The sequence below is a fragment of the Amycolatopsis sp. NPDC104775 genome (assembly GCF_055583325.1).
Genome location: NZ_JBVJOE010000014.1, coordinates 115,344 through 158,110, shown reverse-complemented (window position 1 = coordinate 158,110; position 42,767 = coordinate 115,344). Strand labels below are relative to the sequence as shown.

Annotated in this window: 47 protein-coding genes (1 of these 47 only partly in view); 29 read left to right on the top strand and 18 right to left on the bottom strand. The window is 69.0% G+C overall.

Annotation, left to right across the window (positions count from 1 at the left end; all coding sequences use genetic code 11):
* The first annotated feature begins 515 nt into the window (after window positions 1-515).
* The 3 genes from ACZ63D_RS39830 (at window position 516) to ACZ63D_RS39820 (ending at window position 3,280) form a co-directional block, all read left to right on the top strand.
* A complete protein-coding gene (locus ACZ63D_RS39830) occupies window positions 516-2,045 on the top strand; it encodes a S1C family serine protease (RefSeq protein WP_465359497.1) in 1,530 nt (509 codons plus the stop codon).
* Between the two features lie 202 nt (window positions 2,046-2,247).
* Window positions 2,248-2,667 carry a Sec-independent protein translocase protein TatB gene (gene tatB, locus ACZ63D_RS39825; RefSeq protein WP_465359496.1) on the top strand — a complete coding sequence of 140 codons (420 nt, stop codon included), beginning with the start codon at window positions 2,248-2,250 and terminating at the stop codon, window positions 2,665-2,667.
* A gap of 103 nt (window positions 2,668-2,770) precedes the next feature.
* Window positions 2,771-3,280: a hypothetical protein gene (locus ACZ63D_RS39820; RefSeq protein WP_465359495.1), complete on the top strand. Its 510-nt coding sequence runs from the start codon at window positions 2,771-2,773 to the stop codon at window positions 3,278-3,280.
* A gap of 58 nt (window positions 3,281-3,338) precedes the next feature.
* Here the strand turns inward: ACZ63D_RS39820 and ACZ63D_RS39815 are convergent, their stop codons facing one another.
* From ACZ63D_RS39815 to ACZ63D_RS39800, 4 genes are read right to left on the bottom strand one after another with little or no spacing between them, the layout of a single operon-like run.
* On the bottom strand, window positions 3,339-4,484 hold the full coding sequence (locus ACZ63D_RS39815; protein ID WP_465359494.1) for an Mrp/NBP35 family ATP-binding protein: 1,146 nt from the start codon (window positions 4,482-4,484) through the stop codon (window positions 3,339-3,341).
* 25 nt (window positions 4,485-4,509) lie between these two features.
* On the bottom strand, window positions 4,510-5,007 hold the full coding sequence (locus tag ACZ63D_RS39810) for a DUF1003 domain-containing protein (RefSeq protein ID WP_465359493.1): 498 nt from the start codon (window positions 5,005-5,007) through the stop codon (window positions 4,510-4,512).
* The gene (locus ACZ63D_RS39805; RefSeq protein WP_465359492.1) at window positions 5,000-6,310 is read right to left on the bottom strand and encodes a magnesium transporter MgtE N-terminal domain-containing protein; all 1,311 of its coding nucleotides are present in this window, start codon (window positions 6,308-6,310) and stop codon (window positions 5,000-5,002) included. The genes ACZ63D_RS39810 and ACZ63D_RS39805 overlap by 8 nt, the downstream gene beginning before the upstream one ends.
* A 57-nt stretch (window positions 6,311-6,367) precedes the next feature.
* Entirely contained in the window at window positions 6,368-7,273 is a 906-nt protein-coding gene (locus ACZ63D_RS39800; RefSeq protein ID WP_465359491.1) for an aminoglycoside phosphotransferase family protein, read from the bottom strand.
* A gap of 95 nt (window positions 7,274-7,368) precedes the next feature.
* Between ACZ63D_RS39800 and ACZ63D_RS39795 the strand changes: the two genes are divergently transcribed.
* Complete coding sequence (locus ACZ63D_RS39795; RefSeq protein ID WP_465359490.1) at window positions 7,369-8,253, top strand: slipin family protein; 885 nt, start codon at window positions 7,369-7,371, stop codon at window positions 8,251-8,253.
* Here ACZ63D_RS39795 and ACZ63D_RS39790 read toward each other — a convergent pair.
* Complete coding sequence (locus ACZ63D_RS39790; protein ID WP_465359489.1) at window positions 8,238-8,819, bottom strand: DUF4190 domain-containing protein; 582 nt, start codon at window positions 8,817-8,819, stop codon at window positions 8,238-8,240. The genes ACZ63D_RS39795 and ACZ63D_RS39790 overlap by 16 nt on opposite strands.
* A gap of 58 nt (window positions 8,820-8,877) precedes the next feature.
* Window positions 8,878-9,222: a DUF4190 domain-containing protein gene (locus ACZ63D_RS39785; RefSeq protein WP_465359488.1), complete on the bottom strand. Its 345-nt coding sequence runs from the start codon at window positions 9,220-9,222 to the stop codon at window positions 8,878-8,880.
* A gap of 157 nt (window positions 9,223-9,379) precedes the next feature.
* Between ACZ63D_RS39785 and ACZ63D_RS39780 the strand changes: the two genes are divergently transcribed.
* From ACZ63D_RS39780 to ACZ63D_RS39755, 6 genes are all read left to right on the top strand, one after another.
* The gene (locus ACZ63D_RS39780; protein WP_465359487.1) at window positions 9,380-10,570 is read left to right on the top strand and encodes an acyl-CoA dehydrogenase family protein; all 1,191 of its coding nucleotides are present in this window, start codon (window positions 9,380-9,382) and stop codon (window positions 10,568-10,570) included.
* Between the two features lie 77 nt (window positions 10,571-10,647).
* The gene (locus ACZ63D_RS39775; protein WP_167442160.1) at window positions 10,648-11,175 is read left to right on the top strand and encodes a YflT domain-containing protein; all 528 of its coding nucleotides are present in this window, start codon (window positions 10,648-10,650) and stop codon (window positions 11,173-11,175) included.
* Window positions 11,176-11,423: 248 nt separating this feature from the next.
* Window positions 11,424-12,743 carry an ABC transporter substrate-binding protein gene (locus tag ACZ63D_RS39770; RefSeq protein ID WP_465359486.1) on the top strand — a complete coding sequence of 440 codons (1,320 nt, stop codon included), beginning with the start codon at window positions 11,424-11,426 and terminating at the stop codon, window positions 12,741-12,743.
* Window positions 12,740-13,687: a carbohydrate ABC transporter permease gene (locus ACZ63D_RS39765; protein ID WP_465359485.1), complete on the top strand. Its 948-nt coding sequence runs from the start codon at window positions 12,740-12,742 to the stop codon at window positions 13,685-13,687. The genes ACZ63D_RS39770 and ACZ63D_RS39765 overlap by 4 nt, the downstream gene beginning before the upstream one ends.
* Window positions 13,687-14,529 (top strand): carbohydrate ABC transporter permease, encoded by an 843-nt coding sequence (locus ACZ63D_RS39760; RefSeq protein WP_465359484.1) that lies wholly within the window; start codon window positions 13,687-13,689, stop codon window positions 14,527-14,529. The genes ACZ63D_RS39765 and ACZ63D_RS39760 overlap by 1 nt, the downstream gene beginning before the upstream one ends.
* Before the next feature lie 3 nt (window positions 14,530-14,532).
* Entirely contained in the window at window positions 14,533-15,708 is a 1,176-nt protein-coding gene (locus tag ACZ63D_RS39755) for an ABC transporter ATP-binding protein (RefSeq protein WP_465359483.1), read from the top strand.
* 64 nt (window positions 15,709-15,772) lie between these two features.
* Here the strand turns inward: ACZ63D_RS39755 and ACZ63D_RS39750 are convergent, their stop codons facing one another.
* Window positions 15,773-16,681: a hypothetical protein gene (locus ACZ63D_RS39750; protein ID WP_465359482.1), complete on the bottom strand. Its 909-nt coding sequence runs from the start codon at window positions 16,679-16,681 to the stop codon at window positions 15,773-15,775.
* A 202-nt stretch (window positions 16,682-16,883) separates the two neighbouring features.
* On the opposite strand from ACZ63D_RS39750, the gene ACZ63D_RS39745 reads away from it, so the two are divergent.
* On the top strand, window positions 16,884-17,390 hold the full coding sequence (locus ACZ63D_RS39745; RefSeq protein ID WP_465359481.1) for a DUF4265 domain-containing protein: 507 nt from the start codon (window positions 16,884-16,886) through the stop codon (window positions 17,388-17,390).
* 143 nt (window positions 17,391-17,533) lie between these two features.
* Complete coding sequence (locus ACZ63D_RS39740; RefSeq protein ID WP_465359480.1) at window positions 17,534-17,728, top strand: PspC domain-containing protein; 195 nt, start codon at window positions 17,534-17,536, stop codon at window positions 17,726-17,728.
* 76 nt (window positions 17,729-17,804) lie between these two features.
* Here ACZ63D_RS39740 and ACZ63D_RS39735 read toward each other — a convergent pair whose 3' ends face one another.
* The 4 genes from ACZ63D_RS39735 to corA all read right to left on the bottom strand — a co-directional run bounded on the left by ACZ63D_RS39735 (window position 17,805) and on the right by corA (window position 20,980).
* Window positions 17,805-18,152: a ClpX C4-type zinc finger protein gene (locus ACZ63D_RS39735; protein ID WP_465359479.1), complete on the bottom strand. Its 348-nt coding sequence runs from the start codon at window positions 18,150-18,152 to the stop codon at window positions 17,805-17,807.
* Between the two features lie 54 nt (window positions 18,153-18,206).
* The gene (locus ACZ63D_RS39730; protein ID WP_465359478.1) at window positions 18,207-19,046 is read right to left on the bottom strand and encodes a chromosome partitioning protein ParB; all 840 of its coding nucleotides are present in this window, start codon (window positions 19,044-19,046) and stop codon (window positions 18,207-18,209) included.
* Window positions 19,043-19,696, bottom strand: coding sequence for a metallophosphoesterase family protein (locus ACZ63D_RS39725; RefSeq protein WP_465359477.1), 654 nt, complete (start codon window positions 19,694-19,696; stop codon window positions 19,043-19,045). The genes ACZ63D_RS39730 and ACZ63D_RS39725 overlap by 4 nt, the downstream gene beginning before the upstream one ends.
* A 195-nt stretch (window positions 19,697-19,891) precedes the next feature.
* Window positions 19,892-20,980 carry a magnesium/cobalt transporter CorA gene (corA, locus tag ACZ63D_RS39720; protein ID WP_465359476.1) on the bottom strand — a complete coding sequence of 363 codons (1,089 nt, stop codon included), beginning with the start codon at window positions 20,978-20,980 and terminating at the stop codon, window positions 19,892-19,894.
* Window positions 20,981-21,309: 329 nt separating this feature from the next.
* On the opposite strand from corA, the gene ACZ63D_RS39715 reads away from it, so the two are divergent.
* Complete coding sequence (locus ACZ63D_RS39715) at window positions 21,310-21,813, top strand: MaoC family dehydratase (RefSeq protein WP_465359475.1); 504 nt, start codon at window positions 21,310-21,312, stop codon at window positions 21,811-21,813.
* Between the two features lie 30 nt (window positions 21,814-21,843).
* Window positions 21,844-22,947 carry a DUF2332 domain-containing protein gene (locus ACZ63D_RS39710; protein ID WP_465359507.1) on the top strand — a complete coding sequence of 368 codons (1,104 nt, stop codon included), beginning with the start codon at window positions 21,844-21,846 and terminating at the stop codon, window positions 22,945-22,947.
* Window positions 22,948-23,227: 280 nt separating this feature from the next.
* On the opposite strand, the gene ACZ63D_RS39705 is transcribed toward ACZ63D_RS39710, so the two are convergent.
* Window positions 23,228-23,629 carry an NUDIX hydrolase gene (locus tag ACZ63D_RS39705; RefSeq protein WP_465359474.1) on the bottom strand — a complete coding sequence of 134 codons (402 nt, stop codon included), beginning with the start codon at window positions 23,627-23,629 and terminating at the stop codon, window positions 23,228-23,230.
* A 167-nt stretch (window positions 23,630-23,796) separates the two neighbouring features.
* Between ACZ63D_RS39705 and ACZ63D_RS39700 the strand changes: the two genes are divergently transcribed.
* The 7 genes from ACZ63D_RS39700 to ACZ63D_RS39670 all read left to right on the top strand — a co-directional run bounded on the left by ACZ63D_RS39700 (window position 23,797) and on the right by ACZ63D_RS39670 (window position 28,063).
* On the top strand, window positions 23,797-23,982 hold the full coding sequence (locus ACZ63D_RS39700) for a hypothetical protein (protein ID WP_009072958.1): 186 nt from the start codon (window positions 23,797-23,799) through the stop codon (window positions 23,980-23,982).
* Between the two features lie 22 nt (window positions 23,983-24,004).
* On the top strand, window positions 24,005-24,565 hold the full coding sequence (locus ACZ63D_RS39695) for a PH domain-containing protein (protein WP_037353298.1): 561 nt from the start codon (window positions 24,005-24,007) through the stop codon (window positions 24,563-24,565).
* A 66-nt stretch (window positions 24,566-24,631) separates the two neighbouring features.
* Window positions 24,632-25,495, top strand: a complete 864-nt coding sequence (locus ACZ63D_RS39690) for a PHP domain-containing protein (RefSeq protein ID WP_465359473.1) — start codon at window positions 24,632-24,634, stop codon at window positions 25,493-25,495.
* Window position 25,496: 1 nt separating this feature from the next.
* Window positions 25,497-26,129 (top strand): MarC family protein, encoded by a 633-nt coding sequence (locus tag ACZ63D_RS39685; protein ID WP_452078373.1) that lies wholly within the window; start codon window positions 25,497-25,499, stop codon window positions 26,127-26,129.
* Between the two features lie 51 nt (window positions 26,130-26,180).
* Entirely contained in the window at window positions 26,181-27,056 is an 876-nt protein-coding gene (locus tag ACZ63D_RS39680; protein ID WP_465359472.1) for a RecB family exonuclease, read from the top strand.
* 324 nt (window positions 27,057-27,380) lie between these two features.
* Entirely contained in the window at window positions 27,381-27,539 is a 159-nt protein-coding gene (locus ACZ63D_RS39675; RefSeq protein ID WP_465359471.1) for a hypothetical protein, read from the top strand.
* A complete protein-coding gene (locus tag ACZ63D_RS39670) occupies window positions 27,536-28,063 on the top strand; it encodes a hypothetical protein (protein WP_465359470.1) in 528 nt (175 codons plus the stop codon). The genes ACZ63D_RS39675 and ACZ63D_RS39670 overlap by 4 nt, the downstream gene beginning before the upstream one ends.
* A gap of 6 nt (window positions 28,064-28,069) precedes the next feature.
* On the opposite strand, the gene ACZ63D_RS39665 is transcribed toward ACZ63D_RS39670, so the two are convergent.
* Together ACZ63D_RS39665 and ACZ63D_RS39660 are read right to left on the bottom strand one after the other, a co-directional pair.
* Entirely contained in the window at window positions 28,070-29,248 is a 1,179-nt protein-coding gene (locus tag ACZ63D_RS39665) for an Rv3212 family protein (protein ID WP_465359469.1), read from the bottom strand.
* A 998-nt stretch (window positions 29,249-30,246) separates the two neighbouring features.
* Complete coding sequence (locus tag ACZ63D_RS39660) at window positions 30,247-31,833, bottom strand: DEAD/DEAH box helicase (RefSeq protein ID WP_465359506.1); 1,587 nt, start codon at window positions 31,831-31,833, stop codon at window positions 30,247-30,249.
* Window positions 31,834-32,405: 572 nt separating this feature from the next.
* On the opposite strand from ACZ63D_RS39660, the gene ACZ63D_RS39655 reads away from it, so the two are divergent.
* A complete protein-coding gene (locus tag ACZ63D_RS39655; RefSeq protein ID WP_465359505.1) occupies window positions 32,406-33,041 on the top strand; it encodes a ferritin-like fold-containing protein in 636 nt (211 codons plus the stop codon).
* A 103-nt stretch (window positions 33,042-33,144) separates the two neighbouring features.
* Entirely contained in the window at window positions 33,145-33,375 is a 231-nt protein-coding gene (locus ACZ63D_RS39650; protein ID WP_009072973.1) for a DUF3107 domain-containing protein, read from the top strand.
* Between the two features lie 62 nt (window positions 33,376-33,437).
* Here the strand turns inward: ACZ63D_RS39650 and ACZ63D_RS39645 are convergent, their stop codons facing one another.
* Window positions 33,438-33,758 (bottom strand): DUF4873 domain-containing protein, encoded by a 321-nt coding sequence (locus ACZ63D_RS39645; protein ID WP_465359468.1) that lies wholly within the window; start codon window positions 33,756-33,758, stop codon window positions 33,438-33,440.
* 14 nt (window positions 33,759-33,772) lie between these two features.
* Window positions 33,773-34,561 (bottom strand): TetR/AcrR family transcriptional regulator, encoded by a 789-nt coding sequence (locus tag ACZ63D_RS39640; RefSeq protein ID WP_465359467.1) that lies wholly within the window; start codon window positions 34,559-34,561, stop codon window positions 33,773-33,775.
* Between the two features lie 116 nt (window positions 34,562-34,677).
* Here ACZ63D_RS39640 and ACZ63D_RS39635 point away from each other — a divergent pair, with 116 nt between their 5' ends.
* The 3 genes from ACZ63D_RS39635 to ACZ63D_RS39625 all read left to right on the top strand — a co-directional run bounded on the left by ACZ63D_RS39635 (window position 34,678) and on the right by ACZ63D_RS39625 (window position 38,173).
* Window positions 34,678-35,586, top strand: coding sequence for an AurF N-oxygenase family protein (locus tag ACZ63D_RS39635; RefSeq protein WP_465359466.1), 909 nt, complete (start codon window positions 34,678-34,680; stop codon window positions 35,584-35,586).
* On the top strand, window positions 35,583-36,485 hold the full coding sequence (locus ACZ63D_RS39630; RefSeq protein ID WP_465359465.1) for an alpha/beta fold hydrolase: 903 nt from the start codon (window positions 35,583-35,585) through the stop codon (window positions 36,483-36,485). The genes ACZ63D_RS39635 and ACZ63D_RS39630 overlap by 4 nt, the downstream gene beginning before the upstream one ends.
* A gap of 101 nt (window positions 36,486-36,586) precedes the next feature.
* Entirely contained in the window at window positions 36,587-38,173 is a 1,587-nt protein-coding gene (locus tag ACZ63D_RS39625) for an ATP-binding protein (protein ID WP_465359464.1), read from the top strand.
* A 1-nt stretch (window position 38,174) separates the two neighbouring features.
* Here ACZ63D_RS39625 and ACZ63D_RS39620 read toward each other — a convergent pair whose 3' ends face one another.
* Together ACZ63D_RS39620 and ACZ63D_RS39615 are read right to left on the bottom strand one after the other, a co-directional pair.
* Entirely contained in the window at window positions 38,175-38,849 is a 675-nt protein-coding gene (locus ACZ63D_RS39620; protein WP_465359463.1) for an alpha/beta fold hydrolase, read from the bottom strand.
* A gap of 5 nt (window positions 38,850-38,854) precedes the next feature.
* Entirely contained in the window at window positions 38,855-39,478 is a 624-nt protein-coding gene (locus tag ACZ63D_RS39615) for a TetR/AcrR family transcriptional regulator (protein WP_378308497.1), read from the bottom strand.
* 81 nt (window positions 39,479-39,559) lie between these two features.
* Here ACZ63D_RS39615 and ACZ63D_RS39610 point away from each other — a divergent pair, with 81 nt between their 5' ends.
* From ACZ63D_RS39610 to moeZ, 3 genes are all read left to right on the top strand, one after another.
* Window positions 39,560-40,573, top strand: a complete 1,014-nt coding sequence (locus ACZ63D_RS39610; protein WP_465359462.1) for an alpha/beta fold hydrolase — start codon at window positions 39,560-39,562, stop codon at window positions 40,571-40,573.
* Window positions 40,574-40,653: 80 nt separating this feature from the next.
* Window positions 40,654-41,817 carry a DUF3152 domain-containing protein gene (locus tag ACZ63D_RS39605; protein WP_465359461.1) on the top strand — a complete coding sequence of 388 codons (1,164 nt, stop codon included), beginning with the start codon at window positions 40,654-40,656 and terminating at the stop codon, window positions 41,815-41,817.
* A gap of 98 nt (window positions 41,818-41,915) precedes the next feature.
* Window positions 41,916-42,767: the 5' portion of an adenylyltransferase/sulfurtransferase MoeZ gene (gene moeZ, locus ACZ63D_RS39600; RefSeq protein ID WP_465359460.1), read on the top strand. 330 nt of this gene lie beyond the right edge of the window; only the first 852 of its 1,182 coding nucleotides appear in the window; its start codon is at window positions 41,916-41,918; the stop codon falls past the right edge of the window.

Below are 42,767 nucleotides of genomic sequence, written 5' to 3'. Positions count from 1 at the left end.
TTGCTGTGGGGGTGGTGGGGGCACCCCGAAGTTGATTGTGACGACGGACGGCGGGTGCTTGTCAAGGCGGGAAAGATGCCTTGACAAGCACCCGCCGTCCGCGTTTTTGGCTTCGTATCGGGGTGCGGGGGTGGTGTGGGTGCCTGGTGGGGGTGGGTGCGGGGGTTGCGGTTTGGTGGGTGGGGCGCGGGGCTTGGGTGTTTGGCTGGAGTGAGCTCGCGGGTGCCGAGTTCGCGTCCCAATGTGGCGTTGGGTGCGCGGGCTGCGGTTTGGTGGGTGGGGCGTGTGGCTTGGGTGGCTGGTCGGGGTGGGGGCGCGGCTGCCGGGTTCGCGTCCCAATGTGGCGTGGGGTGCGTTTCGGCTGTGGGTGGGGTGGGGGCCTTGAGGGTCCCTCTCACGCGCGGCGGCGGGGGAAGTGGGCAGGCAACAGGCATTTCACTGCGGTGTGGGCACACTTCTTCCCAGGCTTGGGTATCGTCGACTCCCAGCCGAACTGAACCGCATCCCGGGGAATGATGACCGACCAGCCGAACGCTAATTCTGACCAGTCCGGTGCCGTCGGAACGGACCGGTTGGGGCCTCGGCCGCTTGAGCGGCCTGTGGTCGACCAGCAGGAGGCGGCTGTCTTCGGGCGTCCGCACGGGGTCGAGGGGGCGTTCGACAAGCTCTATACCCCGCCGCCCAACGGGAATGGGCAGAAGCTCAATCTCGCGCCGCCGACGCCGGAGTCGTTGGCGGAGGCGTTCAGCCGGCCCCCGGGGGCGGAGGGGGTGCGGTTGCAGCGGCCGCTCGAGGCCTCCGGGGAGAACGGCGCGGCGGAAGATCCGTTGTGGACTGATGCCAGCGATCCGTGGCGGGATCCGGCGGCGGGGGCCGTGCTGGGTGGGCCCGCGGTCGTTCCGGAGGACGACGACAGCGAGAAGCCGAAGCTGCCCAGCGGCGCGCAGTTGAGCTTGCCTGAGGTGTTGTTCGGGCGGCGGGTGCAGCCGAAGGCGCTGGCGCTGCTCGGGGTCGTCGCGTTGCTGATCGGCGCGGTGGGCGGGCTGGTCGGCTGGTGGGTCGCGGACACCGGGTCCGAGCTGACCGGCAGTGCCACGATTTCCGAGGCGGAGGCGGCCAAGGAGCGGCCGCCGGGGTCGCTCGCGGACATCGCGCGACGGGTGTCGCCCGCGGTGGTTTCGCTTGAGGTGGTCAAGCCCGGAGCGGACAGCGGCGAGCAGGGCTCCGGCGTGGTGATCGATCCGCAGGGATACATCCTCACCAACGAGCACGTGGTCGCGACCGCGGTCGGGGACGCGGCCACGAAGATCACCGCGGTGTTCAACGACGGGACGCGCACCCAGGCCAAGATCGTGGGGGCGGACCAGAAGACCGACCTCGCCGTGGTGAAGGTCAACGTGACCAACCCGGTCGTGATGCAGGTCGGGAAGTCGTCCAACCTGCAGGTCGGGGACGCGGTGATCGCGGTCGGCTCGCCGCTGGCGCTGCAGAACTCGATCACCGCGGGCATCGTCAGCGCGCTCGACCGGCCGGTCACCGCGGGCGGCGACAACGGGGCGGCTCCGGTCACCTACTCGGCCATCCAGACCGACGCCGCGATCAACCACGGCAACTCCGGCGGCGCGCTCGTCGATTCGACCGGGGCGCTGGTCGGGATCAACTCCGCGATCCGCTCGTCGAGTTCCGACGGCGGCAGCATCGGCATCGGCTTCGCCATCCCCAGCGACTACGCCATCAAAATCGCCAAGGCGCTGATCAAGGACGGCAAGGTCAAGCACGCCGACATCGGGATCAACGCGGCCTCGACGGTCGCCGGCTCGTCCACGATGGGCGCGCAGGTGCGCAACGTCGCTCCGGGCGGGCCGGCGGCGTCCGCGGGGATCAAGGAGGGCGACGTGATCACCAAGGTCGGCGACCACGTCGTGCGCGATTCCGCGGAGCTGACCGTCGCGGTGCGCAGCCACGACCCCGGCCAGGTCGTCCCGGTGCAGCTCGCCCGCGACGGCGCGCTGCTGGTGGTGGACGTCACCCTCGGGGCGGACTGACACCCGTTCTTACTGACCCGGCCAAAAGTAGGCCGACCCCCCCCGCGCGGCACGTAACCGTCGCTACGAAGCCATTCGGCCGTGGCTGTGGTCGGGTCAGTAACGATCAGCACAGTAGCTGCCGTGCGACGTTCGGGCCTGCCCGGAGCCGAAACGGCCCGGGTAGTCTTGGGCAGGGCAGCACCGAGCGGAGGTTTCACGGGTGTTCGAGAGTGTCGGCTGGGGCGAGATCCTCGTGCTCATCATCGCGGGGCTGTTCATTCTCGGACCCGAACGGCTGCCGGAAGCGGCGTCCTGGCTGGCGCGGAGCGTCCGCAAGGCGCGCGACTTCGCGACCGGCGCGCGCGAGCAGCTGCGCGAGGAGATGGGTCCTGAGTTCGACCAGCTGCGCAAACCCCTCGAAGACCTCCGCGGCCTGCGGAATCTCGACCCGAAACGGGTCGTGACGCAGCATTTGTTCGACGGGGATTCGGACCCGCTGGGGCTGAACGGGTTCAAGAACGACCTCAACGGTGCGAACGGGTCGAACGGGGCTCCGACGATCAAGCCGCAGACCGCCGTGCCGCAGCCGGAGCCGTTGAAGCCGGGCGAGCGTCCGCCGGTGGACCCGGACGCCACCTGATCCCCGCGGCGGGAACTCCCGGCGGGCCAAGCCGACGCGCGACGCGCTGATCAGGCTGGGTAGCCTCAGGGCATCAGCTCAACCGACCCTGGAGGTTCCCGATATGTCACGCCGTGCGGCTGCGCTGGCCGGAACGATCGCTGCGGCCGCCTTCGCCGTCGCCGGGTGCAGTGCCGACGACGAGCCCAGCACCAAGGCGCCCGCTACCTACACCTCGGTGCCCGCCCCGGCGATGCCTTCCGCGTCGGTGGCCCCATCGAGCGCCGCGTCGAGCGCGCCCGGGAACGGCGGCGCCACCGGTGAGCAGCCGAACGTCAAGCGCGGCGCGGAAACCGGCGAAGCAGGCGTCGACGTGCTGGTCACCGTCGCCTACCAGGGCGGGAAGGTCACGCCGCCGGCCGGGGTCGTCGACGTCAAGGTCGGCAACAAGGTGAAGATCAAGGTGACGTCCGACCAGTCGCAGAACATCGATGTCGAGGGCCTGCCGGACAAGTCGGCTGACGTGTCCGCGAAGAAGCCCGAGGACATCGACTGGACGGTGACCAAGCCGGGCGACACCAAGGTGACGCTCCGCGAATCCGGCGCGCTCCTGGTGACGGTGCACGCCTCCTAAATGAGCGAAAAAGAGGCGTGCACCCGCGAAAGGTGCACGCCTCTTTTGCTGCCCAGGATCAGCGACCGGCGGGGCTGACGTTCAGCATCATCCCGGCGAGCCCGCGCGCCCGGACCGACAGCTGCTTCGCCGCGTCCTTGAGCACCAGCGACGCGGGAGCGTCCGGTTCGGCCAGCACGATCGGCGTGCCCTCGTCGCCCTGCTCGCGCAGCCGCGGGTCCAACGGGACCTGGCCCAGCAGCGGCACCGTGGAGCCCACCGACTTCGACAGCGAATCCGCCACCGTCTGGCCGCCGCCCGCGCCGAAGACCTCGATGCGTTCGCCGTTCGGGGTTTCCAGCCACGACATGTTTTCGATGACGCCCGCCACGCGCTGCCGCGTCTGCATCGCGATCGCGCCCGCGCGCTCGGCCACCTCGGCGGCGGCCTGCTGCGGCGTGGTCACCACGAGGATTTCCGCGTTCGGGATCAGCTGCGCCACCGAAATCGCGATGTCGCCGGTGCCCGGCGGCAGGTCCAGCAGCAGGATGTCCAGGTCGCCCCAGAACACGTCGGCGAGGAACTGCTGCAGCGCGCGGTGCAGCATCGGGCCGCGCCACACCACCGGGGCGTTGCCCGGGGTGAACATGCCGATCGAGATCACCTTCACGCCGTGCGCCTGCGGCGGCATGATCATCGTGTCGACCTTGGTCGGCTTCTCGCGCGCGCCCAGCATGCGCGGCACCGAGTGGCCGTAGATGTCCGCGTCCACCACGCCGACCGACAGCCCGCGCTCGGCCATCGCCACGGCCAGGTTCACCGTCACCGACGATTTGCCGACGCCGCCCTTGCCGGACGCCACGCAGTACACCCGCGTCATCGAACCCGGCTGCGCGAACGGGATCACCGGCTCCGCCGCGTCGCCGCGCAGCGATTTGCGCAGCTCGGTGCGCTGCTCGTCGCTCATCACGTCCAGCTCGACCCGCACGTCGGCGACGCCGGGAAGCTTGGAGACGGCCTTTTTGGTGTCCGCGGTCAGCGTCGCCTTGAGCGGACAGCCCGCGACCGTCAGGTAAATCCCGACGTCGACCACCCCGTCGTCGCCGACCGCCACGTCCTTGACCATGCCGAGGTCGGTGATCGGTTTCTTGATTTCCGGGTCGTACACGTCCTTCAGCGCGGTGCGGACGTCGTCAACGCTGGGGAGCTGCTGTGTACCAGTCACCAGCCCATGGTACGTACTGCCGAGTTCAGCCTTGTTTCGCCTTGCGCGGCTTGGAGTCCACGTCGAGATCGTCGCGCAGCCGGTCGAGTTCGCTGCGCAGGTAGTCGCGGGTCGCGACCTCGCCGATCGCCAGCCGCAGCGCGGCCAGTTCGCGGGCGAGGTACTCGGTGTCCGCCTTGGTTTGCGCGGCGCGCGTGCGGTCCTCCTCCAGCGACACCCGGTCCCGGTCGTCCTGGCGGTTCTGGGCGAGCAGGATCAGCGGCGCGGCGTACGCGGCCTGTGTCGAAAACGCCAGGTTGAGCAGGATGAACGGGTACGGGTCCCAGCGCAGCGACACCGCGGCCAGGTTCAGCGTGATCCAGACGACCACGATGAGCGTCTGCCAGAACAGGTACTTCCCGGTGCCGAGGAACCGCGCGACCCGTTCGGTGAAGCGGCCGAAGGTGTCCGGGTCGATGTTCAGCCGCAGACGGGCCTGACCGCGCGGCTGGTCGAGCCTGCGGCCGGTCCTGAGTTCAGCCACGGTCGGCCTCCTGGAGATCGGCGCTGTCGGCGCCATCGGTGACATCGTGCAGACCGGTTTCGCGCCAGTCGTCGGGCAGCAGATGGTCGAGCACGTCGTCGACGGTGACGGCGCCGAGCAGATGGTCCTCGGCGTCGACGACCGGGCCGCAGGCCAGGTTGTACGCCGCGAAATACCGGGTGACCTCGGACAGCGTCGCCTCCGGGCGCAGCGCGGTGAGGTCGGTGTCCACCGCGCTGGCGACCAGTTCGGCGGGCGGTTCGCGCAGCAGCCGCTGGAAATGCACGACGCCGACGAACCGGCCGGTCGGCGTTTCGGTCGGCGGACGGCAGACGAACACCATGCTGGCGAGCGCGGCGGGGAGTTCGGCGTTGCGGATGTGCGCCAGAGCCTCGGCGATCGTCGCGTCCGGCGTCAGCACGACCGGTTCCGGCGTCATCAGACCGCCCGCGGTGTCCGACGAATACGCCAGCAGCCGTTTGACCGGCGCGGATTCCTCCGGCTCCATCAGTTCCAGCAGCCTGCTCTGCTCAGCGGGGGCGAGTTCGGCGAGCAGGTCGGCCGCGTCGTCCGGGTTCATCGCCTCGAGGATGTCCGCGGCGCGTTCCTCGGCGAGGTAGGACAGCAGTTCCTTCTGGTCGTCCTCGGGCAGCTCTTCGATGACGTCCGCGAGGCGTTCGTCGTCCATCGCGTCGGCGACCTCGTGCCTGCGCTTCATCGGCAGGTCGCGCAGGGTCGCGGCGACGTCGACCGCGCGCATCGTGTCGAACAGCATCAGCAGCTGACCCGCGCCTTGCGGCTGTCCGGCGAGATCGGTGAGCCCGAGCCCGGCGACCTCGCTCCACGGCAGCACTTGCATCGCGGTGCGCCGCCTGCCCAGAGCCAGCCGGGTCGACCGCTCGCGGACGGCGAGCTTCGCCAGCACCCAGTCCCGCGTGCGGGTCGGTTCCATCGCCGCGTCGACCACGGTCACCCGGGTTTCCGCGCCGGTGAGCGTGGCGTGCGCGTCGAGGAGCTGGCCGCACACCAGGACTTCGTTGGGCCGCTGGTGGAAATGCCGCATGTTGACCGAACCGGTGGCGAGGGTCACAGCGTTCGGTTCGATCGAGGTGACCCGCAGCATGGGCACGAACACCCGCCGCCGGGTCGCCAGCTCCACGACCATGCCGAGGATCCGCGGCGGCTGCTGGTCCAGCCGCAGGCCGGCGACCACGTCGCGGACCTTGCCGATCGATTCCCCGTCGGGCCCGAACACCGGCAGACCCGCGAGCTGTGCTGCGTAAACCCGGTTTGTGCCTGCCATGGCGCCGACACTATCGGCTGCCGCCCCGGAGCGCTCGGGCCGCGGCTCGGCGAATTCTCAGCCAGCGAGCGCCCATCGGGTCAGCTCGGGCAGCGCGCCGGCCGACGGTCCGTCGTCGTCCTCGGGCAATCCGCCGAAATCGACCAGGTCCTGGGCGTGCCACAACCGGTTCTGCACCGCCCGGACGAGGGTCCACGCCTTCGCGCGGTCGCGGTCCAGACCGCTCGCGGCGAGCTTCGAGTCCAGTGTGGATTCGCCGAACCGGTTCCACAGCAACGAAAGCGCGCCGTATTCGAGGTCGCCGGCGAGCGGCTTAGGGTCGATTACCAGCCAGGGTTCGCGAATGCCGGACAGCACGTTTTCGTAGTGCAGGTCCTCGTTCACCAGTGCGTTTCCCGCTTCTGGACCAAGGTCCCGGCACACTTCGAGCGCCGCGTCCAGTTCCCGGCGGGGGAGCGGTTCGTCCAGCTCTCGCCACGATTGAGGCAGCTCTTCGAGCAGTTCCTCCGCGACGCCGGACAAAGCGCGGGTGAGCCCGGCGGGGGCGGGCACCGCGAGCCGCCGGGCGAGATCGCTCATGATCTCGACGGCGGGCAGCAGCGGTTCGCCCGCCAACGTCCGGCGGTCGTCGAGCCGCTCCAGCAGCATCGCGCCGTCCTGGGGCGCGGATTCGTGCAGCAGCACCGATCCTCGACCGGCCCATGTGGACAGTGCGAGCGGTTCGTCGCGCGATTCTTCTTCCACCCAGCCGAGTTTCAGCACCACCCGGGAACCGTCCGCGCGCCGGGCGGGCTGGACGACTCCGACATAGCCGTGCCGGGCGGTGTCCTCGAATTCCAGCTCCCACTTCCTGGCGTACCGCTGCGCGAGCGACGGCAGCGACGCGAGCCACGGGACGGCTTGCGGGCCCAGCACCTTGGGGGCGCGTTCGGCGAAGGCGGGCGGGATTTCCCAAACGGTCACAACGCCCATTCTGGTCGGCCGCGCAAACCGTTTCCGGCGGTGTCGCGTGCGCGTACAGTGAACGGATCAGGGTTTGGGCGAACCCGGGAGCTGCCATGATCGTCGAGATTGTCAGCGCAGTGGTCGTCGGGGGCGGCGTTTGGCTCGCTTCCTCCGTGCGCGTGGTCAAACAGTACGAACGCGGGCTGGTCTTCCGGTTCGGCCGGGTGCGCTCGCAGGTCCGGGATCCCGGGCTCGCGTTGCTGTTGCCGGTCGCCGACCGCATGCAGAAGGTGAACATGCAGGTCGTGACGCTGCCGGTGCCCGCGCAGGACGGCATCACCCGGGACAACGTCACGGTCCGGGTGGACGCGGTCGTGTACTTCAAGGTGGTCGATCCGGTGCTGGCCACCGTCCACGTGCAGGACTACCGGTCGGCGATCGGCCAGGTCGCGCAGACGTCGCTGCGGTCCATCATCGGCAAGAGCGACCTGGACGACCTGCTGTCGAACCGCGAACGGCTCAACGAGGGCCTCGAGCTGATGATCGACAGCCCGGCGCTGGACTGGGGCATCCACATCGACCGGGTGGAGATCAAGGACGTCGCGCTGCCGGAGTCGATGAAACGCTCGATGTCGCGCCAGGCCGAGGCCGAACGCGAACGCCGGGCCCGGGTGATCTCCGCGGACGGCGAACTGCAGGCGTCGCACAAGCTCGCCCAGGCCGCCGCGACGATGGCGGACACCCCGGCGGCGCTGCAGTTGCGGCTGCTGGAGACGGTAGTGCAGGTGTCGGCGGAGAAGAATTCGACGCTGGTGCTGCCGTTCCCGGTGGAGTTGCTGCGGTTCCTCGACGCGCGAACCGACCCCGCGGCGAAACCGGCCGCGAAACCGCCGGAGCCGCGGGCATCGGCGGAGTCGTCCCCGGATAAGGACAGCAACGGCCAGGCCGCTCCGCCCGAGAGCGAGGCGAGCGACGTGCCGGATCAGTTGTCGAGGTAGCCGTTCAGGCCGAGGACCAGCAGCGTCACGAAGAAACTTCCCCACAGCGCGACGGTCACGTAGCCGATTACGACGGCTGAAAGCGCCATGGTGCGTCCGCCCGCTTCGTTGCGGTTGGCCTTGGCCAGCGCGACGTGCCCCATCACGATGCCGGGGATGCTGAGCACGCAGGTCACCAGGCCGAGCACCGAGCACACCAGCGCGCCGGTCGCGAGCCCGCTGTCGCTGGTGTTCGGATACGGCTGGTAGGCCGCGCCGTAGGGCGGCGGAGCCGGGAAGTTCTGGTACGCGGGCGGCGGCGCGAACGGATCCGGTTGCGGGGCAACGGGATGCGGCTGCGCGGCGGGAGCCGGTTGCTCGCCGGGCAGTTGCGCGACCGGGCCGGGATCGGGCGCGGTCCAGCCTGGCGGCGGAACCAGCGAGTCAGCCTCCGAAGTGGACGAGACGGCGTCCGCCGGAGCCTCGTATGGCGCGGGATCGGCGGTGGCCGGCGCCTCGTACGGAGCGGGGTCCGCGGTCGGCGGCGGCTCGTACGGCACCGGGTCGCGGTCGGGCGGAGTGGTCATCGGGGCTCCCTCGAGGTGCCGGATTCGAAGGACGACGCTACCGGGAATCGCCTCGGCATCAGCGGAAAATCCCGGACTGGGCCAGCGCGTGCCAGATCAGCGGGAGCGCGATGGCCCAGACGACCAGCGCCGCGTACCCGATCACGAACCCGGCGAGTCCCAGCGCGCCGCCGGTGCCGCGGCCGCGGCGGGCCCGGGAGAACGCGACGTGCCCCATCACGATCCCCGCGACGGCCATCGGCGCGCACAGCACGAACCCGGCGATCGAGCAGATCAGCGAGCCGATCGCGAGTCCCGCGCCGGGCAGCGGGCCCCGCGGCGGATAGGGCTGGTGTTCGTACGACGGGTGCTCGTAACCGTCGTCCGAACGCCGGCCGGCGGGCTCGTCGCTGCCCTCGCTCATCGGGATCCTTCTCGCGGTTTCGGGTGGACCCGCAGCCTAACGGGGGAAACCGTCTCCCGGCGTGAGCACCCTCATAGCCGCTCGGGCGGGAACCAGTCATACTCCCCGGTAACCCAGCGCCGGGAGCCGGCGTCGCCCGCAGTGAGGAGCTGAGCCCATGGCTCGTTTGGCCCGGACCGCCGGCCTGACCGACGTGCAGCAGGAAATTCTGTCCACGGTGCGCTCGTTCGTGGACAAGGAGATCATCCCGCACGCGCAGGCGCTGGAGCACGCCGACGAGTACCCGGCCGAGATCGTCGAGGGCATGAAGGAGATGGGCCTGTTCGGGCTCACCATCCCGGAGGAGTACGGCGGCCTCGGCGAATCGCTGCTGACCTACGCGCTGGTGGTCGAGGAGATCGCGCGCGGCTGGATGAGCGTGTCCGGCGTGATCAACACTCACTTCATCGTCGCGCACATGATCACCCGGCACGGGACGCCGGAGCAGAAGCAGCACTTCCTGCCCCGGATGGCGACCGGCGAGGTCCGCGGCTCGTTCTCGATGTCGGAGCCGGACCTGGGCTCGGACGTGGCGGCGATCAAGACCCGCGCCCGGCGCGAGGGCGACGACTACGTGATCGACGGCGCGAAGATGTGGCTGACCAACGGTGGCTCGTCGAACCTGATCGCGCTGCTGGTGAAGACCGATGAGGGCGCCGAGAAGGCACACCAGAACCTCACGACGTTCCTGGTCGAGAAGCCGTCCGGGTTCGGCGAGGTGCTTCCCGGGCTGACGATCCCGGGCAAGATCGACAAAATGGGCTACAAGGGCGTCGACACCACCGAAGCGGTGTTCGACGGCTTCAAGATCGGCGCGGACAAGGTGCTGGGGAACGCGCCGGGCAAGGGCTTCTCCTACATGATGGACGGCGTCGAGGTCGGCCGCGTGAACGTCGCCGCCCGGGCCTGCGGGATCGCGATCCGGTCCTTCGAGCTGGCGATCGCCTACGCCCAGCAGCGCTCGACGTTCGGCAAGCCGATCGCCCAGCACCAGGCGATCGCGTTCAAACTCGCCGAGATGGCCACCAAGGTCGAGGCCGCGCACCTGATGATGGTCAACGCCGCCCGGCTGAAGGATTCCGGCGCCCGCAACGACGTCGAGGCCGGCATGGCGAAGCTGATCGCCAGCGAGTACTGCGCCGAGGTCACCCAGGAAGCGTTCCGCATCCACGGCGGCTACGGCTACTCCAAGGAATACGAGATCGAACGCCTGATGCGCGAGGCCCCGTTCCTGCTGATCGGCGAAGGCACCAGCGAAATCCAGAAGACCATCATCAGCCGGGGCCTGCTGCGGGAGTACAAAGCCTGACCCTCGTCTCGCCGGAGTTCGCGCGCTCGGTCGGTTCTTGACAAGATGGAACCCCGCGGACCGGACGAGCGCAGGTGATGATGGTGAGCAGTCCCTTTGGTGGCGGTCAGGGCCCGGCCGGGCTGCCGCGGCTCCCGACCCCGCCCACCGGCTGGCCGATCGGGTCGTATTCGACCTACGGCGAGGCGCAGCAGGCGGTCGATTTCCTGGCCGAAAGCGAGTTCGCGGTCACCGACGTGACGATCGTCGGCGTCGACCTGATGCTGGTCGAACGCGTCATCGGACGGCTGTCGTGGGGCCGGGTGCTCGCCGCGGGCGCGATGTCCGGCGCGTGGTTCGGCCTGTTCGCCGGGCTGTTGCTGGGGATGTTCGTCAACCAGGGCGGATTCACCCTGCAATTGCTGACCGGCCTGGTGCTGGGGGTGCTGTCCGGGCTGGCGTTCTCCGCGATCGGCTACCGCGCCTCCCGCGGCCGCCGCGATTTCTCCTCGGCCAGCCAGCTCGTCGCAGGCCGCTACGACGTGCTGTGCCAGCCGCGCAGCGCGGAACAGGGCCGCGAGCTGCTCGCCAAGCTGGCGTTGCGGCCGCCGCCCGCCACCGCCTGAGCACCCGCGGGACTTTTTCACCCGTCTTCCCGATGGTTCGCGCGCACCTGGCTGAATCGTTACCGACCCTGCTTGCGGCCGGTGATCGCCGGGCATAGGTTGTCCGACACCGGTTGGCCGGTCGTGTCCTCCAGCGCGGCCTGCCGGCAACTGGCACGTCGGGGTGCTGGCTCGGGTCCGCCTCGTCGCGGCGTGCTGTCTGGGGGCGGTGCCGAAGGGTGCCGTGTGCACAGGGCGAGGAGGCTTGGATGGGGAAGAAACGGCCCAGCGGAAAGAAACGAGGACCTACGCGCGCGGCGGCATTGCTCGCCGCCGGTCTGGTGAGCAGCGGCGTGCTGGCCGGCTGCGGAACGGCTTCCGGGACGACGGTCAACGTCTACTACTCCCCGGAGGACCATTTCCAGACGGTCGTCGACAACTGCAACAAGACCGCCGCCGGGCGGTACCGGATCGTCTACAACAAGCTGCAGCGCGGTTCGGACGACCAGCGGATCCAGATGGCGCGCCGGCTCGCCGCGGGCGACACGTCGATGGACGTGCTCGGCCTCGACGTCACCTGGGTCTCGGAGTTCGCCGAGGCGGGCTGGGTCGACGAGTGGACCGGGCAGAACAAGGCGGCCGCGTCCGAGGGCGTGCTCAAGGGCCCGCTGGAAACCGCGACGTACCAAGGAAAGCTCTACGCCGCACCGAAGAACACCAACGTGCAGCTGCTCTGGTACGACGACCGCATCACCCCGACCCCGCCGAAGACGTGGGACGAGATGATGCAGATGTCGCAGCGGCTCAAGAGCGAGCACAAGCCGTATTCGATCGTGTTCACCGGCGCGCAGTACGAGGGCCTGGTGGTCATCTACAACACGCTGGTCGAATCGCTCGGCGGGCACATCCTGTCCGACGACGGGAAATCCGTGGTGATGGACGAGGGCGCGGTGCAGGCGCTCGAGCTGCTCAAGAAGGTCACCTCCTCGGGGATCACCGACCCGTCGCTGACGAACCAGAAGGAGGACGACGTCCGGCGGACGTTCCAGCGCGGCGGCGCCGCGTTCGAGCTGAACTGGCCGTTCGTTTACGCCTCCTACGCCGAGGAAAAGCCGCAGGACCTGGCGCACTTCAAGTGGGCGGTGTATCCGCAGGCGAAGGCGGGCATTCCATCGAAGAGCACGATCGGCGGTTTCGACCTGGCGGTGAGCGCCTACTCGCAGCACAAGCCGGAAGCCTACGAGGCGGCCTTGTGCTTGCGCAGCAAGGAAAATCAGAAGGTGTCGGCGATCAACGACGGGGTGCCGCCGACGATCGAATCGGTGTACCACGACGACACGCCGCTGGATCCTTCGAAGCCCGCTTCGGCGGACAACCCGAACATGGCCGAGAAGTACCCGATGCGCGACTCCATTCTGTCCGCGCTGAAAACCGCCGCGGTACGGCCGCTCACGCCGGTGTACCAGAACCTGTCCACGGTGATGTCGAAAATCATCTCCCCGCCGTCGGCGATCGATCCGCAGGCGACCGCGCAGAAAATGCGGGAACAGCTCGATGACGCGCTCCAGTCGAAGGGAGTGATCCCGTGACCGTCCAGGATCCCGCCGCGACCACCCACGAAGCGGCGCACCGCAAGGGAAAGCCCGCGCTTTCCGAGGGCAAGAAGGCGGAACGGCGGCTCGGGCTGTGGCTGTGCGCGCCCGCGTTCCTCGTGATGATCGCGGTGACCGGCTACCCGATCATCTATTCCGTCTGGCTTTCGCTGCAGCGCTACGATCTGCGGTTCCCGGCGAAGCACGAGTTCATCGGCTTCGACAATTACGCCGCGGTCCTCACCAATTCCTACTGGTGGACCGCGTTCGGCACCACGATGTTCCTCACCGTCGTGTCGGTGGCGATCGAATTCGTGCTCGGCATGGGGCTGGCGCTGATCATGCACCGCACGCTCGTCGGCCGCGGACTGGTGCGCACCGTCGCGCTGATCCCGTACGGCATCGTGACCGTGGTGGCCGCGTTCTCGTGGTATTTCGCGTGGACACCCAAAACCGGGTACCTGGCGAACGCGCTGGGCGAAGGGGTCGCGCCGCTGACCGACCAGTGGCCGTCGCTGTTCATCATCATCCTCGCCGAGGTGTGGAAGACGACGCCGTTCATGGCGCTGCTGCTGATGGCCGGGCTGGCGCTGGTGCCGGACGACCTGCTCAAGGCCGCGGCGATGGACGGCGCGACCGCGTGGCAGCGGTTCACCAAGGTCATGCTGCCGGTGATGAAACCGGCGATTCTCGTCGCGCTGCTGTTCCGCACGCTCGACGCGTTCCGCATTTTCGACAACATCTACGTGCTGACCGGCGGCGCGCAGGACACCGGATCGGTGTCCATGCAGACCTACGACAACCTGGTCAAGGGGCTCAACCTCGGGATCGGCTCCACCATGGCGGTGCTGATCTTCATCACGGTGGCGATCATCGCGTTCCTCTTCATCAAGGTGTTCGGCACCGCCGCGCCCGGCACGGACGACGGGGGGAAGCGCTGATGGCTATCGGAGGCACGGCCACCACTGGCCGCAAGGTCGGCTGGGGCCTGCTGGACATCCTGGTGCTGGTGTTCGCGATCGTCCCGGTGCTGTGGGTGCTTTCGCTGTCGTTCAAGACGAAAGCGACGCTCACCGACGGCAATTTCATCCCGACGGAATGGACGCTCAAGAACTACGCGGACATCTTCCAGACCACGGAGTTCCTGCACGCGCTGGTGAACTCGATCGGCATCGCGGTGATCTCCACGGTGATCGCGGTGGTGCTGGGCACGATGGCGGCCTATGCGATCGCCCGGCTGGATTTCCCCGGAAAGCAGCTGCTGGTGGGGCTTTCCCTGCTGATCGCGATGTTCCCGCAGGTATCGCTGGTCACCCCGCTGTTCAACATCGAACGCGGACTCGGCCTTTTCGACACCTGGCCGGGGCTGATCCTGCCCTACATCACGTTCGCGCTGCCGCTGTCGATCTACACGCTGTCGGCGTTCTTCCGGGAAATCCCGTGGGAGCTGGAAAAGGCGGCGAAAATGGACGGCGCGACACCGGCCCAGGCATTCCGGAAGGTGATCGCGCCGCTGGCCGCGCCGGGCGTGTTCACCACCGCGATCCTGGTGTTCATCCTCTGCTGGAACGACTTCCTGTTCGCCATCTCGCTGACGTCCACCGAGTCGTCGCGCACGGTGCCCGCCGCGTTGTCGTTCTTCACCGGGTCCTCGCAGTTCGAGGACCCGACCGGCCAGGTGTGCGCGGCTGCGGTCGTGATCACCGTGCCGATCATCCTGTTCGTGTTGTTCTTCCAGCGTCGCATCGTGGCGGGGCTGACGTCCGGTGCGGTGAAGGGCTGACCCATGGCTGAAATCGTTCTCGACAAGGTTTCCAAGCGCTACCCCGACGGCGCGCTCGCGGTGTCCGAAGTGGACATCACGATCGCCGACGGCGAGTTCATCATCCTGGTCGGCCCGTCCGGCTGCGGGAAGTCGACCACGCTCAACATGGTCGCCGGGCTGGAGGACATCTCCTCGGGCGAACTGCGCATCGACGGCAAGCGGGTCAACGAGAAAGCGCCGAAGGACCGGGACATCGCGATGGTGTTCCAGTCGTACGCGCTGTACCCGCACATGAGCGTGCGGGAGAACATGGCGTTCCCGCTGCGGCTGGCCAAAGTGGACGACAAGATCGTCCGGTCCAAAGTGGAGGAAGCGGCCAAGATCCTGGATCTGACCCAGCACCTCGACCGCAAACCGGCCAACCTGTCCGGTGGCCAGCGGCAGCGGGTAGCCATGGGCCGGGCAATCGTGCGCAACCCCAAGGCGTTCCTGATGGACGAGCCGCTGTCCAACTTGGACGCCAAGCTGCGCGGGCAGATGCGTACTTCGGTGTCGAAGATCCAGAAGCAGCTCGGCACGACCACGCTGTACGTCACGCACGACCAGACCGAGGCGATGACCCTCGGCGACCGGGTCGTGGTGCTGCGAGCCGGGTACGTACAGCAGATCGGTTCGCCGCAGTTCCTCTACGACAACCCGGCGAACCTGTTCGTGGCCGGGTTCATCGGCTCGCCGTCGATGAACTTCGTCCCCGCGACGCTGGAAAACGGCGAGCTGCACAGTTCGCTGGGCACCACGCCGCTGACCGACCGGGTCCGCCGGATGGCCGAAGCGGCGAACGCTCCGCGCGAGGTGATCCTGGGCATCCGCCCGGAACACTTCGAGGACGCCGCCCTGGTCGAAGCGGGCCGGGAAGGAGCGACGTTCACCGCGCACGTGGACGTGCTGGAGTCGATGGGTTCGGAGAAGTTCGCGCACTTCACGGTGGACGGCGAAGCCGCGACCTCGGCCGAACTGGCGGAACTGGCCGCGGACAGCGGTTCGGCCGACGTCCCCGGCGCGGAATCGCTGATCGTGGCCCGGTTGTCGGCTGAATCAGCGGCGGCGGAGAACCAAGATCTGCAGATGTGGTTCGACGCGGACAAGGTGAAGCTCTTCGACCCGTCCAACGGCCGGAACCTCACCTACGCCGACTGAGCTCTCGGTCCGTGAAGGGCTCCTTGCGGGAAGCTAATTCCCGCAAGGAGCCCTTCACGGACGTTCAGGGAATCCGCGAAAAGACTGCCGCCGCGGCGGTGCGGGCCGCGGGGCAAGCCGCGTCCCCGCCCGCACCGCTGGTGTCGACCACGCTTACCGTCGCCTGCTCCGCGCGTCCCGGCGTGGCAGGGGAGGGCTGCACCGTCCGGACCCGGCAGAACGCCCCGTCGGCCGCCACCCGCGCCACCCGGTTGCCGAGCGTTTCCGATGGTCCCGCCGGAGCCTGCCGCACCACCGCGAACTCCAGGCTCACCTTGTCCAAGATGCAGGAATGCCCGGCGAGCCCGGCCGTCGCCTCGCCGCCCGGTGCCCCGGACGCGCCGAGAATCGCGCAGGAGTCCACCCGCCCCCACGACCGGTCCGGCAATTGCGGATGCCGCACCCGATTGCCGGTCACCGCGTCGAGCACCCCGCCCACCACGTCGTCCGCGGCCGCGCACCGGTCCTCGGCACTGCCGCGGTCGTCCCGGTCGGTGATCGAAACGGCGAGCCGGACCCCGTCGGCGAACGTGATAGCCCGCCCGCACGTCCGATCGGGCACGAAACCGGCCTGCTGCACGGAAACCCCGTCCGGCACCTTGCCGGGATACGCGTAGGCCTGGACGTTGGGGTCCCGCTCGGCGGCGAGCGGTCCGACGGTGACGGTCCGCGGCCGCCCGGCCTGGACGAAGTCGGTTTGGCACGCGGTGAACGAGGAATCAGGCGTGTCGGCGGTGCTGTTCTTGAGCCGCTTCGGGTCGAGGAGGCTGCAATAGTCGAGCGTGGCGAAGTCCCCGAGCGCCGCGATCGCGGTCAGGGGCACCGGCGTGGACTGCGCCTGCTCCGTCGTCGGGGCGGACTCCGCGGAACATCCAGCTGTCGTGGCGAGCACTACCGAACAGCCGACGGCGAGGACTCCGAGTGGGTTACGCACGGGGTGCAGTATCACCGTGGGTGGCGAAAAATCCAGCCCTCGTCGGGAAATCCCACACTTCGCTGCGTCATCACCGCTGGTCGGGCGGTTCTTTGGACGGAAAATGGACACGACGGGAGCCTTGCCGGGTGGTCCGCGGCTATGCCAGCCGGGTGGGGAAGCCGCGTGTCCGCTCGGGCGAAGGCGATGGCAAGCTTCGGCGGTGCCTGAGCAAACCCGCGATTTCGATCAGCCGACCCACGTCAAGGTCGTGTTCGACCTGCCTTCCGACGGCGACGGTTGGCCGCCGTTCAGCAGCGAGGGGCTGTGGGCGGTTCCGCTGGACCGGCCAGACCAGGTGCGGCTGGACAACGTCCCGTGGTTTGCCCGCGATGCCGCCGAGGGCGACGTTTTCCGCGTCGAGCGGGACGAGGAAGGGGTGCTGCGGCCCGTCGAACGGGTGGAGTGGTCCGGGAACTGCACGATCCGGATGATTGTCCGCTCGGACGGTCCGTTCGCGGGCGATCTGGGCCGCGTACTCGACCATTTCGCCGCGTTCGGCTTCGAGGGCGAGCGGTTCGACCAGTTCAGCATGGTCGGGTTCACTGTGCCGCCGGAAGCGAACCTCGCCGAGGCGAAACGGGTGCTCGAAGCAGGTCGAGCAGACGGTTCTTGGGCTTACGAGGAAGGCTGCGTCAGCCGCGAATGGCATGCGGCTGGAGAGCGCTGACCTGCGAGTTCCCGCCCCAACCCCGATTACTCCCCCGTGCCGAACCCCACCCCCTTAAGGGTCCGGATCGTCCCGCGGAGCGATGTGCTCCGGCTCCGGACGTGGTGCCATGGAGGCACGAACCCAAACGGGAGGGGAACACGATGACCGCACCTGTCACTCACCGGCTGAGCCGGCCGCGAGAGGGGCGCATGATCGGCGGCGTCTGCGCCGGGCTTGCCCGTCGCTTCGGGACCACGCCGGGCAAGATCCGCGTGCTCGCGGTGCTGTCGTGCCTGCTGCCGGGGCCGCAGTTCGTCGCGTACCTGATCCTCTGGGCCATCATCCCCAGCGACTGAGCAGGCGAACGAGCCGCTTCGCCCAGACCATCGAGAGTGATCGGCCCCCTCCTGCCGCGCGGGAGGGGGGCCGTTCTCATTTCTGCTCGGCGGAAAACCGCTCCCAGGCCGACTGCCGCGTCACGCCGAGCGCCTCGCCGATCCGCGCCCACGCCACCCCGCGCGTCCGCAGCAAATCCACCTGTTCCTGGATCCGCGCGTCCGTCTGCGCGCTCACCTTCGCCATCCGCGGGATGCTTTCCAGGATCTCCTCGTCCGATTTCCGCTCCCACAGCGTCACCTCGGGCGTCCCCGGCTCGTGTTTTCCGGCCAGGATTTGCTGGCACAGTCCGACACAGCCGTCGCAGATGTAGACCCCCGCGCCGGCGATCAGCTGGGCCACCTCTTCGGCCGGTTTGAGACAGAACGAGCAGTACGAAGTCATCAGCTACCTCCCGGTGTCAGGACTAGCCTGACACGTCAGGAGGCTCCTGACAAGTCACTGCTGGGAGCGCAGCGTCTCGATGACCTCCTCGTCCCAGCGATGCGTCCGGATCAGCCGGTATCGCTCGCACGCGACCCACAGGTACGCCTCGGCCTCGGTGCGGTCGCCGATGAGATCGGCTTGCCGCAGCATCGCCACCACCGGAGTGAATTCCTCGTCGAACCAGCGCTGCGCGATGGTCGCGCGGTCGGTGAACCGGCCTTCGTCCTGCATGAGCCGGAAACCCCACGCTTCGACGTGTTCGCCGAGCTGGGCGTAGTTCCACGGATCCGTCACCAGCACCGAAGCCCGGGCATGCCCGGACAGCGGGACTCGTTCCAGGAACAGCCGCCGGTAGTCCTTCACGATCAGGTCGCCGCGATACCGGATGCCGCTCGGGTTCAGTTTGGTGCGCACGACCGTCACCGAAGCTTCTATTGTGGACAGTCCTTGCGCCAGCGCGACCGAAACCCGGTGGTGGCCGTCGATGATGAAGTGCAGTTCGCCGACCCGGTACACCTCGATCGGCGGGATGGCCTCGCCGCGGCGGGCGGCCAAGGCGAGCCGTTCCCAGCGTTGCCGGACCCGGGCCGACGTCGGGCGGAACCGGCGGTCGAAATCGCGGCTGCGGTCGACGGTGCCGACGATCGAGTCCAAGGTGATCACCCGGGTCCCGATCCGCGCCTCGCTGACGTAACCGAGTGCCTGCACCACTTCGTGGAACGGCAGCATGATGTTGACGTCGTCGGGTTCCCGGCGCAGCCACGTGGAAAGCCGCGACAGCACTTGCCGCCGCCGGGCTCGCAGGAAGTCGTTTTCGGCGTCGGCGCGCGGGAAACCAGTCGGTCGGGTCATCGCGGGAACTCCATCACCTGATAGCCCACCACATTGCGGATCCGGGTGCGGCCGGCCACGCGGTCGGGCACCGGTTCGCCGTGCGGGTGGATGTGTCCGTGCAGCAGCCAGTGCGGCCGCAGGGTTTCGATCGTGCGGTGCAGACAGGTGAAACCTTGGTGCGGCGGGTCTTCGCGGTCGCCGAGATGCCGCGGCGGCGAATGCGTCAGCAGGATGTCGATTCCGTTGCCGTCGCGCCATTTCCGCCACCGGAAGCGCCGCTCCAGCCGACGCGCCCGGCGTGCCTGCTGCCGTTGCGTCCACTGGTTCGGGCCGTCGCGGTAGCGGATCGAACCGCCGAGTCCGGCAATCCGCAGCCCGGCGACGTCGACGATCCGGCCGTCGGCGTTGATCCCGCCCGCGGGGCCGGGCCATTCGGCCGGGAAACCGTCCTTCATGGACAGTCCGCCGTAGCGGGTGTAGCCGCTCAGGTCCGGATCGTGATTGCCCGGAACGAACACGCACGGCACGTCGAGCATGCCGGCGAGGAACTCGAGATACGCGAACGGCAGATCGCCGGCGGCGACGACGAGGTCGACCCGCAGCGAGCGGACCGCCGGGGTCCACAGCCGCTCGTCGGCCTCGTCGGCCACCACCAGCGCTTTCGGCATGCGCCAAGGTTACGGCGCACGCGGCGTCACTTCATGCCGTGCGCGAACCCGGGGTTGAGCGCGATCATCGCGACGATGCCGACGATCCAGATGAGGCAGAGGGCGAGAGCCCAGAACTTGAGGTTGGACAGCAACCGGGACATGACGAGACAAACCTCCTGCAACCGGGGGAAGAAAAGGGGACCGCGAGGGCGGCTACAACCAGCCGTTCTTCCGGAATATTCGGTACAGCAGCAGACAGATCGCGAGAATGATCGAGACCACGATCGGATAGCCGAACTGCCAATGCAGTTCGGGCATGTAGTCGAAGTTCATGCCGTAGATGCCCGCGACCATCGTGGGCACCGTGATGATCGCCGCCCACGCGGTGATCTTGCGCATGTCGGTGTTCTGCTGCAGCGAGATCTTCGCGACGGTCGCGTCGACCAGGGTGCTGAGCAGTTCGTCGAACGCCGCGACGCGTTCGGAGACAGTGGCGAGGTGGTCGGCGACGTCCCGGAAATACGAGCGGACCTCGTCCGGCACCAGCCGCGTGTAGCCCTCGGCGAGCCGCGACACCGGCGTGGCGAGGGGGACCACCGCGCGCCGCAGTTCGAGCACTTCCCGCTTCATCAGGTAGATCTGCTCGGCGCTCACCGACGAACGCGGCGCGAACACCTGCGCCTCGATCTCGTCGATGTCCGCCTCGATCCGGCTGGTGACCTCCAGGTAGTGGTCGACCACGTGGTCGGCGATCGCGTGCACGACCGCCGCCGCGCCGAGGGAAAGCCGCTCCGGGTCCTCGTCGAGGTCACGGCGCAGCCGAGCCAGGCCGGAGTGGTTGCCGTGCCGGACGGTGATCACGAAATCGCGGCCGAGGAACACCATCAGCTCGCCGGTTTCCACGATCTCGTTCGCCGTGGTCGGCGACTGGTGCTCGACGTAGCGGACTGTTTTCAGCACCAGGAACAGCGTGTCGTCGTAGCGTTCCAGCTTCGGCCGCTGATGCGCCTCCAGCGCGTCCTCCACGGCCAGTTCGTGCAGCCCGAAGGTCTCCGCGATGCCCTGGATCTGGTCGGAATCGGGCTCATGCAACCCGATCCAGACGAAACCCGCGTGCCGCTTGCGCACCTCGCGGATCGCCTCGGCGTGCGTCCAGCGCCCGGGCAGCCGCTTGCCGTCGACATACACCGCGCAATCGACGACATACGCCGACAGCGGCACCGGGATCGGCCGGTCGAGATTGGCCTTGGCCCGGTTGTTGCCGCGGCCGCGAAGGCCGCCAAGCGAGGGAATGGCAGGCATGGTTTCTCCTGGGCAGGCGTCGTGGAACACGAAGACGACGGCCAGGCGGACTGCGGGGTCCGTCCGGCGGCACCGTGAGTTCCCGGACGCGGGCCTACCAGGAGCGGAAAAGGCCGGCCGGCGAGGCGGGAACGCACGTACTACTAGGGAGCGGACTATCACCACTGCTCATGAGCGGTCCCTCACCTCCTTTCGGCCGGGGCACGTCGTGACGTGCGACGTGGCGGGGGTCGCGTTGACGCGCGATCACCGATGGTCGAGGGTACTCCTCACCACGGATACGTGTCGCACCTGGTTCGGCAGGTGTTACCCGGACAGGAGGCGCAAGCGTGCAATTCGGCCGGTATTACGAGGAGTTCGAGGTCGGCGCGGTCTACAAGCACTGGCCCGGCAAGACCGTCACCGAATACGACGACCATCTGTTCTGCCTCATCACGATGAACCACCACCCGCTGCACCTGGACGCGCACTACGCGGGCGAGACGACCGATTTCGGTAAGAACGTCGTGGTCGGCAACTACATCTACTCCTTGCTGCTCGGCATGTCGGTGCCCGACGTGTCCGGAAAGGCCATCGCGAACCTCGAGGTCGAATCGCTCAAGCACGTGAAGCCGACTTTTCACGGCGACACGATCTACGGCGAGACCGAGGTGCTCGACAAGACCCCGTCGAAGTCCAAGGACGACCGGGGAGTGGTGTATGTCGAGACGCGCGGGTACAAACAGGACGGCACCATCGTGTGCGTTTTCCGGCGCAAAGTGATGGTGCCGAAGCGGTCCTACGGCGACACCCGCGGCGGGGAACAGCCCGGCCGTCCGACGCCGCACGAGTGATCGATCCGCCGAAGGGGAGCACGGGTGGCCATCGCCCTGGAGAAGATCAAGCAGACGCTGCGCAAGTTCGCCGAGGTGGAGGCGCGCGGGGTTTCGCCGCTGTATGACCACCTCGCCACGAACGCGGCCGAGGACGACGACGTCGCCGCGCTGCTGACCGACGCTCGCGGCGGCGAAGCGCGCGGCACCTTGTTGTTCGCCGCCGCGCACCGGCTGGTGCAGGCGGATCCGATCCATCCGCTGTCGCGGTATTACCCGTCGGTGGGCGGTTTCGACGGTGTCGACAGCGAGACCTGGCCGTTGTTCCGCTCGTTCCTGCTGGAGCGCGCGGACCAGGCCCGCGAGCTCATCTCGACCCGCTACACGCAGACGAACGAGGTGCGGCGCGCGGCTCTGCTGTACCCGGCTGTCACGGCGGCGGCGAAGGAAGCGGGCGGCAAGATCGCGCTGCTCGAGGTCGGCTGCAGCGCGGGATTGCTGCTGGGGCTCGACCGGTTCGGCTACCGCTACCAGTGCGACGGCGGCGAGCAGCTCACGGCCGGTCCGGCCAAAGCCGCGGTCGGGCTGCACTGCGCGATCGACGTCGCGCCCGGCGCGAAGTTGCCCAAGCTGCCCAAGAAGCTCGCGGTGGCCGCCCGCGCGGGCCTGGACCGGGCTCCGGTGGACCTCTCGGACGAGGACGAGCTGGCGTGGCTGGAGGCGTGCGTCTGGGCGGACCAGGTCGACCGGATCCGGCTGCTGCGCACGGCCGCCGCCGAACAGCGGAAGCACGCGCCGGAGCTGATCGCCGGGGACGCGGTGGACGACCTGGCCTCGGCGGCGTCGCGGCTGCCCGCGGAACTGCCGTTGGTGGTGCTGACCAGCCACGCGCTGGCGTATCTCGGGGACCGGCGGGCGGATTTCGTGGCCGAGCTGGCGCGGTTGTCCTCGTCGCGGCCGGTGTGGTGGGTGAGCCAGGAGTTCTACCGGGCCGGGCTGGAGACCGTTCTGCCTGGCCGGGACGATCTCGCGGCGGGTTCCGAAGAGCCCGCGATGGCGGTCCTCGGGCTGACGACCTGGGTGGACGGGAAACCGGAGGCTCGCGCGCTGGCCCGGACGGCACCGCACGGACAGCGGATGACCTGGCTGCCCTGAGCTGTCTCGTGCGTGGCGATCGCGGTTCTAGCCGTGACCGCCCCGCACCGCGTCCTCGGCGCCGTGCGTAACCTGTGTCACATTCACCCCATCAGTCACATCGCTTCGCAGTGGCGGAGGCACGGCGACTGATGCGCGTCCGGCGATATCGAATACGCGTTCCGTGCCTTTTCCGTGCTCATCGTGGATCTATGAACGATGGGGAAACTTTCCGACAACTCCGCAATCCGTTCCGATTCGCGGACGCGGCCGCGCGGAATGCGAAAATGACCGCTACGAGTTACGCGGCGGGCAATGCATTCCAGTCACGCAAAGTCACCATGAGCTGGTCCACCAGGTGGCCCGCTTCGTCCAGATTGACCAGCTCGGTCGAATTGACCCAGCGCGCGTCCGTGGCGTCGTCGCCCGCGGTGAGGATTCCGCCGGTCCACGTGCATTCGTAGTCATGGATGTCGTAGCGGCCGCGGAGGACCGAGCCGGTCAATGTGTGCGGTCTCACGTCGAGCCCGGTCTCTTCGCGAAGCTCCCGGACCACTGCCTCGTAGTCCGTTTCGCCCGGTTCCACCCGGCCGCCGGGCAGCGACCACAGGCCTTTCCCCGGTTCGTTCGCGCGCCGGATGAGCAGGAGTCTGCCCTGGTCGTCGAACACGATGCCGCCGACGCAGCGTTCCAGGCCGTCCATGCCGCGAAGGTAGCCGACCCCGGCCGTACCCCCTAGCGTCCGAGAAGCTGTACACGGAGAGTAGCCGTACGGTACACTTCGAGCGCCTGGCTGACCCATGCGCGGGACTTTCCTCCCGCGTGAGTGGTCAGTGCGGTACAACGTAGAAAGTCAGTTTTCCGGGTGTCATGGAAGAGACGGGATTGATCGCTGTGAACGCGAAGAAGCTTGCGGGACTCGTGGGTATCGCGTTGGTGCTGTTCTTCGTGATCGCCCAGCCGGGCCATGCTGCTGGTCTTGTCAGCAACATCGTGGAGTTTCTCCGCAGCTCGGCCGAATCGGTGATCACGTTCGTCAGCAACGTCTTCCACTGAGGACAGGGGATACCCTCGACCCATGTTCGCGCCACGCGACCCTGACGAGTACCTCCTCGACACCGAGCGGCGGGTCATCCGGATCCGCCGCCACTGGGCGGTGCTTCTCTGGGACACGTTCGAGGCGGCCGCGCTGCTGATCGTGTGCGTGCTGGTGTCGTATCTGCTGCCGCCCTCGCTGTGGGTGGTGCAGAACATCCTCTGGTACGTCGCGCTGGCGGTGGTGCTGCGCTTCGCCTACGTGATCATCGAATGGTGGGTCGAGCGCCTGGTCGTCACCGACAAACGGTTCGTGATGACCACCGGCGTCTTCACCACCAAGGTGCTGATGATGCCGATCAGCAAGGTCACCGACCTCACCTATCAGCGTTCGGCCTGGGGCCGGATGCTGGGCTACGGCACCATGGTCGTCGAATCGGCCGGGCAGATCCAGGCGCTGAACCGGATCGACTACCTGCCCCGGCCCGAGGAGTTCTACGACACGATCTCCGAGCTCGTGTTCGGCGACAAGCAGAAGCAGGCCGAACGGTTCTCGATGATCAAGGCGCAGCGCGCGGCGCGGGGCAAGAAGCCGGTCGGCTGACCTCAGCGCGCGTCGGCACTGGTCCCGGCGCCGGGGTGACGCAGCGCATCGTCGAGAATGGGTCCGATGCGCATCGACCTGCACGCCCATTCCACGGCCTCCGACGGTACCGACAGCCCTGCCGAGCTCGTCGGCGCTGCCGCGCGTGCCGGTCTCGACGTCGTCGCGATCACCGACCACGACACCACCGCGGGCTGGGAACCGGCCGCCGCGGCCCTTCCCGCCGGAATGACGCTGGTGCCGGGCGCGGAGCTGTCGACGGTCTCGATCGACCCGGACACCGGCTACGAAATCAGCGTGCACCTGCTCGCGTATCTCTTCGACCCGGCCGCGCCCGCGATCGTCGCGGAACAGACGCGGCTGCGCGTCGAACGGCGCACCCGGTTGCGGCGGATGGCCGAGCGGATGGCCGCCGACGGCCTCCCGGTCGACGCCGACGAAATCCTGGGCCTGCTCCCGGAAGACTCGCCCGCCGGACGGCCGCACCTCGCGCAGGCGCTCGTCCGCGCCGGGCTGGTCAGCTCCGTCGACGAGGCGTTCGGCGACTATCTGCACAGCCGTCGCGGCTACTACGTCGCGCGCCGCGACACTCCGGTCGAGGAAGCGATTGACATGGTCACCGCTGCCGGCGGGGTTACCGTGATCGCGCATCCCTTCGCGTTCAGCCGCGGCGCGACGATCAGCGAGGACACTCTGCGCGACCTGGCGGCCCGCGGGCTCACCGGCGTCGAGGTCAACCATCCCAACCACGATCCGGCCACCCGGGCGCGCACCCGCGAGCTGGCCGACGAACTGGGCCTGATCCGCACCGGGTCCAGCGACTATCACGGCACGAACAAGACCATCGGGCTCGGCCAGGAAACGACCGAACCGGACCAGCTGGAGGAATTGGTGGGGCGGGCGACCGGCTTTTCAGTGGTGAAGGGCTGAGATGGCCGTCTCGGATTTCTTCGACGCGAAGCTCTTCATGAGCGCGACGATCACCCTCGTCGTGATCATGGACCCGCCCGGCACGGTGCCGGTGTTCCTGAGCCTGGTCGGCCGCAAACCGATGGCTACGCGGGTGAAAGCGGCCCGGCAGGCGGTGCTGGTGTCGCTGCTGGTCATCTCGCTGTTCGCGGTGGCCGGGCAGGCGATCCTGGCGTATCTGGGCATCGGCATCCCGGCGCTGCAGGGCGCGGGCGGCTTGCTGCTGTTGCTGATCGCGCTGCAGCTGCTCACCGGCAACGCGGGCAGCAATGAGCCCGAGGCGGCTGAGGACGTCAACGTCGCCCTCGTCCCGCTGGGCACGCCGCTGCTGGCCGGCCCCGGCGCGATCGCGGCGACCATCGTGTTCGTCCGGCAGGCCGACGGGCACATCGGGGCCTACATCGCGCTGGCGCTGGCGATCGTGACCGTGCATTTCGTGCTCTACACCTGCATGCGGTTCTCCGGCGTGGTCATCCGCTTGATCAAGGAAAGCGGCATCACGCTCCTGGCGAAGATCGCCGGTCTGCTGCTCGCCGCCATCGCGGTCGAGCTGGTCGCGAATTCGGTGCAGGGCTTCATCGCCGGCGCCGGCTAGCTGACGGCCCGCGCCGGAAAGTGTCGGTGGGGGTGCGTAGCGTGGGCGTCGATGGAAGGGGGCGGCGTGAAAGAACAGCTGGGGTTCGACTTCGGCGTCGAGCAACCGCAGCGGCTCACCAAGGTGTCGCCGGCGCGGCTGAGCACCTTTGACGATTGTCCGCGCCGGTACCGGTTGGCCTACCTCGACCGGCCGACGCCGCAGCGTACCGGGCCGTGGGCGCACAGCACGCTGGGTGCGGTGGTGCACAACGCGTTGCGTGCGCTTTTCGACCTGCCCGTGGCGAAACGGACGCCACAGCGGGCGATGGCGCTGGTGTCCGAGCACTGGAAGGACGCCGGTTTCGCCGACGACGACCAGGCCGCGCGTTACCGTGCGCGAGCGAAAGGCTGGGTCGCGGAGTACGTGGAGGACAACGACGTCAGCGACGATCCGGTGGGCCTGGAACGCTGGGTGTCCGCGCCGGTCAGCACCACCGGCGGCCGCCCGACGATGATCATCGAAGGCCGAGCCGACCGGATCGACCAGCGCGGCGGCGAACTGGTGATCGTGGACTACAAAACCGGCCGCCGCGCCCCGGACGAACACGAGGCCCGGGCGTCTCAGGCATTGGCGATGTACGCCGTGGCTTCGGCCCGCACTCTGCGCATGCCGTGCACGAAGGTCGAGTTGCACCATTTGCCGTCCGGCACGATCGCCGCGGCGGAACACACGCCGGAAACCTTGCAGCGGCACCTGGAACGCGCCGAGGAGACCGCCGGGGATTTGCGATTGGCAGCAGATACCCTTGACGCGGGCGGCGATGGAGACACGGTGTTCCCCGCCCGCCCCGACCGCCGCTGCGCCTGGTGCGACTTCCGCCCGAGCTGCGTGGCGGGACAGCAGACGGCTCCTGCCGCGCAACCGTGGGATTTGCTTGCGCCGTAGGGGATTTCCCGAGATGTGGATTGGACCCGAGAATCGTGGCGTCACCGGACATTGAGGAAACGGCCCGCGGTGAGGCTGATGGTGCGCGGGGGCGCGGGGCTGACCGGGGGCGTGGCACCGGGGGCGGTCGGTCGGTTCGTCATGCTGCGGCTGGGGATCAAGACGCGCGTGGGGCTGAGGTGGAGGGCCGGAGTGCTCGCGGGGCTGTGAGCGAAGGGCCGGGTCGCGGTGCCGCGGCTGGAGATCAGGGCGCTCGTGAGGCCGCGACCGCGGGCCGGGGTGCGGCAAGGAAGGATCTTGCCGCAGCGAGGAATGGCAGGGCCGGTGGAGAGCACCGTGCCGCAGGCGGTCGTGGTCGGCGTGCTCGTGGCGGGGAGAATCTGGCCGGTGGCGTGGGCTGCGGAGATGTCGCGGATGGTGCTGTGGCGCAAGATCACGCGACGGCAAGCTTGTCCGATAACGGAGGTACGACCGGCGACGTGACTGTGGACAGCGACAATGCGGTGACAGCTGATCTCGCGGTTGCTGGGCATGCTGAGGCATCCCCTGAATCGGCGGAGGATCGCGCAACGGCCGCAGTTATCCATGACTCGGCATCGGTCCACAGTGCGGCAGCCGACAGCGAGGCCGCTGTAGTCGAGGAAGAGCCTACGCGCGACAACCTGTCCGGCGGCGGAGAAACGTCAGCCAAACCCGAGCGTCACGAGCCGTCCGTGGGGCGGAAGCCGCGGAAGTCTCGGGGGCGGTGGTGGCGCGGGTTCACCGGGTCGGTTGCGGCGGGGATGGCAGTACTGGCCGTTGGGGTGCTTGTCGTGGGCGTGTTGTGTCTCGTCAACGGCGCGCCGGGGCCGGGTGTTCTCAAGCTGGTCGGGCATCCGGTCGCCGCGGTGATTATGCTTGCGCTGCAACGGATCGCCGACCGTCGCGTGGGGAAAGCGGCGGTGGCCGCGGGGGTTGGGGTGCTGGTCGTCGCGGGGGTGGCGTTCAGTGTGTTGTGGTGGTTCTGAGCCGGGTCAGCGCAGGGCGGCGACGTTCGGGCCGCGTTGTTCCAGCAGGACCGGGCCTAGCGCGGTGAGGCGGACGGGGCCGGTGTAGGCGCCGCGGTCGACGCCGACTGTGCGGAGGGTTGCGCCGTTCGTTTCGTCGAGTACGGCCAGGCCGCCGCGGATCGGGACTACCAGCTGGGTCGCGAAGGTGATTCCTGGGCCGAGCGTGCCGTCGAGGGTCCAGCGCGGGGACAGGTCGTCCCGGGACAGCGCGACGGTTTTCGAGCCGGTGAACCAGTACATCCCCGCCGCGGTGCGGGTCGTCGCTTCGGTGCCGCCGACTGGATCGTTCGCTACGTCCGCGGCGGGGAGATCCATGGGGTAGGCGGCTTTTTGCGAACCGTCCGCGCCGTAGACGACGTAGAGCTTCTGGTCTGGCAGCAGGACACCGGTGAGGTCGCCGGACATCGCGATCACCCGGGCCCGCTTGCCTGCCAGCAGGGCGGTGTAGGTGACCTTCGGTTCGTCCTCGTGCTCGGCGGTCGCTTTGTAGACGGTCAGGCGGTCGGTGCGGTCGCCGGGGCAGCGTTCGATCACGCCGATTTTGTCGGCGGCCGCTGCTACCGTGCCGTAAGTGCAGTTGGGGCGGGGTTGCTTGTTCGCGTTTTGCAGGAACGGGACTTTGCCGTACTCCATGCTCTTCACGAGATCGTCGCGCCACGTGTCGAGGAGATGTTTGCCGGTCGTCGTGACGTGGCTGCCGTCGCTGACCAGACGGGTGCCGAGTTCGGCGTCGCCGTTGCGCTGCGCGGTGATGCGGCCGGTGGCCGGGTCGAGCTGGGTGACCTCGCTGCAGCCCATTGTCTTGTGGTACACCGCGTTCACCCGGCCCCAGGCAGCGTCCACAGTGCACAGTCCCAGGTTTTCGCGGGTGTAGTGCCAGCGGATCTGCCCGGTGAGCGGATCGCGGCCGGCGACCTCGCTGCCGTCCGCGGTGGTGACGGTGTCGGACTGTCCGATCGGGATCGGCGTCGCGGCGCTCGGGGCCTGCCACAGCTGCGTCATCGACCCGGGCACGGAAGCAGGCGGCGACGGGAGGGCGCGCGGCGGATCGGCCAGCGCACGGCTGGTGTGCAGGTTGTCGCTGGTGGCGGCGACGATCGCGGCGACCACCGCCACCACGACGACGATCGCGCCCGCGATCACCCGGTCCCGCCCCCGATTCCACGGCGAGCGGCGGGCTTTCCCGGGCGGCGCAACGGGATTCGCGGCGGGAGGGCGGGGGAGGAGGTTTTCGGAACCGTAGGGCTCGGCGGAGGCGCTGGCTCCGGCGGGTTCGCGGGTGGCGTGCGAGATGGGGCCGGTTTGGGCCTCGGGGGTGCCGGGCGGGGTCGCGGCGTGGGTGCCTGCGGTGGGAGCCGGTTCGGCGGTCGGGTCCGCAGCCTGAGCGCCGGGGAGGGCCGACGTGGTTTCGCCTGAGCCGGTCGGGGTCGCTCCGGTGGAAGCTGGGTTGGAGGCGGCCGTCGCTGAGGTTGCGGCCTGCGCTCGCGGGGTGGCTGAGGTGGCGGCGGTGTTTTCGGCAGGCTCGCTTGGGGACGCTCCGGTGGAAGCTGGTTCAGCGGCGGCTGTAGCTGAGGTTGCGGCCTGTGCTCGGGGTGTGGCTGGGGTGGTGGCGGTGTTTTCGCCAGGCTCGCCTGAGGGCACTCCGGCGGAAGCTGGTTTGGAGGCGGCCGTGGCAGGGGTTGCGGCCTGCGCTCGCGGGGTCGCTGAGGTGGCGGCGGTGTTTTCGCCAGGCTCGCCTGGAGACACTCCGGCAGAAGCCGGTTCGTCAGCAGCCGTGGCGGAGCCCGCGTCGTGCGGCCCGAAAACTGCTGACGCGGCAGCGCTCCCAGCCGAGCCCGAGGCTGCCTCAGCGGAGTCGCCAGCAGACCCGCCTGGTCCGGCGGAAGCCTCCCCGGCCGAACCACCGGAAGCAGCCACCTCGCCCGAAGAGCGAATCCCGTCCTGCTCGGCAGCAGCCGCCTCGGCCGGACCTGGAACCCGACCGGCCTCAGCGTCCGGGACGGGTGCCCCGGCCGGAAGGTCCGGCCGGGGGTTTTCGTCGGGATTCGCGGGAGTGCCCGCTACGTTCGATCCGGGCTCGGGGGGCGTTTCGTCGGTGCCGTTCCCGTGGTCGTTCACGTAACTGACTCCCGGTGTGTCGCTCAGTCTGCCGACGCAGGTGTATCAGATGCGGACGGACGGCGGCGACGGCGGCGGCGTGCCGGGCGCTCCGAGGTCTCTCCGGAGTCGGACGTCGTCGCGGGGGTGGCGTTGCCGGTGGAGGTCGACGGGCCGGTCGCGTCGGCTCCCGAACGGGTGCGGCGGCGGGTCCGGGGGCGGTCTTCCTGCTGGTCCGACGCGGCGGCAGCGTCCGCGGATTCGACGGCCGCGGCGGCACGGGCGCCACCGCGGGTCCGCTTGCGCGGGGCGCGGTTGCGTTTGCGCGGGGCTTCCTCTTCCTCGGAAGCGGAAGCGGAGCCGCGACGGCCGCGGCGCTTGCCGCCCAGGTCTTCTTCCTTCTCCGCGGACAGGCCCGCTCGCGTGCGCTTCGACAGCGGCAGGCGGCCCTTCGTGCCCTCGGGAATGCCCAGGTCGCTGTACAGGTGCGGCGACGACGAGTACGTCTCCACCGGCTCTGCCAGGTCGAGGTTCAACGTGTCCGAGATCAGCTTCCAGCGCGGTTCCTCGTCCCAGTCGACGAGCGTGACCGCGACACCCGTGCGTCCGGCGCGGCCAGTGCGGCCGATGCGGTGCACGTAGGTCTTCTCGTCCTCGGGGCACTGGTAGTTGATCACGTGCGTGACGTCGTCGATGTCGATGCCCCGAGCCGCGACGTCGGTCGCCACCAGGACGTCGACCTTGCCCGAGCGGAACGCGCGCAGTGCCTGCTCGCGGGCGCCCTGGCCGAGGTCGCCGTGCACCGCGGCCGCGGCGAAACCGCGTTCCACCAGATCGTCGGCGATCTTCTGGGCGGTGCGCTTGGTGCGGGAGAAGATCATCGTGAGCCCGCGGCCCTCGGCCTGCAGCGCTCGCGCGATCAGCTCCGTCTTGTCCATCGAGTGCGCGCGATAGACGAACTGCGCGGTGCGCTCGTGGATCGCGCCGGCGTCGTTCTCCTCGGCGCGGATGTGCGTGGGCTGGTTCAGGAACGTGCGGGCGAGCGTGATGATCGGGCCCGGCATCGTGGCGGAGAACAGCATGGTCTGCCGCTCGTCCGGCACCATCCGGAGGATCCGCTCGATGTCCGGCAGGAAGCCGAGGTCCAGCATCTCGTCGGCCTCGTCGAGGACGAGCCCGCGGACCTTGCCGAGCACCAGGTGCTGCTGCTCGGCGAGGTCCAGCAGCCGTCCGGGCGTGCCGATGACGACGTCGACGCCCTTGCGCAGCGCCTCGATCTGCGGCTCGTACGGCCGTCCGCCGTAAATCGCCAGCGTGCGGATGCCGAGGTGCTTCCCGGCTCCCTTGAGGTCGTTCGCGACCTGGATGCACAGCTCGCGCGTGGGCACCACGACCAGCACCTGCGGGGTGCCGTCGCCGGGCACCTGCACGCGGTGCAGCAGCGGGACGCCGAAGCCGAGCGTCTTGCCCATGCCGGTGCGGGCCTGGCCGATGAGGTCGTCGCCGGCCATGGCCAGCGGCAGGGTCAGCGCCTGGATGGCGAAGGTGCGCTCGATCCCGGCTTCGCCGAGCGCCTTGACGATTTCGGGTTTCACTCCGAACGACGCGAACGTCGGCGACTCCTCGGCCACCGGGGCACCGGCCTGCAGCGGGTGCGACGTGTCCAGCGCGGCCGGCCCGTTTTCGCTGTGCTCGAGAGCGACAGCGGGGGTGGCCTGCGCGGTTTCGGTCTGTTCGGTTGTGGACTGTTCTGCGGTCAGGGTGATCGCCTCTCTCGTGACCAGCGCGCACAGGCCGGTTGTCACTCGACACTCGACCGGGGGCCTGACTCACGCCGCGGCCTCGTCTGACAGGCCGGTGGCGCCGGAGCCGCCCTCCCGGGAATGCCGCTAGGAGGCGTGCACGCACACTTGCGGCGAACTCCGGTCGCCCTGGTGGCACCGGCCGCTCGCCTGGTTCCCGCCGCTCCTGGGGCCTCTCGAAAAAAGGCGGTCCGGCGCGGCGAAGCTCTGGTTATCCGTCCCCACTGTACCTGGTCAGGTGTTTTCCGGGGAATACCGGGAGCGGCGGCGCGGCGTGGGATCGGTCTCTTCACGGCGCGGGCCTGCGGTTCGGCGATACCCTCGTCGCCGTGACCGACCCCGCCGAAGCCAGGCCCGCAGCGCCCGCAGCGCCCTCAGCGCCCGCCGCATCTCCGTCCACGATCAGCGAAGGCGTCGTCGACCTGCTCGGCGTGATCGCTTACCTGGAGCTGTCCGCCTTCGACCGGATGGCCGAGGACGCCCGCAGCGCGCCGACGCTCGCCGGCCGCGCCGCGCTCGCCTCGATGGCGGCCGCCGAGATCGGGCACCTCGATCTGCTGACGAAGCATCTGGCCGCGAACGGCGTCGCGGTCGAGGACGCGATGGCCCCGTTCGTGTCGCAAGTGGATGCCTGGCACGCCTCCACCCGGCCCAAATCGTGGCTGGAATCGCTGGTCAAGGCGTACGTCGGGGACGGGCTCGCGGCCGATCTCTACCGCGAGATCGCGAACTGGCTCGACCCCGAGACGAAGGACCTGGTGCTGACCGTGCTCGCCGACACCGGGCATTCGGCGTTCGCCGAGCGCGAAGTCGCGGCCGGGATCAAGGCCGACCCGAAGGCCCGCGACAAGCTCGCGCTGTGGGGGCGGCGCCTGCTCGGCGAGGCGCTCACCCAGGCGCAGTACGTCGTGGCCGAACGCGATGGCCTGGCGGAACTGATCGTCGCCGGGTCCGGCGACCTCGCGGGAATCGGCGCGCTGTTCCGCCGGTTGCAGCAAGGGCACACCAAACGCATGCAGGCGCTGGGGCTGGGCTGAGCGAGTGGTCACGAGTCACCTGCTGGTCGCGCGCCACCGCGGCGGCCCGCTTCGGTTAGCCTTGCCGGGCGTAGTCACAACGAGTTTCCAGCGGAGGTCCCACGTGGAGGTCAAGATCGGCATCAAGGACACGCCGCGCGAGCTGGTGGTGTCCAGTGGCCAGACTCCCGAAGAGGTGGAGAAGCTGGTCGCCGAGGCGCTGACGGCCGGTGACGGGCTCTTCCGCCTCAACGACGAGAAGGGCCGCAAGTACCTGGTCCCGTCCGACCGCATCGCGTACGTCGAGATCGCCCCGTCCGACGTCCGCAAGGTCGGGTTCGGCGTCGGCGACTGACCCAGCCGTACACGAGAAAAGGCCGCTCCGGAGATCGCTTCCGGAGCGGCCTTTTCGTCTGGTCAGGCGGTGGCTTCCTCGACCTCGGCGAGGGTTTTCGGGACCGCGAAGGGCGGCGTGGACGTGCCGGTGAGCCGGTAGCGGCCCCACGGGTCGGGATCGGACAGCTCGCCCTCGGCGGTGTGCTCGCCGACGCGCACCTCGCACGGCTTCTTGCGCCCGCCGACCGCCTCGGCCAGCTTCGGGTTCGCGGCGACCCGGCCGTACCAGTGGTAGTAGCCGTCGATCGGCTGGAAGTAGCCGCGCAGCTCGACGTCCGCGGCGAGTTCCGCGCCGTCGACGACCAGCGTCGCCGGGCCCGTGTAGCCGTCTTCGTCGCTCATCCGGAGTCCTCTCGTCAGCCTGCGTCGCTTTTCGTGCCTTCTTCGGTGCGTCCGAGCTGGACGACCTTGTTCTCCTCGAGCGGCAGGTTCGGGTCGATCACCACGCCTTGCTGGCGGGTGAGCCCGTCGATCGCCGCCCAGATGATCTGGGTGAGGTACTCGACCACCGAATCGCGGCTCATCGACCGCCGGTCCAGCCACCATTCGCCGGTGCTCTGGACCATGCCGACGATCCCGTGCGCCCACGGTTCGGCCGCGCCGGAGTCCATGTTGAACATCCGCATGTAGTCGCCGAGCAGTGCGGTCAGCGCGGTGGCGATGACCTCCTTGTCCTCCGCGACGACGTCCGAATCAGTGGTTTTGCCCGGCAGTCCGCCGTGGGCCAGCAGGCGGTACAGGTTCGGATGTTCCTCGATGACGCCGAAGAACGCGTCGAGCGCCATCCGGATCCGCGGCACCGGCGCGAGCTCCGCGTTGATCGCCGGGATCAGCCGTTCGAAAAGGATCTCCGTGCCGCGCTGGCCGAGTGCGACGTACAGGTCGGCCTTGTCCTCGAAATGCCGGTACAGCACCGGCTTCGTGACGCCCGCTTCCGCGGCGACGTCCTCCATGCCGAGTTCGGGCCCGTGTGCGTCGAGCGCGCGCAGAGCCGCTTCGACGAACTCCGCGCGCCGGGCGATGCGGTGCTTGCGCCAGCGATCGCGGCGGGCGTCGCCGGTGCCTGCCGTGTCTTTTTCGGTGTCGGCTGCCTGCTTGCCGGACTGCTTGCTGGAGCGCTTGACACGTTCGATCACGGCGGTCATGCTACCAGAGGTAACTGTTACCACGGGTTACATGTTCTGGAGCACAGTTCCCGTGGCGGCAGGCGGGACGCGGCTTCTCGATTCAACGGCGAGTCAGGCGCTGGAAGGGGCTGATGATGACGCGGACGCTCAAGGTGACCGACCGGGAGGCGACGGCACAGCGGTTGCTGAAGTCGGCGGCGAACAAGTTCTACGACCCGGATGTCGACATCGACTGGGACGCGCCGCTGGTCGAGGGCAAGCGGTACATCCTGCCGGAGCGCTCGTCGCTCTACGGCACGCCGCTGTGGGACCGGCTGAGCCCCGAGCAGCGGATCGAGCTGGGCAAGCACGAGATGGCCAGCATCGCGACCACCGGGCTGTGGTTCGAGATCCTCTTGATGCAGATGCTGCTCAAGGAGGTCTACGAGCAGGATCCGACGACGGCGCACGCGCAGTTCGCGCTCACCGAGATCGCCGACGAATGCCGGCACTCCACGATGTTCGCGAGGATGTCCGCGCGGATCGGCTGCCCGACCTACGGTCCGGTGCCGGTGCTGCGGCAGTTCGCGAAGCTGATGCCGACCATTTCCTACGGCCCGGCGCGCTACGGCGCGATCCTGGTCGCCGAAGAAGTGCTCGACCGGCTGCAGCGCGAGCAGATGAACGACGAGGAGATCCAGCCGCTGGTCCGGATGGTGAACCGGATCCACGTGCTGGAAGAGGCGCGGCACGTCACCTTCGCCCGCGAGGAAGTCACCCGCGGCATGGCGAAACTCGGCCGCGCGGAGATCGCCTACCAGCAGTTCAGCATCGCGCTGATCTCGTACTTCGTGACGCGGGCGTTCATCAACCCGAACGTCTACAAGGCGGTCGGGATCCGGCCGCGCGAGGGTGTCGAGACGGCGCTGAACAACCCGCACTGGCGCGCGACGATCGCGTGGGCCGGGGAGAAGATCATGCCGTTCCTGCAGGAGTCCGGCCTGGTGGGGTTGCCTGGGAAACCGTTCTGGCGCAAGTCGTTCCTGTTGCCGGAGGCGAAATGACTACCGTAGAACGGCTGCGTAATCCGGCTCGCGAGCATCGGTTCGTGACCAGCGACGGTTGCGCGCTGCACGTCGAGCTGAGCGGTCCGGCCGATGCCGCGGTGACACTGGTGCTGGTGCACGGCTGGACGCAGGACCACCGCACGTGGGACGGGGTCATGGAGCACCTCGGCCCGGGCGTCCGGACGTTGCGCTACGACCTGCGCGGGCACGGCGGTTCCGCGCCCGCGACGAAGGAAACCGGGACGATTCCGCGGCTGGCCGACGATCTGGCCGAGCTGCTCGCCGCCCGGGTCCCGTCGGGTCCGCTGGTGCTCGCCGGGCATTCGATGGGCGGCATGACCATGATGGCGCTGGCCGAACGGCATCCGGACCTGGTCCGGGACCGGGTTGTCGGAGCGGCGTTCGTGGCGACGTCGTCGGGGCAGATGGACCGGATCACGTTGGGACTGCCCGGAATGGCGGGCCAGTTCTCCGCGCGGTTCGAGCGCCGGCTGGCGAAAGCGTTGTCGCATCGCAAAGGCGAGCGGCTGCCATTGAGTCCGGCGATGGTGCGGTCAGGCGCGCGGTTCCTCGTTTTCGGCGACCACCCGCGCCGCACGGACCTTCGCCTGGTCGCGGACCAGCTGTTGTGCGCACATCCGGCGAGCCTCGGCGCGTTCCAGGACGCGATTTCGACGCACGATCGGCGCGTCGCGCTGGCAACCTTGCGCGGTACTCCGTCCGTGGTGCTGGCGGGGGAGAAGGACCGGCTTTGCCCGCTGCCGCACGCGAAAGTGATCGCGGACGAGCTGCCGGACGCGGAGTTTGTCCGGTTTCCCGGTGCCGGGCACATGCTGCCGCAGGAGCGGGCGGGCGAGGTCGCGAAACGCATCGGAGCGTTGCTGCGGGTTTCGTGACCCTGCGCGTTCGCGCTCGTACCTGACTGTCGGCTGTTCCCAGCCGCCCGGCGCTGTCACGCTGGGCGGTTGGGATGTCGCCGACAGGACGGGACGGGCGCATGGGGCAACCGCTGAGCGCGCACGTCAACCGGAGCCTGATGGCGATTTCCCGGCGAGCGGAAAGCGTGGACCGGCACACGCTGGCCAAAACCTTCGTGGTGGCCGGGTCGTTCTCGGCGATGCTGAATTCCGCGGACCACCAGATCCTTTACGGCCGTCGCGGTACCGGGAAAACGCACGCCTTGCTGTATCTGGCCGATCTGGTCGAGGAAACGCACGATGTCGCGGTGTATCTGGATTTGCGCACGATCGGCTCCACCAGCGGGCTGTATGCGAATCAACAGCTTCCGGTGCCGCTTCGCGGAACTCAGCTTCTCGTGGACACGCTGGAGGCGGTGCACGAACAACTGCTGACCACGGCGATCGAGACCCGGGTTTCCGACCAGGAAGGCTTGTTGCAAGGGCTGGACGAGCTGACCGAGGCGGCGACGACCGTCGAGGTCGTCGGCAAGGTCGAGCGGGAGACGACTGTCGGGGGCTCAGCGGAGCAGTCGACCAGCGCCGGGGCGTCGGCCTCTTGGGGGCCGGGCGGTCCGCGTGGTCAGGTGACGGTTTCGGGCAGCAGCCGTCAGTCGGTCACGGCTTCGGATCGGTTGCGGCGCAGCGGAATCGAGCATCACCAGGTCATTTTCGGGCCGCTCAGCCGGGCACTGGTCCGGATCACGGCCGCGCTGGCCCCGGCCCGGCTGTGGCTGTTGCTGGACGAGTGGAGTTCGATTCCCCTTGAACTGCAACCGTTACTGGCGGATTTGCTGCGCCGCAGCGTGCTTCCGACCCACGGCACGACGGTCAAGATCGCGGCGATCGAACGCCGGTCGCGGTTCCGCGAACCGGGCGGCGAAGGCGATTACGTCGGCATCGAGGTCGGCGCGGACGCGGCGTCGGCGGTCAGCTTCGACGACGTGCTCCTGTTCGATCACGGGCGAACCCAGTCGAGGCAGTTTTTCGCCGAACTTTTCCTCAATCACGTACGACCGCGGATGCCGGTGACGGACGATCCCGCGGAATTCGTGGCCACCGCGTTCAGCCGCACGGCGTTCCCCGAACTCGTGCGCGCGGCGGAAGGCGTGCCCCGCGACGCGATCAACATCGCCGCGCTGGCCGCCCAGCACGCGAACACGGCGACGATCGGGATCCGGCACGTCCGGCAGGCCGCGCAGGATTGGTATCTGCGGGACAAATACGCGGCCATCGCCGGGAACGAACCGGCCTTGACGACGCTGCGGTGGCTGGTGGACGAGGTGGTCGGCCGACGGCGCTCCCGCACGTTTCTGCTCGACCACGCCAGCGGCGCGCACGAGGAGACCATCCGCGATTTGCACGACGCCCGGCTCATTCACCTGGTGCGGCGAGGCGTCGTGAACCGAAAACGGCCGGGAACGCTCTACGACGGGTTCGCCATCGACTACGGCTGCTACGTCGCCTTGCTGGCGGAAGGCGAACAACCGTCCCAGCGAAGCAAATCCGACGACTGGCTGACCGATCCACACGGTGCCTTGCCGGACAGTGCTCACCTCGAGAAACTGCTGATCGAACTGCCCGGCGCGGCGAGATCGGTGCCGCGTCAGCGAAAACCGCGCGAGTGAGCTAGCGGAGCCGTTCGAGCGCGGCGGCGGTGGCCGGGACGTCTTCCCAGATCGGGGAGTGCCCGGTTTCGACAGTGACGAGTTCGCTGTCCGGCAGGTGGTCGACGAGGTACTGGGCGTCGGCGAGGGTGCGGGCCCGGTCGTGGATTCCGTGCAGCACCGTGACCGGGCAGCGGATCGACGCCAGTCGCGGCGTGAGGTCCAGATCCCGTTGGCTGGTCAGGACTTCCAGCGCGGCTTCGGCCGGGACGCGGGCGGCGTAGGCGAGCAGTTCAGCGCGCAGCTCTGGCGGCAGCGGCAGGGCGAAGGACCGATCCAGGACCGCCGCGTGCAGGCCAGGGCCCCAGCCGGAAGCGATCGTGGCGAGGATCCGGTCGACGTCGCCGTGGCCGCGCATGTGCGCGCCGGTGTTCGCGAGCAGCAGCGCCGACACCAGGTCCGGCTGGGTGGCCGCGACCATCGCCGCGATACAGCCGCCCGTGGAGTGCCCGATCAGCTTGACTGGGCTGCCGTGCTGTTCGATCCGCTCGGCGACCCGCGCCGCGATGTCCTCGATCCGCCACGGACCGGGCGCGGTCATCCAGTCGACCGCGTCCAGCTCGCCGGGCAGCGCGGCCGCCAGCGGGGCGTAGATCCGCGGGCTGCACAGCGTGCCCGGCACCGCGACCACGCGCACTGGGGTCAGTTGTCCTTGAGCGGGAAACCGCCGCCGATGCCGCGCCACGCGAGGTTGGCGGTGAGCGCCACCGCGTCCTCGCGGCTCATCGACTGGTTGTGCTGCAGCCAGTAGCGCGCGCTGACCTGGCTCATCCCGACCAGGCCGACGGCCAGCAGCCGGGCCTTCTCCTCGTCCAGCCCGGCGTCGGAGGTGATCGTCTCGGTGATGGCCTCGACGCTGGCCGAGGTCGCGCGGTCCACCGCCTCCTGCACGGCGGGCTCGCCGCGCAGATCGGACTCGAAGACCATGCGGAACGCGCCCGCGTCGTTGTTCACGAAGTCGAAGAACGCGCCGACGGTGGCCGGAACGCGCTGGCGGTTGTCCGAAGTGGAGTTCAGCGCGCCCTGCACCCGGCCGACCAGGTCGTCGACGTGGCTTTCCAGCAGCGCGATGTAAAGGTCGAGCTTGCCGGGGAAGTGCTGGTAGAGCACCGGTTTGCTGACCCCCGCCTCTTCGGCGATCTCGTCCATCGCCGCCGCGTGGTAGCCGTGCTCGGCGAAGACGCGCTGCGCGGCCGTCAGCAACTGGGCCCGGCGCTCGGTCCGGGGCAACCGGACGCCTCGTTGCAGTCGCGCCATGTCCGTCATTCTTCCTCCGTCCGCAGCCTTCGCCGGGCGGGTTCACCACCGCGTGAAGTGAATCTGACATTACCCGTGGGTACGCCCGAAATGCCAAGGGTCAGGCATCCTGGACAGGTGACCACCACGACCTCCCGCCCCGCCACCGCGGCGGCGGTCCGCCCGCCGGTGACCCAGGTGCCATTGTCGACTACGCCCCTTCCGCCGCTCGACGGGGCGCTGCCTGCTTGGCCGGGGACGGTCGAAGACGGTCTGCACGTCCGGCACACGCCCGGCCCGGACGGCACGCCCGCGGTGTACGTGCACGGGCTCGGCGGATCGTCCACGAACTGGACCGATCTCGCCGCGCTGCTCGCCCCGACCGCCGCCGGACAGGCCGTTGACCTGCCCGGATTCGGCTATTCGGAGCCCGCGGAAGGATTCGCCTACAGCCTCGACGACCACGCCGACGTCATCGCGGGGCGGCTGGAGCGGCTGGGCCGGCCGGTGCATCTGCTCGGCAACTCGATGGGCGGCGCGATCTCGCTGCTGGTCGCCGCGCGGCGACCGGAGCTGGTGAGGACTCTCACCCTGATCTCCCCGGCGATGCCGGACCGCCGTCCGGACCCGCGCCGGCTGTCCGATCCGCTGATGGCGCTGGCCTACCTCCCGGTGGTCGGGGCAAGGGTGCGCCGCCGGATGGCCGGGATGACCGCCCGCGAACGTGCCGCGCAGGTCATCAAGCTGTGCTTCCACGATCCGGCGCGGTTCCCGGACGCCCGGCTGGACGAACTGGTCGAGGAGCATGCCGCGCGCGCCGGGTTCCCGTGGGCGCTGGCCGCGATGGAGCGCAGCACGTTCGGCATCTTCCGGCGCTGGACCGCGCTCGGCGCCGCGTCGCTGTGGTCGGTCGCCAAACAGGTCCAGGCTCCGACGCTGGTCGTCTGGGGACTCCACGACCGGGTGATCTCGGTCAAGCGGGCGCCGCGGACCGCGCAGGCGATTCCGCGCGCCCGGATGCTGGTTCTGCCGCGTACCGGGCACGTCGCGCAGATGGAGCGTCCGCAGGTGGTCGCGCGGGCCGTGCTCGGGTTGTGGGAGGGCGCGGACAAGGGCTCCTGGTAGCCCGAACGGGGGACCGCGGATCACCGCGGAGCCCGCCAGTCGCTTCCGGGAACGCCGCCGCCGTGTGGCACCCTGGGTCGGTGGACCGGCTGAAGCAGGACGCGCGAGCGAAAGACCGGCGGGGACCGACCGCCGGGTCGGCCCGGCGTTCAGCGTCCTCCGAGTCCGGCGATCCGGAGTCCGATTCGCCGCGCGTCGGCCAGTACCGGCCCGCGCGGAAACCGGCCCAGCGCGTGGGCGAGGACCGGTACCGGCCGGGCAGCAGGCGCACCAGCGCCGAGCCGCTCGCCGCCGCCTGGAAACCCAAGGACGGCAGCTCCGAGAAGCGCCCGGCGCCGAAGAAGAAGCAGTCGCCGTTCGCCCGGTTCGTGAAGACCTACGGCTGGCGCGTGTACGCGCTGCCGATCCTGGCTGTGATCACCGTGCTGGTCGCGGTCAACACCGCCACCGGACCGACCGACGCCGGTACCGCGGGCAGCGGCGGCGAGGTGGCGTCCGGCGACACGTCGTCGGGGGCGATCGACGGGGGCGGCGGCATCCCGGAGAACCCCGCGCAGCCGGTGAACCTCAACGTGCCCACCGCCGATCTGCCCAATGGCGGCCCGTTCACGCAGACCGGCAAGGGCACCTGGCACGTGGTGCCGGGGTCCGGCGACGTCGTGGGCAAATCCGGGAAGCTCTACACCTACACCGTCGAGGTCGAGGACGGCATCGATCCGGCCAGCTACGCCGGCGACGACAGCTTCGGCACCGCGGTGCAGGGCATTCTGTCCGATCCGCGCAGCTGGACCTGGAACGGCGAGATCCGGTTGCAGCGGGTCGACGCGAGCTATCCGAACCCGAGCTTCCGGGTGAGCCTCACCACGCCGGACACCACGCACCGGCCGGACGCGTGCGGGTTCCAGATCAAATTCGAGGCCTCGTGCTACCGGCGCAGCATGGGCCGGGTGCTGATCAACCTGGCCCGCTGGGTGCGCGGCGCGAAGGTGTACCTCTCGGACATGACCGGGTACCGGCAGTACGCCATCAACCACGAGGTCGGGCACGCGCTGGGCAACAACCACGTCGGCTGCCCCGGCAACGACCAGCCCGCGCCGGTGATGATGCAGCAGTCGTTCGGCGTGGCCGACGACTACGTCGCGATGCTCAACAACATCCCCGGCGGCGACAAGGGCAAGGTCGCCGCGGACCATCGCGTGTGCAAGCCGAACGCGTGGCCGAACCCGACCCCGCCGGGCCAGTAACAACGTCCCACGATCTGAGAGCAGGGAAGTCTCCCTTGCGGGCGGGCGTTGAACATACTGGGATCGACTACGCGACCCGCGCGAGTATGGAGGACCCGATGTCAGACACGGCACTGCCGCCGCTCGTCGAGCCGGCAGCCGAGCTCACCAAGGAAGAGGTGGCCCGGTACAGCCGTCACCTGATCATCCCGGACGTCGGGGTGGTCGGGCAGAAGCGGTTGAAGAACGCGAAGGTCCTGGTCATCGGTGCGGGCGGCCTCGGAAGCCCGGCGCTGCTGTACCTGGCGGCGGCCGGCGTGGGCACGCTCGGCATCATCGACTTCGACGTCGTCGACGAATCCAACCTGCAGCGCCAGGTCATCCACGGCCAGTCCGACGTCGGCAAGCTCAAGGCCGCGTCGGCGCAGGAATCGATCGCCGAGATCAACCCGCTGGTCAAGGTGCACCTGCACACCGAGCGGCTGGAGTCGGCGAACGCGCTGGAGATCTTCCGGCAGTACGACCTGATCCTCGACGGCACCGACAACTTCGCCACCCGCTACCTGGTCAACGACGCGGCGGTGCTGCTCGGCAAGCCGTATGTGTGGGGTTCGATCTTCCGGTTCGAGGGCCAGGTCAGCGTCTTCTGGGAGGACGCGCCGAACGGCAAGGGTCTCAACTACCGGGATCTCTACCCCGAGCCGCCGCCTCCGGGCATGGTCCCGTCCTGCGCCGAGGGCGGCGTGCTGGGCGTGCTGTGCGCGTCGATCGGCTCGATCATGGTGACCGAGGCGATCAAGCTCATCACCGGCATCGGGGAGCCGCTGCTCGGGCGGTTGATCTCCTACGACGCGCTGGAGATGAAGTACCGCGAGGTCAAGATCCGCAAGGACCCGGAGACCCCGAAGATCACCGAGCTGATCGACTACGAGGCCTTCTGCGGCGTGGTGTCGGACGAGGCTGCCTCCGCG

What these genes read in the sequence shown, in the direction of transcription:
- ACZ63D_RS39830 (WP_465359497.1), top strand. Translation starts at nt 516, where the DNA reads ATGACCGACCAGCCGAACGCTAATTCTGACCAGTCCGGTGCCGTCGGA.
- ACZ63D_RS39820 (WP_465359495.1), top strand. Translation starts at nt 2,771, where the DNA reads ATGTCACGCCGTGCGGCTGCGCTGGCCGGAACGATCGCTGCGGCCGCC.
- ACZ63D_RS39805 (WP_465359492.1), bottom strand. Translation starts at nt 6,310, where the DNA reads ATGGCAGGCACAAACCGGGTTTACGCAGCACAGCTCGCGGGTCTGCCG.
- ACZ63D_RS39795 (WP_465359490.1), top strand. Translation starts at nt 7,369, where the DNA reads ATGATCGTCGAGATTGTCAGCGCAGTGGTCGTCGGGGGCGGCGTTTGG.
- ACZ63D_RS39790 (WP_465359489.1), bottom strand. Translation starts at nt 8,819, where the DNA reads ATGACCACTCCGCCCGACCGCGACCCGGTGCCGTACGAGCCGCCGCCG.
- ACZ63D_RS39785 (WP_465359488.1), bottom strand. Translation starts at nt 9,222, where the DNA reads ATGAGCGAGGGCAGCGACGAGCCCGCCGGCCGGCGTTCGGACGACGGT.
- ACZ63D_RS39780 (WP_465359487.1), top strand. Translation starts at nt 9,380, where the DNA reads ATGGCTCGTTTGGCCCGGACCGCCGGCCTGACCGACGTGCAGCAGGAA.
- ACZ63D_RS39775 (WP_167442160.1), top strand. Translation starts at nt 10,648, where the DNA reads ATGATGGTGAGCAGTCCCTTTGGTGGCGGTCAGGGCCCGGCCGGGCTG.
- ACZ63D_RS39770 (WP_465359486.1), top strand. Translation starts at nt 11,424, where the DNA reads ATGGGGAAGAAACGGCCCAGCGGAAAGAAACGAGGACCTACGCGCGCG.
- ACZ63D_RS39760 (WP_465359484.1), top strand. Translation starts at nt 13,687, where the DNA reads ATGGCTATCGGAGGCACGGCCACCACTGGCCGCAAGGTCGGCTGGGGC.
- ACZ63D_RS39755 (WP_465359483.1), top strand. Translation starts at nt 14,533, where the DNA reads ATGGCTGAAATCGTTCTCGACAAGGTTTCCAAGCGCTACCCCGACGGC.
- ACZ63D_RS39740 (WP_465359480.1), top strand. Translation starts at nt 17,534, where the DNA reads ATGACCGCACCTGTCACTCACCGGCTGAGCCGGCCGCGAGAGGGGCGC.
- ACZ63D_RS39735 (WP_465359479.1), bottom strand. Translation starts at nt 18,152, where the DNA reads ATGACTTCGTACTGCTCGTTCTGTCTCAAACCGGCCGAAGAGGTGGCC.
- ACZ63D_RS39730 (WP_465359478.1), bottom strand. Translation starts at nt 19,046, where the DNA reads ATGACCCGACCGACTGGTTTCCCGCGCGCCGACGCCGAAAACGACTTC.
- ACZ63D_RS39725 (WP_465359477.1), bottom strand. Translation starts at nt 19,696, where the DNA reads ATGCCGAAAGCGCTGGTGGTGGCCGACGAGGCCGACGAGCGGCTGTGG.
- corA (WP_465359476.1), bottom strand. Translation starts at nt 20,980, where the DNA reads ATGCCTGCCATTCCCTCGCTTGGCGGCCTTCGCGGCCGCGGCAACAAC.
- ACZ63D_RS39705 (WP_465359474.1), bottom strand. Translation starts at nt 23,629, where the DNA reads ATGGACGGCCTGGAACGCTGCGTCGGCGGCATCGTGTTCGACGACCAG.
- ACZ63D_RS39700 (WP_009072958.1), top strand. Translation starts at nt 23,797, where the DNA reads ATGGAAGAGACGGGATTGATCGCTGTGAACGCGAAGAAGCTTGCGGGA.
- ACZ63D_RS39695 (WP_037353298.1), top strand. Translation starts at nt 24,005, where the DNA reads ATGTTCGCGCCACGCGACCCTGACGAGTACCTCCTCGACACCGAGCGG.
- ACZ63D_RS39690 (WP_465359473.1), top strand. Translation starts at nt 24,632, where the DNA reads ATGCGCATCGACCTGCACGCCCATTCCACGGCCTCCGACGGTACCGAC.
- ACZ63D_RS39685 (WP_452078373.1), top strand. Translation starts at nt 25,497, where the DNA reads ATGGCCGTCTCGGATTTCTTCGACGCGAAGCTCTTCATGAGCGCGACG.
- ACZ63D_RS39680 (WP_465359472.1), top strand. Translation starts at nt 26,181, where the DNA reads ATGGAAGGGGGCGGCGTGAAAGAACAGCTGGGGTTCGACTTCGGCGTC.
- ACZ63D_RS39645 (WP_465359468.1), bottom strand. Translation starts at nt 33,758, where the DNA reads ATGAGCGACGAAGACGGCTACACGGGCCCGGCGACGCTGGTCGTCGAC.
- ACZ63D_RS39640 (WP_465359467.1), bottom strand. Translation starts at nt 34,561, where the DNA reads ATGACCGCCGTGATCGAACGTGTCAAGCGCTCCAGCAAGCAGTCCGGC.
- ACZ63D_RS39635 (WP_465359466.1), top strand. Translation starts at nt 34,678, where the DNA reads ATGACGCGGACGCTCAAGGTGACCGACCGGGAGGCGACGGCACAGCGG.
- ACZ63D_RS39630 (WP_465359465.1), top strand. Translation starts at nt 35,583, where the DNA reads ATGACTACCGTAGAACGGCTGCGTAATCCGGCTCGCGAGCATCGGTTC.
- ACZ63D_RS39625 (WP_465359464.1), top strand. Translation starts at nt 36,587, where the DNA reads ATGGGGCAACCGCTGAGCGCGCACGTCAACCGGAGCCTGATGGCGATT.
- ACZ63D_RS39615 (WP_378308497.1), bottom strand. Translation starts at nt 39,478, where the DNA reads ATGACGGACATGGCGCGACTGCAACGAGGCGTCCGGTTGCCCCGGACC.
- ACZ63D_RS39610 (WP_465359462.1), top strand. Translation starts at nt 39,560, where the DNA reads ATGCCAAGGGTCAGGCATCCTGGACAGGTGACCACCACGACCTCCCGC.